Here is a 47,034-nt window from a genome sequence, read left to right on the forward strand (position 1 = left end):
GGTGAACCGATGGTATATGCGTTGCGCCAGGAATTAAAGTCCCGTTAACGAAAAAGAAGGAAGTCGTGAAAAAGTACCGTTTCAGGCATTCCTGAACGAAAAACGCCACCGATTTTGTGATCGGTGGCGTTCTTGGAATTTCGTTTCAGGTCAGTGGCTTACAGGTCTTGCTCATACCTGACATAAGGAATGGTGCCGTCGCTGTTGCTCTCGTTGTTGGGAGCGAACGGGTTCTTGCCGCGGGAAATGACGTTCTCCGCGCCGACTGTCAACTGCCCGCTCCAGGGGGTGCGCCAGGTCAGGCCAAGGCCCAGGCCTTCCCATTTTTCCGGCTGGCCGGGAACGTCGACGACGCGGCCGATGACATTGGCGCTGAAGGCGCCGTAGCCGCCGCCGACGCTGAGCGTCTTGCTGTCCCACTGGTCGGCGATGGCCGGGGAGACGTCAGCCAGCGGGACCAGGCGCGCACGGGCGTAAGTGCCGCCGATCGAGACAAAGCCTTCGCGCCCGATGTTCTTCTGGCCGAAGACGGTCAGGTCGTTTTGCTCCACGCGGGTCAACGGTGCCTTGCCGGCGCCGATCAGCCAGGCGGGCAGGGTGTCGCGACCGGCACCTGCGGTGACGCCGACGCGGCCATTGCCACGGTTAAAGCCCAGCGTGCCGGAGACGCGACGCGACGCGGCGGCGCTGTCTTCTTCATCGTCGCCGATGCCGGCCAGCAGGCAATGGCTGGCGAGACCGCTGATGTTGGTGCCACGGCTGCTATTGCAGAGCAGGCCTAAGGAATCGCCCGAGGTCATGCCAAGCGCAGCATCCAGCGAATTACGGCCGAAGTGCCAGCGCGCGCCAGCCTTCTGCTCGCCGGTGGGTTCCAGGTACAGAAACGCTTCCACCTTGCCGCTGCCCTTGTTCCATACCGGCAGGATGGTGCTCTCGCGCAACTGCTGGGATGCCGACTGCGCATGCACACCCGTAGCTGCCGCAAGGGCAACCAGCAAAGCGAGCGGAAGGCGCAGAAGGTGTCGCATACCAGAGTTCAGACCCTAGGGGCAGTTGTTAAGTTCCCGAGAGCGGGCAGTGAGAATGCTAGGGCGTTTATGATTATTTAACAAGTGGTCACGTTCCCCAGAACGCACCGCCGATGCTATCTATTGCAACCGTTCCGGCGCCTGCTGAGAGGGCTGCGCCGTGCTGAAAAGTACGGCCAGCTCGGTCAACGGAAAGTGATACTCGCGCCCACAGAACTCGCATCGCACCTCCACCTCGCCGGTTTCTTCAGCGGCTGCGCGCGCCTCTTCTTCACCCAGCGATTCCAGCATCGACGCGACCCGCTCGCGGGAGCAGGAGCAACCGAAGCTGAGCGGCTTGCCGCCCAACAACTGCGGGTCTTCTTCGTGGAACAGGCGGTGCAGCAGGTCTTCGCCAGCCACCGACAGCAACTCGGGTGCGCCGAGGGTGTCGAACAGGGCGCCGATGCGGGTCCAGCCGTCGTTGTCGCCTTCGTCCCCAGGCAGTTTCTGCAGCAGCAGGCCGGCGGCGTGATCCGGGCCAGCGGCCAGCAACAAGCGGGTCGGCAGCTGCTCGGACTGCTTGAAATAGGTTTCGAAGGCTTCTGCCAGATCCGGGGCCTGCATGCCGACCAGGCTCTGGTAGCGCTGCGGTTCGCGCGGGTCCAGGCCGGGGTTTTCGATGGTGATCGCCAGCAGGGCGGCCTCGCCCAACTCACGCAGGTCGGTGGGCGCGTCGGCACCCTCGGCCAGTTGCACGATGCCGCGCAAGGTGCCTGCGGCCGTGCATTCGGCAAACAGGGTGCGCAGGGTGTCGTTGCCGCGCAACTGCACCGACAGACGCCCGTCGACCTTGGTGTGGCCGGTGAACAGGGCGGCTGCCACCGCGGCTTCGCCCAGCAGCTGGCGCGCGGCAGGGGGGTACTCGGCGGCGCCCTGGACGTCGTGCCAGGCCTTGGTCAGACGCACGTGGACACCGCGCACGCCGGCGGCAGGCAGCAGGAAACGGGAAAGCTGATCGTGATCGGTCATGGAGACATCGGACGTAAGGGACGCTGGTTGCCGGATAATGCGGCAGGCATCGGGATTGAAGGTCGAAGCGAACTAATGGGGACGGATGCATTGGATGGCAAGCAGGTGACAGCACCGCAGCGCCGACGCTGGCTGCGCTGGATCCTGGCGGCGCCGCTGCTGTTCGCGGCGGCGAGCGTGTTGCAGGTGCTGGTGCTGCGGGTGGTCGACCCGCCGATCAGCAGCATGATGGTCGGGCGCTACCTGGAGGCCTGGGGCGAGGGGGACGGGAGTTTTTCCCTGCACCAGCAGTGGCGCGATTACGATCAGATCGCCGCCAGCCTGCCGATTTCGGTGGTCGCTGCCGAGGACCAGCAGTTTCCGATGCATCACGGTTTCGATCTGCAGGCCATCGAGAAGGCGCGCGATCACAATGCGCGCGGCGGGCGTGTGCGCGGCGCCAGCACGATCAGTCAGCAGGTCGCCAAGAATGTCTTTCTGTGGCAGGGCCGCAGTTGGGTGCGCAAAGGCCTGGAGGCCTGGTACACCGTGTTGATCGAGCTGCTCTGGCCCAAGCAGCGCATTCTGGAGATGTACCTCAACGTGGCCGAATTTGGTGATGGGGTCTACGGCGCGCAGGCGGCTGCGCGGCAGTTCTGGGGGAAGGATGCGGCTGGCCTGTCGCCGGCCGAGTCGGCGCGCCTAGCCGCTGTATTGCCCTCTCCACGCCGGTACGATGCGCGCCGGCCGGGTGCCTATGTGCAACGGCGCACCGCCTGGATTCAACGGCAGGCGCGCCAGTTGGGCGGCGCTGCGTACCTGCAGGCGCGGTGAGGTGAGCACGATCGATACCGCCCAATTGCCGGCCGCCACCGAGCGTCTCACGGTGGTCATCGCCGCCTTCAATGAAGAATCCAGCATTCCGCTGTTGCATCCGCGCCTGTGTGCGGTGCTGGCGGACTTGCATGGCTTGCAGACGCGCGTGCTGTATGTCGATGACGGCAGCACCGACGGCACTTGGAACGTCCTGCAGGCACTTGCACAGGACGATGCGCAGGTCAGCGCGTTGCGGCTGTCGCGTAATTTCGGTAAGGAGGTAGCCATTTCCGCAGGCCTGGACCATGTGCTGCCCGGAGCGGTGGTTCTGCTCGATGCCGATGGCCAGGATCCGCCGGAATTGATTCCCGAATTCGTCGCGCTCTGGCGCGGCGGCTACGACAATATCTTTGGAACCCGGGTCTTTCGCGAGGGCGAGAGTTGGCTCAAGCGCGGCGCCGCACATGCGTTTTATCGGGTGATTCGGCGTTTGTCGCGCACTCCGATTCCAGCCGATACCGGCGACTTTCGACTGCTCTCGCCCCGCGTCGTGCAAGCCTTGCAGCAGCTGCGCGAGCGCCACCGTTTCATGAAAGGCCTGTTCGGCTGGGTGGGGTTTCGACAGGTGGCATTGCCGTACCGGCGCGCGCCACGCCTGTCCGGGCGTAGCAAGTTCACCGTGTGGCGGTTGTGGAATTTCGCGCTCGACGGTATCACCAGTTTTTCCACGGTGCCGCTGCGCGCGGCGACCTACCTGGGCCTGATGACCGCGCTTGCTGCCTTCCTGTTCGGGGGCTGGGTGGTGGTCAAGGCGGCGCTGATGGGCGACCCGGTGGCCGGTTGGCCGACCATGATGTCGGTGATCCTGTTTCTGGGCGGCATCCAGTTGATTGCCTTGGGATTGATCGGCGAATACCTGGGCCGGCTGTACGACGAGGCCAAACAGCGCCCGTTGTATCTGGTCGATACCCACCGCGGCGCGGTGGGAGTAGTCTGCGACGACCAGACCAAGCGCGGAGCGGGCCATGCAGACCGTACGACAGCTGTTGGGGACCAAACAGGTTGAGGTATTCGCAGTTGCGGCCGATGCCGCGGTGATCGAGGCGATCCGGCTGATGGCCGAAAAGGGCATCGGTGCGGTCTTGGTGATGGATGGCCAGCGACTCGCCGGCATCGTGTCCGAGCGCGATTACGCGCGCAAAGTGGTGCTGCGCGATCGCTCGTCGTCCACCACCAGCGTGGCGGAGATCATGAGTTCTCAGGTAGTGACGGTGTCGCCATCGGAGACCGTGGAGCGCTGCATGCAGTTGATGACCGACGGCCGCTTTCGGCATCTCCCGGTGGTCGAGAACGGCCGCGTGCACGGCGTGATCTCCATCGGCGATCTGGTCAAGGCGGTGATCGAAGCGCAGCGGCAGGATATCGACCAGTTGCAGCGCTACATCGCCAGTTGAGCGTCACCCCGGTTGGCGGTTGGCGGCCGGTGTAATCTGCCAGCCGGCTGATCATGCCAGTGGGGTCGGTGCATGCACGTCGAGTGCAGTCTTAAGATTGCCTAAAAAATGTAGCGAGCACTCGTCAGGTGGGTGCGGACGGCGTGCTCGGTGCGGAATGTACCAGCGGTACATGCCGCACCGAGCACTGGTCGTGCCCGCCTGGCGGTGAGCACAGTCGTTCTGTCAGCGGCTCCAAGCGTCACACGACACGTGCGCGCTCACTGCACGTACTTGCCGCCGCAGTCGCTGTCCTTGCCCGGGCCGGGTTCGAAGGTGGCAAGCAATGCTGCGGGCGGCGCAATGGTGGCGAGTGCGACAGCAATCGCGCCGCGTAGCCCGAGTGCCTTGAAATCCGGGCGGAAGCTCGGGTCCTTGAAGGTCCCGGCAATCCGCAACGGCGAACGCAGGCTCAGAATGCTGCGATCTTTCGGGCGTGGGCGCAGCAGCAGATCGAGCGTCTCGTTCTTGAGGCTGATGTTGCCCTCGCCGACGATGATGGTGTCGGTGCTGTCGAACGCCAGGGCACGCGACTGCATGAGTCCGTCCTTGACGCCGAAATCGCCGAACATGCAGCGCACCGGGATCTGACGATCCTTGATGATCAGATACTTCAGCGATTCGGCGATGTCCAGACCGGCCAGTTCCATGATCAGGTTACCGACATGACCGCGGCCCATGCCAACGCCGATCGAGCCGTCGGCGCTGCCGAGCATCGCCGCAATCGAATTGCCGCGGCCACGCAGGTCCAGCTCACCACCGATCGCGCCTGAGGCCTGTTTGGCGAGCGTGGCGTCTGGGAATAGCCGGTCCAGCCGAATGCCGCGAATGCCGGCCTTCAGCTGCGTGGTGATGACGGGGTTGCGCGCATCCATGCGGATGGTCGAACGGATATCTCCGCCGGCCACGCCGAAGTTGAGCGGGTCCAGTTGCAGCAGACCATCCTTCAACGTCAACGATGCATCCATGTCGTCCAATGGCCATGACGGTGCATTGATGCGCTGCGCGCGCCAACGCACCTGCGCATCCATCGCGCGCAGTTTGGACAGGTCGTAGGGCGTGGTCGGCAGGATGCGCGCGCTGGCGGCAAGTTGCGCCGCCTGCTTTTTCTGCTCCGCATTAGCCGATTCGTTCGCGCCGGTCTTGGGCGGTGCACCGACAAAGCCGGCCAGATCGTCGAAATCCAGCCGTTTGGATGCGAGATCGGCACGCAGAAACGGGCGCTTGTTGCGCAGGTCTACCTCGGCCGTGCCGGACAGATCGCTGTCGCCGGCAGTGCCGGTGAATGTCTCGTAGCGCCACACATCGCCATCGCGGCGCAGGTGGCCGTCGAGTGTGTACGGCGGCGTGGATGGCATGGCGACGCCGGTCAGCGGGTACAGGTCTTGCATGTCCTGGCCACTGAGCGCCATCTGCAGATTGAAGACGCGGAACTGAAACGGGTTGGTCAGCGTGCCGCGCACGTGCGTACGGGTGGCGCCGGCACTGCCGCGCAAATCGATGCGGAAGGGATGTTCGCTCTGGCTCAACTCGAGCGGCGAGGCGGTGTTGCCTTTCAGCGTAAACGGGTAGCCCTTCCAGCGGCCCTTGCCGTCGATGCCGATCGGCGCTGCACGCTGGTCGCTACGCGGAGGCGCCAGACTGTCGATGGCCACATCGATATTGGAGCGCATGGCATCGTCGATGTATTGCAGCCGTCCCTTGGTCACCAGCAGCCGGCCGAGCCGCGGCATGCTGCCATCGCCTTTCTGGGTATCGAACACCCAGTTGCCCGGATGCGTTTCATTGCCCGCTTCCAGCAGAACGGTGGGCTGATCGAGGCGAATTTCCGGCAGCCGCACCTTGCCGCGCAGCAGGGGCCACAGCTCGACATCGATCTCGGCAGCGTTCAGTTCTGCCATCGCGCCCCGCTTGGACCACGCGGCATTGCCCAGCTGCAAGCGCTCGCCGCGAACGGTGGTGGTGCGGCCCAGGTCCACGTCCAGATGTCCCAGATGGAAAACGCGGCCTGTCTTGGCGCTGACCATGCGTTCGACCGGGCCGCGTAGCCAGTTCCAGTCGAAGAGCAGCAGCAGGATCGCCACGATGACGACAACGCTGCCGAGCCCGATCAGCCAGCGTCGACGGCGCGCTGTGCGGGCGGAAGGGGTGACAGCAGTCGGGGGCGCGTTGTTCACGCGACCCATGGTTGGCGATGGCTCGTGACCGGCGCGCGAACGCGACGACGATCACACCACCTGTTCGATCACCGCGACGAAGTGGCAGGCGCTGCCGGCCAGCACGAACAGATGCCAGATCGCGTGGAAATAGCGCTGGGTGTCGCGTTGGTAGAAGTAGGTGCCCAAGGTGTAGAAGAGCCCACCGGCGAGCAACCAGCACAGCGACCAGGTGTCGACCGAACGCAACAGCGGTTCGATCGCCACGACGATCAGCCAGCCCATTGCCAGATACAGCACGGTGGACAGCAACCGAAAGCGGCCGGTGAAAAACAGTTTGAAGATCACCCCGGCCGCGGCGATGGTCCAGATCGCGGCAAACAATCCCCAGCCCCAGGAGCCACGCAGATTGATCAGGGTAAACGGCGTGTAGGTGCCGGCGATCAGCAGGTAGATCGCGCAGTGATCGAGCACCTGCAGGCGTGCCTTGGCACCGGCATGCGGGATGGCATGGAACAGCGTGGAGGCGACGTAGAGCAGCACCAGCGTGGCGCTGAAGACGATGGAGGTGGCCAGCTGCCAGCCATCGCCATAGATGGCTGCCAGCGTGATCAGCACCGAGCCACCGGTCAATGCGGCAATTGCGCCCAGGCCATGGGTCAGCGCACTGGCGATTTCGTCGCGCAGGTCGGTCGAGGGGGAAGCGTCTGCATTCATGCCAAAAATGTAGCGCAACTGCGAGCAATTCGCATCGCCAGCAGTCGCGTAGCGTTTTTCCCGTTAAGCGCGGCTCAATCGATGGCCTTGGCGTGCGCATGTTCGCGCGTCGCCGAGAAGCGCACATCCGGCGCACGTTCCTGCGCCAGCTGCAGGTTGACGCGCGTGGGGGCGAGATAGACCAGCTGGCCGGCCGCATCGATGCTCAGATTGCCGGCGTTTTTCTCGCGGAATTCCTCGAGCTTCTTGGCGTTGTCGCACTGCACCCAGCGCGCGGTAGTGACGCTCACCGGCTCGAAGATCGCATCCACGCCGTATTCGTCCTTGAGCCGGTAGGCCACCACGTCGAACTGCAGCACACCCACCGCGCCCAGGATCAGGTCGTTGCTCATCAACGGGCGGAAGAACTGTGTGGCGCCTTCTTCGGACAGCTGCGCCAGGCCCTTTTGCAACTGCTTGAGTTTGAGCGGGTCGCGCAGGCGCGCGCGGCGGAACAGTTCCGGCGCGAAGTTCGGAATGCCGGTGAACGACAGCGATTCGCCTTCGGTGAAGGTGTCGCCGATGGAAATGGTGCCGTGGTTGTGGATGCCGATCACATCGCCCGGCCAGGCTTCGGCGGCGATCTCGCGGTCGGAGGCCATAAAGGTCAGCGCGTTGGCGAGCTTGACGTCCTTGCCGCTACGCACGTGCAGGGTCTTCATGCCGGCGGTGAACTTGCCCGAGCACACGCGCATGAAGGCCACGCGGTCGCGATGCTGCGGGTCCATGTTGGCCTGGATCTTGAACACGAAGCCGCTGAGTTTGGCTTCGGTGGCCTCGACGCGGCGGCCGGTGGTGTCGCGCGCCTGCGGCGGCGGGGCGTGTTCGATGAAGAAGTCCAGCAGCGGCTGCACGCCGAAATTATTGACGCCGGAACCAAAAAACACCGGTGTCTGCTGGCCGGCGCGGTAGGCATCCACATCGAAGGCGTTGCTGGCGCCTTGCACCAGTTCCAGCTCGTCGCGCAGCTCGGCCAGCATCTGCTCGCCGATCTTGGCGGCAAGGCCGGGTGCGTCCAGCGACGGGAAGATGGTCGAATCCTGACGGGTGAAGTTGCGCCCCTGTTCGTACAGATGCACCTCGCCGGTGATCAGATGCACCACGCCCTTCAGGCGCTGGCCCATGCCGATCGGCCAGGTCACCGGTGCGCACTGGATGCCGAGCACGGTTTCCACTTCATCCAGCAGGTCGATCGGGTTCTTGCCCTCGCGATCGAGCTTGTTGATGAAGGTCATGATGGGCGTGTCGCGCAGGCGGCAGACTTCCATCAACTTGATGGTGCGTTCTTCCACGCCCTTGGCGACGTCGATCACCATCAGCGCCGAGTCCACCGCGGTGAGCACGCGATAGGTGTCCTCGCCGAAGTCGGCGTGGCCGGGGGTATCGAGCAGGTTGATCACCTTGCCCTCGTACGGGAACTGCATCACCGAGGAGGTCACCGAGATGCCGCGCTCCTTTTCCAGCGCCATCCAGTCCGAGGTGGCGTGGCGCGCGGCCTTGCGGCCCTTCACCGAGCCGGCCATCTGGATCGCGCCGCCGAACAACAGCAGCTTTTCGGTCAGCGTGGTCTTGCCGGCGTCGGGGTGGGAAATGATCGCGAAGGTGCGGCGGCGCGCGGCTTCGTTGGAGACTTCGGACATGGGCGGGGCGCGCCCGGTCGGACGCCTGCGGAAACTGAGGAAGCCGATGATTATAGCGGCTTCGGCGCAGGGGGCTTTTACGGACCCGCGGCCAGGCGGCATCGGGCCGCTGTGCCGGCGGCGGCGCGCTACGGGGCCGGCGAGGGGAAGTGCAGCTCGCCTTGCGGCCCCAGCATGCGGAACGGCACCGACACCAGCTGTAGATCGGCGTTGCGCTGTACCGAAAAATGCAGGTGCGCGGCGGTGCTGTAGCCGGTAGTGCCGGAGGCGCCCAGCCGCTCGCCGGTGCCGACCCGCTGGCCGGGGCGGACCGCTACCCCGTTCGGGGCCAGATGGGCATACAGCGCCATGCTGCCGTCGGCGTGCAGCACTCGCACCATGTTGCCGCCGCCGGCGCTGGGGTCGTGGGCGCTGCCTTCGGCAACGTCCTGGCGTATTTCCATGACCATGCCCTCGCGCACCGCCAGCACCGGCGTGCCCTGCGGCAGGGCGAAGTCCACTGCGTACCAATTGGGCAGGTCGGCATGGCTGAACTGGCCGCCGAAGCCCTGATCCACCTGTACCGGTGCGTCGCGGAACGGCAGCTGGTAGCGCACCGGCTGCGGCTGCGCCAGCGGATCCCCAGGCACCATGTCGAGTTTGAGTCCCAGCCCGCCCAGCGTGCGCTGGTTGCTGGCCGGGTACAGCCGTGCCAGCAGGCGCCGCTCGTGCGCCGCCAGCAACATCGTCAGCGGCAATTGCGGCACGGCGCGGTAATCCTCGCTGGGCGGCGCACTCAGCCGGACCTGCGCAGGTCCGGCCAGCGGGTTGGTCACCCACGCCAGATAGACCGGCGCCTGCCATTCCAGTTGCAGGGTCGGGCCGGTGCCGGTTGAGGCAATGGCGGTTTGCGCTGGCGTCGTGGCAGGTGAGGTAGGTGCCGCGCCGCCGTTCCAATGCCAGCGTTGTTGCGCAGCGGCGGGCGGCGCACCTGCCAGCAGGGCGGCGACCAGCACCGGAACAAGTGCGGGCGAAAGAGGGCGAAAGACGCGGTGATGCACGCGATTGGCTTGAGCGAGCGGGGGCGCAAGTATGCGGCCCATCACGGTACCCGGTGGTATCGAATGAAAATATATCTTTCCATCCGCATGAAGCGATTGACATCGCAAAAGTGCGGTGGCATCTTAGCCTCACCATCGAGACCGGCGGAGGGACAGGCCCTTTGATGCCGGGGCAGCCAGCGGAGCGCGCAAGCGCCCGCGTTTGGTGCCAAATCCTGCGGGGACCTCCGCGTCCGCCGAAAGATGGTTCGAATCGTGCCTTGTGCACCTCGAACGCGAGCTCCCGCGAAGCTCGATGGCCGATCCACCCCGGATATCGCCATGAGCCTCGTGACCACAGCATCGCCAACTATCACTGATTACCTGGATACACCTGCCGCCGACATCGACGGCGCTATCGCGTTGCGCGGCGACATTGCCGTGTCGTTGCCGATGCGCCATGCCGGTATGCGCGAGGTGCGCCTGCGCTACGAGCTGATCGGCGCTGCCAATGCGCCGGTGGTATTCGTTGCCGGCGGCATCTCTGCCCATCGGCATCTTGCGGCCAGCGATGTGTTCCCCGAAAAGGGCTGGGTGGATGGACAGGTCGGTGCGGGCCGCGCGCTGGATCCTGCATCGCGCCGTCTGTTGGCATTCGACTTTCTCGGTGCCGATGGCACGCTGGATGCGCCGATCGATACCGCCGACCAGGCCGACGCGATTGCAGCGCTGCTGGACGCGCTGGGAATCGCCCGCCTGCACGGCTTTGTCGGTTACTCGTATGGCGCGCTGGTCGGGCTGCAATTCGCCACCCGTCATGCTGGCCGCGTGGGCACCTTGATTGCGGTGAGCGGGGCGCATCGCGCGCATCCCTATGCCGCGGCATGGCGCGCACTGCAGCGCCGCGCAGTGGCGCTGGGCCAGCTGCAGTGCGCGGAAAATCATGGGCTGGCGCTGGCGCGTCAGTTCGCGATGCTCAGCTATCGCACGCCGGAAGAATTCAGCGAGCGCTTCGATGCGCCGCCGGAAGTGATCAATGGCCGCGTGCGCGTGGCCGCCGAAGACTATCTGGATGCCGCCGGTGCGCAGTACGTGGCGCGTACGCCGGTCACCGCATACCTGCGCCTGTCCGAATCCATCGACCTGCACCGTATCGACCCGGCGCAGGTGAGCGTGCCCACCGTCGTGGTGGCGGTGGAAGGCGATCGCCTGGTGCCGTTGGCCGACATGGTCAGCCTGGTCGAAGGTCTTGGCCCACGCGGCAGCCTGCGTGTGTTGCGCTCGCCGTATGGCCACGACGCCTTTCTGAAAGAAATCGATCGCATCGACGCGATCCTCACTACTGCCCTTCGCATCACCGGAGAAACCGCATGAGCTATCGTGACCCCGCCGACGCCCCTTGTACCGCCGCCACTGCCGCCGTGCGCGCGGGCATCGACCGCGATACCGCCTACGGTGCGGTGACCCCGCCGATCGTGCTGTCGTCGAACTTCTCCTTCGATGGGTTCGGCAACAAGCGCCAGTACGACTACACCCGCAGCGGCAACCCCACCCGCGATCTGCTCGGCGAAGCGTTGGCCGAGCTGGAAGGCGGCGCGGGTGGGGTGATCACCTCCACTGGCATGGGCGCGATCAATCTGGTGCTCAATGCGCTGTTGCAGCCCGGCGATACGCTGGTGGTGCCGCACGATGCCTACGGCGGCAGCTGGCGTCTGTTCAATGCGCTGGCCAAGAAGGGCCATTTCGCGCTGATTACTGCAGACCTCACCGACCCGCGCTCGCTGGCCGATGCATTGGCGCAGTCGCCCAAGCTGGTGTTGATCGAAACCCCGTCCAACCCGCTGTTGCGTATCACCGATCTGCGCTTTGTCATCGAAGCGGCGAAGAAAGTGGGTGCGTTGACGGTGGTCGACAACACCTTCCTATCGCCGGCGCTGCAAAAACCGCTGGAATTCGGTGCCGACGTGGTGCTGCACTCCACCACTAAATACATCAACGGCCATAGCGATGTGGTGGGCGGTGCGGTGGTGGCGCGCGATGCCGAGCTGCATCAGCAACTGGTGTGGTGGGCCAATGCGCTGGGCCTGACCGGCTCGCCGTTCGATGCTTTCCTCACCTTGCGTGGCCTGCGCACGCTGGATGCGCGTCTGCGCGTGCATCAGGAAAATGCCGATGCGATCGCTGCGTTGCTGGACGGGCACGCGGTGGTCAACCAGGTGTATTTCCCGGGACTGGCATCGCATCCGGGCCATGCGCTGGCGGCGCGTCAGCAGAAGGGCTTCGGCGCGATGATGAGTTTTGAATTGAATGGTGGCGAAGCAGCGGTGCGCGCCTTCGTCGATGGGCTGCGCTACTTCACGCTGGCCGAGTCGCTGGGCGGAGTGGAAAGCCTGATCGCGCATCCGGCTTCGATGACGCATGCGGCGATGACCGCCGAGGCACGTGCGGCGGCCGGAATTTCCGATGGCTTGTTGCGGTTGTCGATCGGGATCGAATCGGCCGAAGACCTGCTGATCGACCTGCGCGCCGGTCTGGCGCGTGCCGAAGCGACCCTGACTGCTGCCTCACGCAAACAGGTCGACGCGTGAGCAGCGTATTGCCTGTTTCGCGACGTGCATCCGCGGCGACGGTCACCCCCACGCCACGTCTGGCATTGCTGGGTACCGGCACCGTGGGACGCGCCTTCGTGACGCGCTACACCGCCCTGCAGCAACGCCAGCTGCGGTTGCCGCGCTTCGATTGGCTGGCCAACTCGCGGATCGCTCAGGATTGTGGCGTGAGTGCGGAGCAGGCATTGCTGCAGGCCAACGCCGCGCCGCGTGGCCAGGCCGTGTTGCAGCCGTGGGCCGAAACCGTGGCGCTGCGTGCTGGCGATGTGCTGGTGGATGCCACGGCCAGCGATGTGGTGGCCGATTGGCATGTGGAGTGGTTGGGGCGCGGCGTGCATGTGGTGACCGCCAACAAGCTGGGCCAGGGCACGGCGTTGTCGCGTGCGCAGGCGCTGCTTGCCGCCCGCCATGCCAGCGGTGCGCATTACGGCGACAGCGCCACCGTGGGCGCCGGCTTGCCGGTGTTGAGCAGCGTGCGCGCGCTGGTGGCCGGTGGCGACCATATTCATTCGATCGAGGGCGTGCTGTCGGGATCGTTGGCATGGCTGTTTCATCGCTACGACGGCAGCGGCGCGTTTTCGCAATGCGTGCGCGAGGCGGTGGCAGCGGGTTACACCGAGCCGGATCCGCGGATCGATCTGTCCGGTGAGGATGTGCGGCGCAAGCTGTTGATCCTGGCGCGTGCGGCCGGTTGGCAACTGGAGGCCGAACAGGTGCATGTTGAGTCGCTGGTGCCCACTGGCCTGGCCAGCGTGCCGATCGCTGAACTGGACGCACGATTGGGCGCGCTGGATGCCGAGGTGGGCGCGCGTTGGCTGCAAGCACGCGCAGCAGGGCGGTGTCTGCGCTTTGTAGGCCGCGTGGACGCGCATGGCGCAAGCGTGGGTCTGCGCGAACTTGCCCTGGACCATCCCTTGGCCGGTGGCGCCGGCACCGACAACCGTGTCGCCATCAGCAGCGACCGTTATCGCGAGCAGCCGTTGTTGATCCAGGGCCCGGGTGCGGGTGCGGAGGTCACTGCGGCCGCGTTGCTGGACGATGTGCTGCGGATCGTGGCTGGTTGATGTGGGGAGTGGGGTCGCGAGACGTGCGGCATCTCCCGCAGGCGTGCCCGGGTTGTGTGCAGGCGTCTGGGTTGTTGGCGGTCGAGGACGAGAGAGCGTCTGCGCGTTCTCTGCATCTTGTCGCTTGTCAGGCGTGTGTGCGGCTCCCGGGGCTGTAACGCGCCTCGTCGCTCGCATGACGACGATTCAGTCACGACAAGCATCCGACCGACTCGATCGCGCTGGCCTGCAGCCGTCTTCTGCGGTACTCGTCTGACCAACGTTGCGCGATGGCCGCAACCGGGAGCAATCCGGCTGCGGTTCGCACAAAGTATTCACCCACGGCATCGGTCTGCCGCGCGCTGCGGCGATTACGGCGTGAGCGCCTTCAACAGCGCGGCGTTGAAACGCGCCGGGTCCTGCACCTGCGGCGAGTGCCCCAAGTCTGCAAATTCGATCAAGGTCGCATTCGGAATGGCCGCAGCTGCCTGCTTGCCCAGTTTGGTGTAATCGCCGACGCGCGCCTTGACCTCTGGCGGTGCCGTGTCCTTGCCGATTGCGGTGCGGTCCTTGAGACCGATGAACAGTGTGGTCGGCACCGCCAACTTGGGCAGCTCGTAGACGACCGGTTGGTTGAAGACCATGTCGTAGGTCAGGGCCTGATTCCAGGCGACCGCCTGTTTGCCTTTGCCCAGCGACATGCCGGCCTGCATGCGCGCCCAGCGTTCGAATTCGGGCTTCCATTGACCGGCGTAGTACACGTCCATCTGGTACTTCTTGATACGGTCGAAGCTGATCTTGAGTTCGTTGTCGTACCAGGCATCCACGCTGCGCCACGGAATGCCTGCGGCCTTCCAGTCTTCCAGGCCGATCGGGTCGACCAAGGCGAGGTGTTCGGTGGCCTGCGGGTACATCAGCGCGTAGCGGATCGCGAGCATGCCGCCCATCGAATGGCCCACGACCACGGCGCGGTCGATCCCCAGCTTTTGCAGTAGCGCGTGTGTGTTGTCGGCGAGCTGCGCAAACGAGAACTGGTAGGCCGCCGGCTTGCTCGATTTGCAGAAGCCCACCTGATCCGGCGCGATCACGCGATAGCCGGCCTGGCTCAGAGCCGCGATGCTGGATTCCCAGGTGGCCGCGCAGAAATTCTTGCCATGCAACAGCACGGCGGTGCGTCCGTTCGGCTTGCCGGTGGGGGCGACATCCAGATACGCCATTTCCAGCGGCTGCTGCTGCGACGTAAACGCGTAGGTCTTGACCGGGTAGGGGTAATCGAAGCCTTCCAGACGCGGGCCGTAGCTGGCTTGCTGGGCCATCAGCGGGCCGCAGGCCAGGGTCAGTGCGAGTGCACAGGCGAGGTGTCGCATCGTGTTTCTCCATCCGGGATCCGTGCGGGAAGGCTACACGGCGCACCGTGGTGGAGGCGTGGATCCGGGCGTTGCCGCGGCGAGGGCGCGCGTTGTGGTGGAAGCCGAGGGTGTGTGCGGGTTGTCCTCATCCGCCCTTCGAGCAGCTTCGCGCGTGGCGGGATGGGCAGATGCCGTCTTGCTGTTTTCGCTGCTGCGGTTTCAGCTAACTCCAGACAGTGCGTTGGTGTCTTGAGCCGTGCGAACGAGGCGCGCGCTGTCGCTGGTCTTCTCAGGACAAGCTGACGTGCAGTGTGACTTTTCGCAAGAAGCGCAGGTGCGATTTAGCGCTGTTGTTCGCCAGACGTGCAGGGCGGCAGCGTGATGCGGACGTGGGTGTCGCACTGCGTGGTCGAGATGCCGCTTTGCGCTGCGGTTCGGGCAGCAAGCGCGCGGACGCGGCGCTTGCTGCATCGCGCAGACCGACCACGCCGTGCGCTCACCGCGGCGCGCCCAGTCCCTGCATTCGGCTACGACGCGCAAATGCATTCCAGTGCTGCGTACAGACGCCGCATCAAAATGCCACCGGCAGACTCAGCACTCGATGACGTTCACCGCCAGGCCGCCGCGGCTGGTTTCCTTGTATTTGTCCTGCATGTCGCGGCCGGTGTCGCGCATGGTCTTGATGACCTTGTCCAGCGAGACCTTGTGCTTGCCGTCGCCGCGCATCGCCATACGGCTGGCGTTGATTGCCTTCACCGCGCCCATCGCATTGCGTTCGATGCACGGGATCTGCACCAAGCCACCGATCGGATCGCAGGTCAGGCCGAGGTTGTGTTCCATGCCGATTTCGGCGGCGTTTTCGATCTGGCCCGGGTTGCCGCCAAGCGCGGCAACCAGGCCGCCGGCTGCCATCGAACAGGCCACGCCCACTTCGCCCTGACAACCGACTTCGGCGCCGGAGATCGAGGCGTTTTCCTTGTACAGGATGCCGATGGCCGCGGCCGTGAGCAGGAAATCGAAGATGCGTTGTTCGGACGCGCCGGCGCAAAAACGATCGAAGTAATGCAACACCGAGGGAATGATGCCGGCCGCGCCATTGGTCGGCGCGGTAACCACGCGGCCGCCGGCTGCGTTTTCTTCGTTGACCGCGAGTGCATACAAATTGACCCAATCCAGCGTGGTCAGTGGGTCGCGCATGGCCGCTTCGGGTTTGGACGAGAGCTCGCGATACAGTGCCGGCGCGCGACGCGACACGTTTAATCCACCGGGCAACGTGCCTTCCTGGCGGATACCACGCTCCACGCAGGACTGCATCGCCACCCACAGTTCGCGCAGGCCGGCGCGGATTTCGTCTTCGCTGCGCCAGCTTTTTTCGTTTTCGAACATCAGCGCGGCGATGCTCAGGCCGCTGCGTGCGCATTGGGCCAGCAGTTCGTCGCCACTGAGAAACGGATACGGCAGCGGCGTTTCGTCGGCCACGATGCGGTCGTCGGCGGCGTCGTCCTGATTGACCACAAATCCGCCGCCCACCGAGTAGTAATCGCGGGTAGCGATCACACCTTCATCGGCATCGTAGGCAGTGAAGCGCATGCCGTTGGTGTGGTACGGCAACTTCTGCCGCTTGTTCATCGGCAGGTCGCGCTTTTCGTCGAAGCCGATCTCGTGCTGCCCCATCAGTGTGATGCGTTTGCTGGCGCGGATGCGCTCCAGGGTGGCAGGGATGACGTCCGGGTCGATCAGGTTGGGGCGATGGCCTTCCAGCCCGAGCAGCAACGCCTTGTCGGTGCCGTGGCCGCGGCCGGTCAGCGCCAGCGAGCCGAACACCTCGGCGCGGATGCGCACCACATCCTGCAGGCGGCCGGCATCGAGCAACCAGCGATGCACGAAACGCTCGGCGGCGCGCATCGGCCCCACGGTGTGCGAGGAACTCGGACCGATGCCGATCTTGAACAGGTCGAACGTGCTGACAGCCATGGGTGCCGGAGAGGTGAGCGTAAAGGCGGCTATTCTAGTCGTTCGACGATTGCGGCACGGCTGCAGCGCAGCATGAGACCTGTTCGATGGCCCTGACCCTGTACCAGCGCGACGATTGCCACCTCTGCGACCTGGCGGTGGAAGTACTGGCGCAGACACGTGCCGGCGAGTTCAACAGCTTGTTTATCGACGACGATGTGGCGCTTGAGGCCGCTTATGGCGTACGTGTGCCGGTGTTGCGCGACGTGCACGGACGCGAGCTGGACTGGCCGTTCGATGGCGCGCGGTTGCGAGAGTGGTTGAACGCCGGTACACGCTGATGCGGCGTGTGCGCATGCGATACGCGCCAGCTTATGGATTTGGGGCGGCTGAAAACCACTTCACGCCGGTCTGGTGCGCAGCTGCGGGTCTGCGACTTGGCTGCAGGGCCCTTGCCCGCGCACCTTCGCGGGACACGCTGCAAGTACGTCCTTGTAAGCGCTTACGCGGCATCCATGCCGCGTAAGGTCCTGCGATGGTGGGCGGGCAAGGAACAGTCGAGAGTGTCGGGGTGCATGGCTTTAAAAAAAGCCACCGACTCGCTCTCTGGTGCGGTGTCCTTGCCGATTGCGAGACCGTGTGGCGGCATGGAGGCCGCCACCGAGCCCACACGGACGTACTCGCGGCGTGTCCCGCGAGCGGTGAGGGTACCGCTCGCGCGACCGACTCGGCGTGTGACCTGGGCTTTTGACTGCATCTAACAAGACGCGGCTAACACACGATTCTTGTCGGCCGACCGTTCAAGGTGTCAGCCGCATTGATTCAACGGCACCATTGCTGTTCGCAGGGCACGCCATCGTTGTCGCCGTCCATCACGGTATTTGGGCAGTGCTGCAGTACGTAAGTGGCGTCTTCGCAGGAGTTCATCTGCGAGCAATGCGTACGTCCTCCACAGCTGTAGTGCAGTGTGGGGGCGGGCGTGGCGGACGTTCTGCTTGCAGATGAGGGTGCCGTTACCACAGGCGAGCTCTGAGCCGAGGCACCGGCTGGCAGCGTCCTGTCTGCCGGTGTTCGTGCTTGTGCAGATGTCGGTGCCATTGACGCTGACGAAGTCTTAGGAGGCGCAGGGTCTGGCATCCGCGTTTTCCCATTGAGATACGCATAGCCTCCAGCGCCTGCCACAAGCAAGAGCAACATGACTTTGCCAAGCCGGACGGGGCTATGAGCCGATGTTGATTGCGCCGCTACATGCTGCCGGCGTGGGCTGCGCTTGGCTGCCTGCGTGCCGGCACGCATGACGCGCACGGCACGTGGGCGGCCGTCCGGGCCCGGCTCGGTCTCAAAGGAAATCAACTCTCCGATCCGCGGTGCCATGGGACTGCGTGGAAATGCGGAGATATGCACGAACACGTCGTCACCGGGGTGGGCCGGGGTGATGAAGCCGAAGCCGCGGTCGGTATTCCAGCGGGTCAACGTTCCATGTGTTCGCATTGGCGGCGTCCCTGAGTGGACGCCAAGTCTAGCTGTCGTGCGGTGTCACCCGGCATGCGGGCATAAAAAAACGGCGGACCCGACGAGGTAGTCCGCCGCTCAGTGGCCGCGTCCGGTTGCGGCCTGTGGCCTTACTTCGCCTTCAACACGACCTTGGTGCTGATCGCGGTTTCGTTGGGAATGGTCTTGGTGTCGGCCCAGTCGCCACCGCCCACGCCGAAGTCCAGCCGCTTCACCAATGCCTTGCCGGCCAGCACGGGCTGCGCGCCCGGTGTCCAGGTGAAGGTCAGCGTGACCGGCTTGCTGACGCCGCGCAGTTCCAGGGTGCCGTCGGCCGCGTACTGGTTGCCGCCGAGCGCACGGAACTTGTCGGCGCGATAGCGCGCGGTGGCGAACTTGGCGACATTGAAAAAGTCCGGGCCTTGCAGGGTCGAATCGCGATCGTTATTACCGCTGATCGCACTGGCCAGGGGGATGCGTACATCGAGCTTGGCTGCGGCCAGATTGGCCGGATCGAAACTCAGCGTGGTGTCGAAACCGGGGAACTTGCCGGTGAACACTTCGCCTTCGTACTTGCTGGCGAACACCAGCGACGAGCCGGGCGCCTGGACGTAGTCGGCGGCCAGCACCGGCGCGGTGGCGAAGGTGGCGACCAGCGACGCGGCGACCAGCAGGGGAGAGGCGAACAACTTGGACGACATGGGAAATCCTTAAGGTTTGGAGGACAGCCAGCCGCGCGGCAACATCCGCGCCAGGGTGGCATCACGCTGGAAAATGTGGTGGTACAGCGCAGCGCCGGCGTGTGCCAGCACGACAGCGATCAACAGCCAGAAGCCCCACTCGTGGATGGCATGGGAGGTGGCGCGTAGCTGCTCGTCCGGGCCGCTGAGCTTGGGCACCGCGAACAGGCCGAACCAGCGGAACGGGCGCAAACCGCTGCTGGAGTCGTACAACCAGCCAGAGAGCGGCATGGCGAAGATCATTGCGTACAGCAGCCAGTGGGTCACCCCGGCGATCCGTTCCTGCCAGCGCGGGGTGCCCGCCACCGGCGGCGGCGCGCCTGCGTACAGACGCCAACCCAGTCGCGCGATCACCAGCGCCAGCACGGTCAGCCCCACCGATTTGTGTGCGGTATAGACCCAGAAATATTTCGGTGTCTTGGGCAGCTCGCCCATGGTCAGGCCGACGATGCCCAGCACCAGAATCAGCAAGGCGATCAGCCAATGCAGGGTCTGGCTGACACCGCCCCAGCGCTCGTTGTTTTTCAGGCTCATGTTCCCGATTCCTGGCCGGCGGGCGCGTCAGTGGTGGCAGGTTCGGCTTGCGGTGGCGCTGCGTCGTCGTCGGCACGGCCTTCGCGCACGGCTTCGGCTTCGATGCGCAGTTCCACGCTGTCGCCGATCATCGATTTCCACGCATCGATGCCGAACTCCGCCCGACTCAGCGTGGCGGTTGCCGAGAACCCGACAGTGCGGCGAAACGGCGGCAGCGGATGGCGTTTGAGTGCGTTGAGGGTGACGTCCAGGGTCACCGGGCGGGTGACGCCGTGCAGGGTCAGGTTGCCGGTGACCTTGGCGTGGTTCTCGCCGCTGGCCTCCACGCGCGTGGAGACGAAATGCGCGTCGGGAAAGCGCTCGGCGTCGAGTAGGTTACGTGCCAGGGTGGCCTCGTTCCACTTGGCATCGCCCAGGTCGGCGCGGTGCAGCGGCACGGTCACGTCCAGCCGCGCGGCTGCCCAGTCGTCCGGGTCGAACACCAGGGTGCCGCTACTGCCCGACACGGTGCCCAATGCCTTGGAAAAGCCGGCATGTTCGACCGCAAACAACACGCGGGTGTGCACCGGATCCAGCGCATAGCGCACCGGTGCGGCGGAGGCGGCCAGGCTGGTCAATGCCAGAGCGGGAAGGAGCAACAGGCGGGCGAGGGGTGTCATGGGCGGATTCTAGACACATCCCAGCGCTGCGCGCGCGGCTTGCGCTTGCAACGATCCATTGCGAGCATGCCGGCTGGACGTGGAAAGGATTCCCGCATGCGCGGTCTGTTATTGGGGTTGCTCGTTGCGTTGATGGCGTTGCCGGCCCTGGCCGAGGTGCCGGCCATCCCGCGCTTTCGCATCGTGGGTGCCGCCGAAGGGCTGCCCTCGACCATGATTACCGCAATCGCACAGGATCGTGCGGGCTATCTGTGGATGACCACCACCGATGGCCTGGTTCGGTATGACGGCGCCGAGTTCAAGGTATGGCGTAACGATCCGACCGATCGCTACTCGCTGCGCAGCAATAACCTGCAGGCGATGTATATCGACGACCAGGATCGCATCTGGCTGGCGCTGGCGGGTGCCGGGTTGACAATGCTGAGCGCCGATCGCAGCAAATTCACCGCCTATCTGCCCGACGACGTTCCCGCGCTGTCGTTGGGAGACATCTATGCCATTGCCGGCCGCGGCGATGAGATATGGCTCGGCATGTCGACCGGGAATGTCTTGCGCCTGGATGCCAAGGGAAATTTCAGCTCACTCGATCTGTCCAAGATGGAAGACCCGCTAGACCCCAATCCGGTCTATGCCCTGGCCCTGGACGACCGTGAGCGCATGTGGATCGGGACGCTCGGCGGTTTGGCGTACTACGACGGGCTGGCCTTGCACCGCGTGCGACCGGATGGCGATGCCGGCGGCATCAATGCGCTGCAGTGGGTAGGGCAACGGTTGTGGAGCTCCTCGGACACCGGGTTGCGCTACATGGATTCCTCCGGTGGCTGGCATACGCCCACCTGGGCCTCGATGTTTGCGACAGGCAATCGGGTCTGGACGGTGGCCGATGCCGGAGATGGCGAATTCTGGCTCGGCACCGAGCAGGGGTTATGGCACACCCGCGCCGGTCATCCACCGACGCCGGTCAACAACGGGGATGAACCGTTGGTCTCCAATCGTCATGTCACCACCATCTGGCGAAGTCCGCATGGAGGGATCTGGGTGCCCCTGCATGGCCGTGGGCTTGCCTACCTGCGCGAGGACTGGCATCGGACGGCAGCTTTCAAGCAGGTCAACGATCAGGGAAAAGGCATCTCTTGCAGTCTTGCATTGGCCAATCGCTCTGGCGGTCTGTGGCAATTCGACAGCAGTGGCAGGTTGCTGCGCTACGACACGTCGTCTGGTGCCTTGGTGCAGACCGGAATCCAGCATCCGGATTTGCGCGAGATGGCAATCACCTCCGCACTGGAAGACAGTCGCGGGCAGCTCTGGCTTGGTAACGGACGGCATGCACTGTCGCGTCTGGATCTGACCACTGGTGGGCTGACCCATTTCACCGGGGATGGACCCGACGAGGCGGTGTTCTGGATCGGGGAGCCGGGCGATGGCACCGTGTGGACAGCGTTCGAGCAAGTGATCCAGCGACGCGACCTCGTCAGCGGGCGCGTCCTGGAGACGATCTCCCCAAACGATCTGCATGGCCTGAAGGAGTTGCCGTACTACCAGATCAGTCTGGGGCCGGATGGGCGCGTGTGGATCAGCGGTACTGGCGGAGTGTATGCCTGGCATGCCGACACGCATCGATTCATGCTGGTGCCGGGGCTGGATGTCAACTTTATCCAGCGCTTTGTCGTCAAGGATCGCAATCGCATCTGGCTTTACATCGCCGGCAGACTCGAGCGCTGGGAGCAACGCAATGGCGTCTGGAAACGGGGAAGCCGCATTCGCGCTGCCGAAGGATTTCCTGCCATGGATGCCTACGGTCTTGAGCTGGATGCGCTTGGGCGTGTGTGGATGTCCGGCCCGCGTGGCCTATGGCGTATCGACCCCCGCACAACCCCTGCCAAAATCCGCAGTTTCAGTGCACGTGACGGGTTGACCAGCCAGGAGTTCAGTCGCCGCTGTCTGCTGATGTCAAACAACGGTGTGTTGGTGGGCGGGACCGCCGACGGATTCACGCTGCTGATCGATACCAATGCGCCAGACGTTCCCTCGTTTACCCCGCAGATGCGACTGGAAGCGGTGAGTGTCCAGCAAGGCGATCGACGTCGCGCATTGCCGATCGGCGGTGGTTTTTCGCTGGTACCGAGCGATCGTCAGTTGCGCATCAATATGCGGCTGCTGTCTTTCATCGACCCGATGGCAAACCGTTACCGCACGCGATTGAACGGCTTTGACACTGATTGGGTCGAGCATGGCGCCGCAGGCATGCGCGAATTTTCATCGTTGCCGCCGGGCAATTATGTGCTTGAGATGCAGGGTGTGGATCCACTTGGCAATGCATCGCAGGTGCAATCGTTGCAGTTCTCGGTGCTGCCGCCCTGGTGGCGCAGCGATATCGGTATTGCAGTGATCTGCATGCTCGGCCTGCTGCTCAGTGCACTGCTTGCCGCGGCCTACCGGCATCGCGTGCGCATGCGGGCGCAGTGGCAGCTTGCCCAGCACAAGCGCGAGTTGGCAGAGCAGGCGTCGTTGGCCAAGACACGCTTTCTGGCGACCTTGGGGCATGAGGTGCGCACGCCGATGACCGGTGTGCTGGGGATGAGCGAGCTGTTGTTGCAGACACCGCTGGATGCGCGCCAGCAGGGCTACGCCGGCGCGATCCAGTCGGCCGGCAAGCACTTGCTGCGACTGGTCAACGATGCCCTGGATCTGGCGCGGATCGAAGCCGGCAAGCTGCCGCTGGACAATCGCGATTTCGATCTGCGCCTGTTGATCGGGCAGGTGGTCGAACTGGTTCGTCCCAGTGCCGAGCAGAAGCAACTGGCGTTCGCGTGCGAACTGGATGACGCGCTACCGCCGGCACTGCATGGCGATGCCAGCCGGGTGCAGCAGATTCTGCTCAATCTGCTGTTCAATGCGGTCAAGTTCACCGAGCGCGGCGGCGTGCAATTGCGCGTCTCGGCGTTGCCGCAGAGACCGACGCAAGGCATCCGGGTGGAGGTGCGCGACACCGGCCCCGGCATGAGCGTCGAGCAGCGTGGGCGCCTGTTTCAACGCTTCGAACAGGCCGAAGGCGCACTGACCCTGGCCCGGCATGGCGGCAGTGGGCTGGGCCTGGCGATCTGCCGTGAGCTTGCTGCGGCGATGGGCGGCGTGGTGAGCGTGGACAGCGAATTGGGGCAAGGCGCGTGCTTCGTGGTGGAGCTGCCGCTGCGTTGGGTGGCGACGTTGCCTGCGGCGGCACCTGCTCCAGCACGCGCGGTCGCTGCCCTGGATCAGGCACCGCTGCAGTTGCTGCTGGTGGAAGACGACCCGACCGTGGCGCAGGTGATCGTGGGGTTGCTGCAGACGCGCGGGCACCAGGTCACCCATGTCTTGCATGGGTTGGCCGCCTTGGCCGAGGTGAGCACGCGTAGCTTCGACGCCGGATTATGCGATCTGGATCTGCCTGGCCTGGACGGTGCCGCGCTGGTGGCGCAACTGCGCGCGCGCGGGGTGCGCTTCCCGATCGTTGCGGTGACTGCGCGGGCCGACGCCGATGCCGAGCCGCAGGCGATGGCGGCTGGCTGCAATGGTTTCCTGCGCAAGCCGGTCACCGGTGAGCTGCTGGCGAACGCCCTGGCAAGGGCGCTTGCCGACGCTGCCGACTCGCCGGACGACAGCGCCGCCGACTAGGGGCAAGTGTGCTGGAGCGGGTAAAGTGCAGTCCGGCCGGGGAGTGCGCGCGATCGCGCAAGTGGCCGCGACAAGGACGACCATGAAGACGCTAGTGCGGTGTTTGCTGGCATCCATGCTGCTGCTGTTTGGCATGGATGCGGTGGCAGTCAATCAAATCGAGACGCCGCGGATGCGCCGGTTCGGGCCAGCCGAAGGTCTGCCTTCGCGCATGGTGCTGGCAATGGCGCAGGATCGGCAGGGCTATGTCTGGGCGGCGACCAGCGACGGCTTGGCACGTCATGACGGTGTCGGCCTGGAGGTGTGGCAGCACGATCCGCACAATGCCCGCTCGATTCCCGGCAACGAGGTGGAAACGCTCCTGGTCGACGATCGCGACCGGGTGTGGTTGGGCGTCTACGGCTCGCCACTGAGCATGCTGGATGCGGACCGTGCGGCATTCACGACTTTTCCGGACGTTGCGCAAGCCTGTGTCGGGCAGGTCTGGGCGCTGGCGCAGGCGCAGGGTGCGCTGTGGATCGGCAGCAGCGGCGGTGGCCTGTGCCGTCGCGAGGAAAATGGCCGCATCACCGTCTTCCGTGCCACGCCCGACGCAGTGGACGGGCTGCCCAGCGACACCATCATGAGCATGCTCACCGATGCACGCGGCCGCTTGTGGATCGGTACCGCGGGCGGGCTGGTGATGCGCGACGGCGAGCGCTTCGTACGCGTCGCACCCGACCGCCTGAGCGCGACTGTCTTCAAGCTCAGCAAGGATCCGGACGGCACGCTGTGGGTGGGGAGCGGCAAGGGCCTGTACCGGGTGACACCAGCCGGCGTGTTCGAACCCGCACCCTGGGAAGGAGCTTCCAGCGTGCGTGCCGGCAGCGTGGTGCACGACGTGCATGGTGGTTACTGGGTGGGTGCGGCCGATGGGTTTTTTCGCGTTGCGCCGGGCGAGACCAAACTGCGCGTCATGGAAGGCGATCGGGGCAGCGGCTTTCTCACCGCCCACAGCGGCGTACTTGATGTGATGCAGGACCGCCAGGGCGGGCTGTGGTTGGGGCTGATTTCGCAGGGGTTGGCCTATCTGCCGCCGGACTGGCGGCGTTTCTCCACGATCCTGCAGGCGCAGGGCAAGCCGCTGGAAAGTCTGTACCTGATGAACGCGGCCGCTGACGGCGACAGCTTCCTGGTGACGACCGGCGAAGGGGTGTATCGCGTCGGCGATCAAGGCGAGATCGTCCCTGTGCTGCATAGCGATGTGCTGGGAGGCGGCAGCGTGCAGTCGGTGCTGCCGGCCGGCGACGGCAGCCTGTGGGTGGCGCTGCAGAGCGGCGTGACCCGCTATCAGCCCAAGACCGGAGAAAAACACCCACTGGCAATGCAGATCGACACCTCCGACGCGCATCGCGTGGAGCTGATGACGCCGGGCATCGATGGTGAGTTCTGGTTGTCGATCGTCGAAGGCGGCGTGCAGCGGCGTGCGGCCGATGGCCGCCTGCTGGCCACCTTTCGCTTCGGTACCGACCTCAGTGAAGTGGGCGAAATGGTGCAGCAACTGCTCGTGCGCCCGGATGGCTCGGCATGGGTGGCCGCCGGTGACGGGCTGTGGGTCTGGCAGGGCGAGCGCTTTCGCAAAGTGATCGGCGGCGCCGGCGCTGCGTCTGAAGTCTATGCGTTGGCGTTCGTGTCGCCGCGCGAGTTCTGGGCCGGGCGGCCTGGGGCTATGGAGCGCTACCGCTGGGATGGCCGGCAGGCACATCTGCTGGAGCGGGTGGGGCATGCGCAAGGCATGCCCTCCACCGAGATTCGCGGCCTGGCGCTGGGCGGCATCGACACCGTCTGGGCGACCACCTCGCGCGGTCTGTACGCCTACCGACGCGGGCAGCCGCAGGTGCGCATGTTCGGGCAACGCGACGGCCTGCCGGACAGCGAATTTTCGATGCGCCCACCGGTGACCGGCCCCAGCGGGCAGGTGTTGGCATTGACCACCAGCGGCATCGTGTTGTTCGACCCTGCGCAGCCATTCGCGCCGGCACCGGTGGCGCGGCTGGTGATCGAATCGGTGCAGGTCCGCCGCAACGATGCCGAGCGTCCGCAGCCGCTGCCGCACAAGGGGACGATCGTGCTGCAGGCACGCGATCGCGATCTGCGCATCAGCGCGCGGTTGTTGTCGTTCGTCGATCCTGCCTCGGCGCGCTATCGCTACCGTGTGGAGGGTTACGACGCGGGGTGGGTGGAGCAGGGCGCTACCGGCGAGCGCGTGATGTCGCGGCTGCCGCCCGGCGACTACCGCATCGACGTGCAGGCGCGTGCCGGCGACGGCGACTGGATCGCCGCACCGTCCCTGCACCTGCAGGTGCGTCCGCCGTGGTGGCTGAGTACGCCAGCGCAATTGGTTGCGGTGCTGCTGGGCGTGCTGGTGCTTTGCATGGGCGTGTGGGGCTGGCGGCGACGCGTGCGGCGCCAGCAGGAGTGGGTGCTGGCGCAGCAGCGCCAGCAACTTGCCGAGCAGGCCTCGATCGCCAAATCGCACTTTCTGGCCACGCTGGGGCATGAGGTGCGCACGCCGATGACCGGTGTGCTGGGCATGAGCGAGCTGCTGCTGGCCACCCCGCTGGATGCGAAACAGCGCAGCCATGTCGATGCGATCCGCAAGGCCGGTGCGCATCTGCTGCGGCTGGTCAACGATGCGCTGGATCTGGCACGGATCGAAGCGGGCAAACTGGAATTGGTGCAGCAGCCGTTCGATCCATCGCAGCTGACCCAGGAACTGGCCGACTTCATGCAGCCCATCGTCGAGGCGCGCGGGCTGCGGTTTCATTACCGCAATCAGCTGCCCGCCAATCTGTCGGTGATGGGCGACGCCACGCGCGTGCGGCAGATCCTGATCAACCTGCTCGGCAATGCGATCAAGTTCGCCGAGCGCGGTGAAGTGGGGCTCTCCGTCAGTCGGCATGGCGACTGCCTGCGCTTCAAGGTGCGCGATTCCGGCCCGGGCATCGGGCCCGAGCAACAGAAGCATCTGTTTCAACGCTTCGAACAGGGCGAAGGCGCGCGTACCAGCTCGCGCTATGGCGGCAGTGGGTTGGGGCTGGCGATCTGCCAGGAGCTCACGGTGGCGATGAAGGGCCAGATCCGTGTCCGCAGCCGACTCGGCGTCGGGACCCAGTTCACTGTGGACCTGCCGTTGCCCATCGATCGGTCGGCCCCGCGCAGTGCTGCGGGCGAAACACGCACGCTGGCCGGCGCGCCGCTGCGCATCCTGCTGGTGGAAGACGATCCCACCGTGGCGGAAGTGATCAGCGGGCTGTTGATCGGGCGCGGCCATCGCGTGGTGCATGCCGCACACGGTCTGGCGGCATTGTCCGAAGCGGTCGATGGCGGCTTCGATGTCGCGTTGCTGGACCTGGATCTGCCGGGCCTGGACGGCTTTGCGCTGGCCTCGCAACTGCGCCGGCTCGGTCACGGCTTCCCGTTGCTGGCGGTCACCGCACGCGCCGATGGCGATGCCGAACGCCAGGCGCAGATCGCCGGTTTCGACGGATTCCTGCGCAAACCGGTGACGGCGGACATGTTGATCGAGGCGATTGCGGCGGCATGCGCAACGGCGCGCGCGCGCGATCAGTCCATGTCTATGCCAGGCTGAGCTGGCGGACAGCGCTCACCGCGCACGGCCTGCTTCAGTGCCATGACGGAGATGGCACTAAAGCACTGGAGTTGGCCCGCATCGGGATGGGCATGCGGGCAGTGGGCCGCACATCGACGCTGCCTGGCAGCGCGCGCCACGGGTATGCCAACCCGGCCGCGCAAGCCTTGTGATCTGCCGGGCAACGACAGTTCGCCGAAGCTTGAGCCCATGGCCTTGCGGTCCGGGTGCCGCTGGCGATGCTGCAATCTGGCCAAATGACCATGGCGCCCATCCTGCGTGGGCTCGACATCCCATGCCGCTAGCCGCTAGCCGCGGCGTTGCGATCGAATTGCTGGCGCTGCCGGACCGGCTGCTTGAGGCCGCTTGGGCTTGCCCGCGTACCGCGCGGCCCGCACTATGCGGCGACTTGTCGTGAAACGTATCCAGTGCGCCTTTTTTTGTCTTTTCTCTATCGGTTATCGGTCTTGCTGCCGCTTGGCTTGTGCATCGGTGTGCCAACCGCATTGGCAGTACGCGCACCGGTGACTCCGGTGCCTACCCAGATCACGCTTGCGGATGGGCTGCCGTCGGAGACCATCAGCGAACTCGCCGAAGACAAACAGGGCTATCTCTGGCTTGCCAGCGATGATGGTCTGGCCCGATTCGATGGGCGCAACTTCCGCATCTGGCGCATGGAAGAAGGGCTGCCCAGCAATGCGGTCTGGACGGTCTGCGTCAGCGCCGACAATCGGGTGTGGATGGGCTTCGAGAACGGCGGTGCCGGTTTCCTGGAGAACAAGACGCGCATCTTCAAGTCGTTTGAGAGCCCGCAGTTTCCGGAGTTGCGCGAAATCACGGTGTGGGCATTGGCGCAGACCCCGAACGGCGACATCTGGCTGGGCACCGCAACCCATGGTCTGTATCGGCGGCGACCCGATGGCAGCGTGCAACGCTTCTCCTCTGTGCCGGGCGATGACACGAGCCTGCCGGCTGACAGCGTCATGGGGTTCGAGGTGGCGCCAGATGGAACGTTGTGGATTGGCACTCCCGGCGGGGTCGCACGCTGGAACGGCACGCGGCTCGAGCGTGTGGCGCTTCCCGGAAACTCCCAGACCGTCAACCGGCTGTACCTGGAGCGTAGCGGCGACACACTGTGGGTGTCGGATGTTACCGGCGATTTTTTCGGGGTGAAGGCCAATGGTCAGGTCCGTCCCCAGCCATGGCGCGACATCTCGCGCAAGCAACGCATCCTGGGCGTGCTGCTGCACGATCGCAGTGGGCGGTACTGGCTGGACGCCAATGGTGGCATCGGCTTGGCGATTACAGAGCAAAACATTCGTAACGTGCCGATCTACAGCTTTTCGGCACACGGCCTGGTCGAGCGGAACTGGATGTCCGCCTACGAAGACCGCGAAGGTGGACTGTGGTTTGCGGCGCTCGAAGGAGGGCTGTGGCACCTGCCTCCCCACTGGGACATGTTTGCCGTGCTGTCTCACCATAGCAACGCTCTGCAGTCGCCGGCCAATCCGTCCATCACGGCAACGACGCCGGCGGCCTCTGGCGGCATCTGGTTGACGGGCACAAAAGGCGTGCTGGAGTACCTCGACCCGGCAACCGGGAACCTGCGGCAAGAGCGGCCCAAGATCGGCAAATACGTTGCCGCGGACTACATGCTCGAAAGCCGGGCCGGCTACGTCTGGATTGGGGTCCACGACGAATTGGTGCGGTATGACCCGCGCTCGCGTCAGGTCAAACGCTGGCAGTTGGGTAGCAATGTCGATGCCGATGCGTCCCTGGAGCGGGCAGGCCGGATGGCCGAGGATGCGCAGGGGCGACTGTGGGTCACCGTTGTGCAGCAGGGGCTGCAGATCAGAAGCGAGGAAGGGCAATTGCTTCGGACCATCGTCGAAGGCAGTCATGGGCTGGAGGCGTTGACCATTCTCGACATCCGCGCGGGTCCGGATGGACAGATCTGGCTTGCCAACAATGCCGGGTTGCGGCGCTGGGATCCGGCTGCCGACCGTTTTGTGCCGGTGCGCGGCGCGCCAACGCTGCCAACGCAGGTCTTTCGTCTCGCAGAAGGCAACATCGTCTGGATCGGATTGACGGGGCAGATACGGCGCTACCTCTGGGATGGTCGGCAGCTCAAGCATCTGGACACGGTGGGGAAAGATCAGGAATTCCCGATGGTGGCGCCGAACGGCTTGGTGGTCGATGCCAAAGGTGTGGCCTGGGTGTCGAGTCAGCGCGGCTTGATCCGTATCGATCCCGGCAGCAAGCTGGTGCGGGTGTATGGGGTACACGACGGGCTTCCAAGCCCGCAATTGCAGCCCAACACCCTGGTGCAGGCGACGGGCGGGCAGATCGTTGCAGGTTCTCCCGACGGCGTGGTGGTGTTCGATCCCACTGCCATGCGCCCCAACACCCGCAGGCCGCCCCTGCTGATCGAGCGGGTTGGCCTGCGACGTGGCGAACGTGGGTTGGATGTCACCGGGCAGGAGCCGTTGAGGATGCAGGACGACGACCGCGACCTGCACATCGTGGCGCGTATGCCCACCTTTACCCACCCGGAATCGTCCAGCTACCGCTTCCGTCTGAGCGGCTACGACCCGGACTGGATCGACGTCGGTCCCAGCGGTGAACGTCTGTTCTCGCGGCTGCCGTCGGGGGACTACACCCTGGACGTGCAGGGGCGTACCGCCGATGGCATCTGGTCGGCGACCCAGACATTGAAGTTTCAGGTCCTGCCGCCGTGGTGGCGTAGCCCGTGGGGGCTGCTGCTGCTGGTCACCTTGGCGGTGTGCGTGGTGGTGGCAGCGGTGCTGTTGTATCGCCGGCGATTGCGCCGGTTGAATGCCTGGCAGTTGGCGGTGCACAAGTAGGAGTTGGCCGAGCAGGCGTCGCTGGCCAAGACCCGCTTTCTGGCCACGCTGGGGCATGAAGTGCGTACGCCGATGACCGGTGTGATGGGTATGAGCGAGCTGCTGCTCAAGACGCAACTGGATCACCGGCAACGCAGCTATACCGAATCCATCCGTCGTGCCGGTGCGCACCTGTTGCGGTTGGTCAACGATGCGCTGGACTTGGCGCGCATCGAATCCGGGCGCCTCGAGCTGGATCAGCAGCCGTTCTCGTTGCGTCAGCTGGTGGCCGAGGTCGAGGCGTTGATGGCGCCGCTCGCACAGGAGCGTGGCTTGCGTTTCAGCCTGGAAGTGGGCCTGCTCGGGGACATCACCGCCAGCGGCGACCCTACCCGGATTCGGCAGATTCTGCTCAATCTGCTCAGCAACGCGATCAAGTTCACCGAGCGCGGTGTGGTCGGTTTGAAGTTGACCACGCTGGGGTCGTATCAGGGCCTGCGGTTCGAAGTCGCCGATACCGGACCGGGCATCAACGCCGACCAGAAAGCGCGATTGTTCCAACGGTTCGAGCAGGGCGATGGCGCCAAGACCACCTCGCGCTACGGCGGTAGCGGTCTGGGTCTTGCGATCTGCCAGGAGCTGGCCCTGGCGATGGGTGGGCATATCGAGGTGATCAGCCGGCTTGGCTCCGGCACGCGATTTGTCGTGGACCTGCCGCTGCGTTGGGTCACCTCCAACGCTGCGCTCAGCGGTGAGGTGACGCGTACCAGCGCGGTGATCGCGCCGCAGCGCATCCTGTTGGTGGAAGACGACCCGACCATCGCCGAGGTCATCATCGGCCTGCTGCGCTCGCAGGGGCACTCAATGGTGCATGCGCCGCACGGCCTGGCCGCATTGACCGAGGCCGCCGACAACACGTTCGACCTGGCGCTGCTGGATCTGGATCTGCCCGGCCTGGACGGGTTCGCACTCGCGCGGCAATTGCGCGTGTTCGGTTACGAGATGCCGCTGATTGCAGTAACCGCACGTTCCGATGAAGCCGCCGAACCAACCGCCAAGGAAGCAGGCTTCGACAGTTTCCTGCGCAAGCCGCTGACCGGCGACATGCTGGCCGACACCATTGCCGATGCGTTGCGACGGGTCCGTCCGCGCGAAGACATCTAAAAAAAGCTGCCGCATCGCTGGCGACACCTGTGCCATGCGAGGCCTGCACGCCCCGCGTTTCAATGCGTCCGCGCGAAGCCGTTGCGTCGATTACTCGGCCACCGCTTCCACGTCCTTGGGATGCGGCCGTGTGTCGGCCAGCTGCCAGAAGATCAGCGTCGACGTCAGCGTAATGCCGCCCACGCACAGGAAGGTGGCATGCAGTGCCGCAGTGGCGCCGTGCGTATCGCCCAGATGGGTGTTGAAGGCGGCCAGCAGGCTACCCGCGGCCGCCGCGCCGAAGCCGGTGGCCAGCATCATCACCATCGACAACAGGCTATTGCCCGGGCTGGCCTGATCGCGATCCAGGTCGCGCAAGGTGACGGTATTCATGACGGTAAATTGCAGCGAATTGACGCCGCCGAAGCAGGCCAGTTGCAGCAGCCGCAACCACAGCGGTTGGCCCACATCGATCAGTGCGAAGCTGGCCATCGCCAGCCCCACCAGCACGGTATTGATCATCAAGGTGTTGCGGTAGCCGAAGCGTCCGACCAGCTTTACCGCCGCGCGTTTTGCCGCCATGCCGGCCAGCGCCACCGGCACCATCATCAGCCCGGCATTCATCGGGCTCATCTCCAGGCCGACCTGCAGCAGCAGCGGAATCAAGAACGGCATCGAGCCACTGCCGACCCGCGCAAACAGGTTGCCCAGAATGCCGATGCGATAACTCGCCACCTTGAACAGCGCCAACGGGAACAGCGCGTTGCCGGTATTGCCGGCATGCAGCCAATAGCCGGCCAATGCAGCCAGCCCGCCGATCGCCAGCAACATCACAAACGCATGCCGCAGCCCGAGTTCGGAAATGCCATCCAGCGCCAGCGACAAAGCCACCATGCCGACCGCGAGCATCAGATAGCCGACCAGATCGAAGCGCCTGCGTGCATCGCCGTAGTGGTCCGGCATGATCTTCAGTGCGGCGATAAAGCCGATGACGCCGATCGGCAGGTTGATCAAAAACACCCAGTGCCAGGACGCCACTTCCACCAGCCAACCGCCCAGGGTCGGGCCGATCAGCGGGCCGATCAGCGCGGGAATGGCGATAAAACTCATGGCGCGCAGGAAGTCCTCGCGCGCCACCGTCTTGAGCACCGCCAGCCGGCCCACCGGCAACAACATCGCACCGCCGATGCCTTGCACGATGCGCGCGCCCACCAGCTGCGGCAGCTGCTGCGCTGCTGCGCACAGCAACGAGCCCAGCGTGAACACGATGATTGCGGCCAGAAAGGTGCGCCGTGTCCCGATGCGATCCGCGATCCAGCCCGATGCCGGGATGAACATCGCCACCGCCAGCGCGTAGCTGAAAACCACCGACTGCATCTGTAGCGGGCTCTCGTGCAGGCTGCGCGCCATCGACGGCAATGCCGTATTGACGATGGTCGCATCCAGCATCTGCATGAAGATCGCCAGCGATACCAGCCACAACAGTGGCTTGATGGTGGCGTAGCCACGCAGGATGGGGGCGGGCTGGGACATGGGGATCGCCATCGGAAGGACAGCGCATTCTCTCAGCGCCGTTGTGCAGAAAGTCGCAACGGTGTGCGCATCTGATCAGAACGTGCATGTCCTGCGGACTGCAGTGAAGGGTCGCCAGAGGTGTTGCCGGGCTGCTTGCAAGGGCGCGGTCGATTCCGATGCCCCAGTCTGCGCCGCGGCGAACGCCTTGCGACCCGGCGCTGCGTCACTGATCCCGATGCCTTGCATGGCGGACTGCATCGCAGTGTCTTGGCATCAGCATATCCGCTAACGTCGCCCGCTTGCTCGGCGCAATGCGGGCTCGTTTGCACGGGTGGTTGCTGGAGATCTTCGCAGCACGCCATCGCCATGCCGGCAACGAATGAGACGAGCCTCACCCAATGGACGATAGGGGCAGCCACATGCCACGAATGGTCGGGACAGACACTAAGCAGCGTGTTAATGCCCAATATGGCTTTGCAACAAGCGTCTGATTCGCTGGCGACTACTTGGTGCCTCCAACGGGTCCAGCCAACGCAAGCGAGGTTCATCCCACAGTGCGATGGATCGATCGAGCGGGACACGCGGGGAGCGTTGGATTGTCGCGAAAAGCCGAGTCGTTTCTTGGAGCGTTGCCGACGGTCTGGTCAGGGATGGCGCGACTTGGGTATGGCCGCCTTCTGAGCGCGCCAGTATCGAGTCGGACTATCAATGAAAAAGCAGGTCTTCGATGTATTGCGGCGCGCCTATCTTCCGGGCGATCCCCTGGCAACAATGCTCGGAAAGATCGCCGCGGAACTGGCGCAGAGCGAACTCTTGAACGATGCGACATGCGCGTTTTTCGGGGTGGAGGGCAGCGATGCGCCGGCTCCGGATCTGACGAATGGGCAGACGACGATCACCCATGATTTTCCTGTCCAGCATGCCCATCATGTTCTCGGCACACTGAGAGTGAAGCCGGCCCAGGGCGGTATGACCACGCAGGCGATGACGTTGTGCCAGCGAATCGCCACCTGTTGTGCGTATCTGATCAAGCGTGATGCCGCGCGGGCCTGGGCGGAAGATCGATTCGATCGGTCGTTGTTTTTGGCAGGCGTGTGCGAACAGGTCTGGATGGTCGATGCGTTTGTCGAGCGTGCCGCAGGCAGTCGCTTGCCGGCCATCGTGCGTGGTGGGTTCGGCACCGAGAAAGAGGAAGTGGCCGTCTTGCTGCATGCAACGGGGCCCTGGCGGGATGGGCCGTTCGTCGCGGTGGATTGCGACGATTCGGATGGCGACCCGTCGGCCTGGTTCGAGCGCGCGGCCGGCGGAACGCTGTACTTGCAAGGGGTGGATGAGCTCGACGCAGCGCTGCAGCGTCAGTTGTCGCGGTGTCTTCGGGGGCGGCACGGCCGCTGGTCCGCCTCGGGTGCCGATGTTTTCACCCGGGTGATCGCGTCCACCACTGCCGATCTGTCGCAGCGCGTGCGCGCGGGGCAATTCTCGCGTGCGCTGTTGTCGCAACTCGATGTGCTGTCGATCGAGCTTGCCGCGTTGTGTGAGCGGTTGCCGGACATCGCGTTTCATCTCGAGCGCGTGCTGGAGCGGCACGGCTTCGATTCCCGGCAGTGGGTGACTGACACGCTGATGGATGCCCTGACGCAGTATCCATGGCCCGAAAACCTGCTGGAACTGGAGCGGGTGGTGCTGCGCCTGGCGGTCATGACCGCAGGCAGGCCTATCCAGCTCGCCGATCTCCAGCAGCATGCGCCTCGCCTGGCCGCAAGCCTGCTGCAAGGGCAACAGCGTGTCGCGGGCTCAGTGCCATCGCAGCCGGACGATGATCCGCTCGCGCCCACGCTACCGGCAGCGCCTGTCGATTGGATCGACGGTCTTCCGCACCGTCCAGGTCAACGCCTCGCCACCTTGCATGACGCCCTGCGGCGAGCTCTGGTCTATCTCGGCGCGCATTACGCCGAGCCGCTGACCCTAGGCGATCTGGCGCGACAAGCGCACGTCAGCCAGTCGCATCTGGGCTTTCTGTTCCGCGAGGAGCTGGGCACCACGTTCAAGCCGCTGCTGCAGCAGCTCCGTATCGAGAAGGCCAAGGATCTGCTGCAGCGTGAGCAGAAACTGCGTGTGACCGAAGTGGCGCTGAAGGTCGGCTTCGGCGACTTGAGTCATTTCGAAAAGAGTTTTCGACGGCTGGTGGGTGTCAGTCCACGCGCGTTTCGCAACGCGCGTGGACAAGGAGATGTGTCTCCGGTTTAAGCCTGAGGCAATAGGGTTTTGATGGCATCGTGCTGTTTGGACAGCCGTTCACGCAGCACGAACTCTTCGACCAGCGCCGCAGCCGCCTTGCGCTGGCCGTCGATATCGAGCAGCGCTGCGTAAGCGCTGCCTTGACCGGCTGGGCCAGAGTGGAACGGCGCCTGCGCGTCCGTGGCAGTAGTGAGGGTCAAGAACGCCAGGACGGTTTTTTCGAACGGTGGCTGTTTGGCATTGACGAACACCACCAGTGTGCATTCGTAGCTGATGCCTCCCACGCGCGGCGTGTTGTGCGGTTGGGCCAGAACCTGGACGTCCTCGCCAAGCCACTGTCCTACGGCGTGCTCGAATGCAGCAATGTCCAGTGCCTGCAGCTGTTTGTAGCTGACCCGTGCGACCGCTGCCATGTCCACGCCGGAAAAGCGCAGCTGATCGACAGCCAGATAGGGGCTTTGTGCGAGGGTGCTCATCAACAGCAGATCGTCGCTGAAGGCGGCCGAGAGCAGGACCGGCGCGGTAAACGCATCCGACAGCAACGTGAGCAGGGTGCCGGTGCCATGGCGTGCGGCAAGAATGCGCGCGCGCGTGGCGTCGGTCGGCTGTCCATTGGCATAGTCCGGCGCCGCCTGCGTGGTGCGTGCGCGCACCGACGCCATCAACGCGTTGACCAGCGTGGGGGCATCGTCGCCTAACGCGCCTACGTGTCTGCCAGCCATCCCGGCGAGCACGCTTTGAAAATGCGGCAGCTGAGCGATGGATGCGTACCAGGCGTGAATTGCGGCGACGCGCTCGCGGCGCTTTGCTTCCTTGTGCGCACCGAGTGCCAACGGATCGCTGGCGATCTCGCACAACATCAGCAGATTCTCGCGCAGATGGTAGTCCAGATCCGGCAGCGGCAATTGCCAGCGTTCCTGTTGGCCAGCAGCGGTGGCGATGGTCAGGTGCCCATTGCCTATTTCCGACCAGATCGCGATTGCCTCGATCGTATCGCGGCGTGGCACGCTGACATCGATCAGTTCCATCAGGATGCCGCGTGGACTGGCCGGCTGCGAAACGATGTGGTCGGGGTAGCCTTCGATCAGCGTGGCGTGCCAGGTGTAGCCCAGTCGATAGAGAACAAAGGGCTTGATCCCATCATTCAGCACGATACCCGGTGGGGAGGGCATATCGCGCTCGCCGAGTGTGGCGATCTCCACACCGGTGTAGGCAGACAAGCCGGTGCGGTCGCGGTCGAAGACACGGCGAAAGGTTTGCGGCTCGTCGCACTTGAGCAAACACCCCACGTCGGTCGTATGCGGAGGCCATTGGGCGCGTGGAATGGGGTAGACCTGCTGTGCCAACGGCGACGCGTCAGACGCAAGCAGGCTTAGCTCGAACGCGATGAGCACGCCGGCCTTTTTCATTTCATCGACGACGATGTCTTCGATCTCTGCATGCAGCGCATCCTGCACGGAGCCGGGAAGCCAGGGGTCGATCGCTACCTGCGTGTCCCAGTCCGAGCTTCCCGAGTCGAACAGGTGCTGGTCGTGTCCCTGCAGCAGATCCATGCAGGCGGTGAACGCGTTGCCGCCCTTGATGTAGAAACGGGCCAGCGGTTGGTCGGCGCGCAGCATGAAACGGTCGCGTAACTCGATGCACAGACTCGCGATCCGATCCTGGATGGTGCCCAACGCTTGGATCACCGTCGAGCGCACGTTGGGATAGCGTGCCGCGTCGTTGATCCGCTTGGTCAGCTCGCCGCTGATCGCACGGCGCAGGTCTTCTTGTTCGGGAGATTCCTTCATGGCTTGGCCTTGTCTGCGAACCTGTGGAAAAGATCTGTGCTCACGGCGTGCTCGGATCCGCGACGGCCGAATGACTCAGGTCGATTTCCAGGTCATCGCAGGGCGTCCCGGGCAGCGACAGCACCGCGTCCTGCTCGAACTGCCAGAGCGCAGCGTGCGCATAGCCGCAGCCGGCCGGATCTGATGCCGTCAGCGTGCGAATGTCGCCGGCATAGGGATGCCCGCCGACGCTCGCGACACGCCAGGCCCAGATCTGCGGACTCGGCCCCGGCGCCAGATCGGCCACCAGATCCGCTGCCAGCGCATGCGAGCAATACAGCCCCGGCGCATAACCGGCGCCAGTGAGTGCGGCGATCCATGCGCGGATGTAGGCGATCGCAGCGGCGCCGGGGCGGCTGCCGTCCTCCCAGTCCAGGTAGACGGTGGCGCCAGTTGGAAATCCCTCGCTGGTGGCCAACGCGGCGGCCTGCGCGCCGTCGATGCCGCCCTGCTCGGCGGTCACAAAGTGCGCGCCTGGGCCAGTGGTCTGCTGGCCCAGATAGACCGGTGCCAATCCCCAGCCCTTGGCGACCAGCGTCGGCCGCCATCCCATCCAGCCGGTATCGGCATGGCTGGGCGCCGGTGCGAGGTAATAGGCGCACCAGGCAAGGCTGGTATTTGTCTTCAGCCAGGCCAGCGCGGGCAGGCCCGGAAAGCGGTCGGTGTCGAAGCCGGTGTGGAAGGTCATGGTGAAACTCCGCGTCGAGGGGAGGAAGCGTCGAGATCGGAATCAGGGGGATGTCTGCAGATACGTGGCCATTTGTCCGTACCAACCAATTGCCTGGCTTTCTCTTCGCGGCCAAGTGTCGTCACGAATGGTTGGATAGGGCGGGCCTGACTTGGGTGGATAAGCGAGTTTTGCGCTGACGTAAGCGCCTTCCTCGATGGTCTGTGGCGCCAACGGCTGGTGGACGCCGAGGTAGTGGGTCAGTTGCGATCGATCAATGCGTTGTACCGACGCGATCTCCCAATCGCACACCGCACTTGCGTTCGGTCGATTGGCGCCGACTCGCGACCTGATCGCCCGATTGATGACATCCACGATGCCATCGAGTGCAGCCGTGCTCTTGAAACGCACCAGCTGGAAAGCGTTCCCACCGGGATCCTTCAGTTCGATGTCGAGATCCCGCAAAAAGTCGGCGGGATTTTCAACAGCGAAGCCGGTTTCCTCGCTAAATTCGCGCCGCGCCGCCTGTTCGGGAGATTCCCCAGGATTGAGGCGGCCGCCAGGCAGTGCCCACTGGCCAGCCTGGTTCACGATTGCCAACGGTTTTTGCCGGGCCCATTCCCGCATGTCGCGTGCCAGCGTGTCGGCGTCCACGCATGCAGCGTTCCATTGCAGAGGATCGCTGCCGGCGCCTTTGATTTTCGATTCCAGCGATTCGCCTGTCTTTGTACGAGACGAGCTTGGTCCGAATTTCACCCTGAGCAAGTGGCCGGCGCCCTCCATGGCCTTGTCGGTGACTGCATCGCAACTTGGACTGTCGGTGCAGGCATTCTGGTATGCAAGACCGAGTGCCTGCGCTGCGCCGATGTAGGCTGCATCTTTCTCCCGCAGGCCGTTGGCGGCTAGCCACGCTCCTCGCAGGCAGTTTCGAGCACTGTCCCAGTCGACATCTGGAAAGGGTGGGCTGACACCGGCTGCATTCGCAGTGATTTTGCACAACAGCGCAACCGCTTCCACCGCCAACACCGGTGCGGACTGATCCCCCCACCAGTTGTTGAAACAGCGTTTGCGTGCGATCAGATAGGTGCCCGCTTCATCCCACAACGCGGCATAGACCTGCATGGACTCAGCCTCCGTTCGATGGCGATCCTGCGGCCGGCTGGGTTGCCGCCACTGTCGCCGCCATCGCCTGCTCGGCCTGCTGCTGCGCGGCGGCAACGGCAGCGGTTGCGGCTTCATCGGCCTGCTGCAATGCCTGACGGGATGCATAAACCGCCTGCTCGTTGTCGGTGACGGCGGCGGTTGCGGCCTGCATCGCCGCCTGTACGGCCCTGTCGCTGGCGGCTATTGCCTGTTCGACCTGAGCTTGTGCGGCCTGCAACGCGGCATCGATTGCCGATGGCTCAGGCGGTTGCGCAGTACTCGCGGTTGGCGCTGCAGTGGTCGTGGCTGCTGGGGTCGGAAGGGTGTCGTCGGACATGTCGGTGTCTCCTGAAGTGGAAGCGGGTTGGAGCGGGGCAACGGCATCGCTTCGCGGGTGCTGTATCGGTGCCGGCAGCGATGCAGTATCGGGCGGGCGCTGCGCTGCAGGTGTGCGCAGCATCTCGCCCAGTGCGTGTTCGGCCTGCGTCATGCCCTGGCGTGCGGCAGCCAGGGCCGCGGCGCGTCCTGCATGCACCGCGTTGCGGACTGCGTCGGCGGCGCTGATCGTCGGCGGGGCCTGGTCTGTTGCCGCGGGAAGCGACGTTGGTGCGTTCACTCCGGCTCCTCTGCATCCTGGGGCACGCTCGCCCCCGCACTCGCCGGTGCCGCCCCGAAATCACGGAGCGAGATAATGCCGTTGTTGACCTGCAGCAACGCAGCCAGGGTGTCGTTCTGCATCGCGAACACGCAGCTGTTGCCATCCTGGCCCAGCACGCCATGGCTGGGCCGGTTGGCCGCCAGGAATGCCTGTGCAGACTGCAGATAGAGGCGGATTGCATCGCTCGCTGCCTGGTTGTCGCCTTCGCCTTGGTAGCGGGTGTGTTGGACGATCTGCTGGGCGGCCAGCGATAACCGCGCAAAACCGATCTGGCGACCGCGCGCCAGCCATTCGGCAACGCTCATTGCGACCTCGTTGGGCGAGGGCAGCCCCTGCACTTGTGGGCAATCCAGGGCAGCGAACAGCAGCGGCAGCAGTGTCTGTAGTGCCGAAGCTGCCGCAAGCGCGCGCTCGTCCTCAGTGGCGAGCGTGGCGGTGCAGGCCAGATAGAAGCGGTAGTAATCGCAAAATTCCAGCGGTGTGCGCGCTTGCTCGATGGCGAATGCGGCGGCCTCCTGCTGCAGTGCAGGCGTCACGTTGGCTGGCGGCGCTTCGGCGGCCAGTTGGCGCAGTGCCAGGCTTTCCTGCAGGTCCAGCGACTGGAACACTCCGGCGCCCTCGACCTTCAACTGCGTCAGAAGACTACGGCCTGCGGCCAGGTCGCTTGCGGTAAACAAGGCGTTGTCGTGAAAAATGCGCTGCAGCTGCGCTTTGACCACCGACCCGGTATCGCCGGATTCTGCCTGTGCGAGCGTGCCCAGGTCGGCCGAACTCAAGGTCATCAGCTTGACCGGGCTGACCTTCAGCGCCAGCTGCGGGAGCAAGGTCAGGCGCGAGCCATGCAGACCTTGCTGCACCTCGTCGAGCAAGCTGGTCTCGTCGGGGAAGTCATAGCGCGCGCCGGGCGACTGGATCGCCCAGTCCAGCCATTGCGTGCCTCCATCAATAAACGCCATGGCCTGCCTGCCCAGTGACGACAACATCCTTGGCATCGAGATCAGGCGGCCTGCGACAGAAACGGACATTGCATGACTCCTTGTGGATTCAACCAGCGGGGAAATTCTTCAGTACCAGGCCTGCCGCCGAGCCGATCCTGGCGAAGTCGTCGGTGGCGCCCTGCATCAGTGCCTGCGCCTGGACGAGCGCGACAACATATTTGTCGTCGCCGGTAGCCAGGTACTGCGCCATCGCCACGCCGACCGCGGTAGTCGCGATGGTCGAGACATTGCGCAGCGCATCGGTGGCGTCCTGTACTGCGATGGCAGTCGATTGCGCCACCGATTGATAGGCTTTGCCGGCTCCGCTGGTCAGTACGACCTGCGGGCTCATGGTCGCAAGCTGCACCTGGTTGATGACGTCGATGACCTGCGCATTGACCTTTGTCGGTTCCATCTTGGTTCCCATGGAAGGATCGGCCGCCTTTCAATGAGGCCTGGTGATAGGGGGGTAACACGCCATGTCCGTAGACGGTCTACGACTGAGGAGGTGGCGCAGGTGCAGGTGCAGAGCTAGATGTAGATGCAGGTGCAACAGGAGCAATAGGTGCAGATGCACGAACAGCTGCGGGAGTGACAACAACTGCAGTTGTGGGTGCAGCAGCAGAAGCATCAGAAGTGGCAGCATGATCTGAGCCGGCGCCGGGGGCGGGAGGACTGGTGGGCAGAGGGGGCGGCACGCTTAGCGCATGCACTTGCATGAGGTCGGCGGTTGCGGTCGCCGCGTTTGCCGACGCACCCTGCGCCTGCGTTTTCAGCACATCGACAGCCACCTTGGCTTCTGCAGCGGCGGCGGCGATCAGCGCTGCCGGTGGAGGCGGCATCGGCGGCGGCCCAGGCAAGGGCGCGACTGTCGGTGCAGGGCCGGGTGGTGCGGGTGGCAACGGCGCTGGAACCGGGAACGGTGCCGAAATCATCTTGGCGCAGGCCGCGGTGATCGCTGCGGCATTGATCATGCCGGCGCCCTGCTGTCGGTTGACCGCGTTGTGCATCGCCATGCCCAGCGTCTCCAGCATCACGGCATCGAGCATGCCAAGCGCCTGCGCAGGTGCCTGACCGGTGGTCAGCGTCACGATGCTGCTGACGGCGTCGACGATCTGGCTGTTCACGGTACTGTCGTCGATCATGACGAAGTCGCTCCCTTCTGGATGATTAAGGCGAGAATCTGGGTGAGGGCGGCATCGGCAAGCACCTGTCCGCGTTGCTGGTTGGCGACGGCGTTTTCCATCGCCAGTGCGATCGAGTCCGCTAGCGCCAGATACGTCGCGCCCATTGCAAAAGCCGGGGCCTGCCCGATGGTCAGCGCCGCGCCCGTGGCGGCAGTGCCGACCAGGCTGGCCACGCTTGCGGCACGTGCGCTGGGCTGCATGACCGTGCGCTGGCGTTTGCGTGCTAGGCCAACAACGGCCTGCGCTGGGCAACGCTGACCGATGCCGCGAACAGGACGGTGGTCTGTGGCTCGTGTTTGCACGCGTACTGCAAGGCCACGCCGTTGTGTACGCGTTCGAGGAGTGCGAAATTGCCGTACGGCACGTCGATCACGCTGTCGGACTGCTGGCGGTACACCAAGGGCTCAACGCCGGGAATCACCGGCAGGATGCCGTCGAACTCGACGTTCATCACCGCTTTTTGGTGCGGCGCGAACGTCGCCACGATGGTGCGGCCTCTGATCAGTCTCACAACCACGTCCAGTGTGTTGGACGTGGGGACATGATGTAGTTGCAACATGATGCGTCCTTTCTCGATGCGTCCAGGGGGGGTAGGTCAGAGCGGCAAGGGCAGTGCAGACCGGGCGCCGCTCTTGCGGCAGCAGCGGCGCCCGGTTGCCGCTTACCGAAGCCCGGCGCTCAGGATTTCCCGGGTGGCGACGCCATCGGACGCGGTGTCGATCGCATACAGGGTGGACACACCCTGGGTCGTCGATGCCTGCATCGTCACGTAGGACTGCTGCTGGTTGTTGGTGGCGTTGTGGGCGGCGTTGGACAGCGCCTGGCTGGTGGCAACGAACAGATTGCCCATTGCGATCGCCGGCGCATCGCCGAGGACCTTGGTGTTGACCTGGGAAACCGAATCGGTGATCTGGCTGTTGACGGCAGTCGGAAAGGCCATGGTGATAGCTCCTTGAGGTAGTGAAAGAATGAAGACGTTGCGGCGTTAGCGGTTAGCCGAGCATCTTCTTGGTGGCGGCACCCGTGGCGCCGGTATCGAGCGAATACAACAGCGAAACGCCCATCGTGGTGGCTGCTTGTGCGGTGATGTACATCTGCTGTTGCGCGAGCGTTGCGTTGTGGGCTGCGTTTGCCAGCGCCTGCGCGGTGGCCTGGTACAGATTGCCCATGGCTGCGGCAGGGGAACTTCCCAGTACCTGCAGGTTGGCCTGGGTGACCGAGTCGGTAATCTGGTCGTTGACAGCGGTGGGAAATGCCATGCGCGGATGTCCTTGGCGTCAGCCTGGCGATTAAACGCTCAGGATCTGCTTGGTGGTCACACCGGTGGTGGCGGTGTCGATGGAGTACAGCATCGCCACACCCATCGTGGTGGCCGACTGCGCGGTGACATAGCTCTGTTGCTGCGCATTGGTCGCGTTATGGGCGGCATTGGCCAGCGCTTGCGCCGTTGCCTGATAGAGATTGCCCATGGCGATTGCGGGCGCGTCGCCCAGGACCTTGGTATTGACCTGGGTAACGGAATCGGTGATCTGGTTATTGACTGCGGTCGGAAATGCCATTTCGTGCTCCTTATGTGCCAGAGATCAATGCGATTAACTCAGCCCAGGCCCTTCACGCCGGTGCTCAGGATCTGCTTGGTCGCCATCCCGGTGGTGGCGGTATCGATGGAGTAGAGCGTGGCGACCCCCATCGTGGTGGCCGACTGCGCCGTGACGTAGCTTTGCTGCTGCGCGTTGGTCGCGTTGTGCGCGGCGTTTGCCAACGCTTGTGCGGTGGCCTGATACAGATTGCCCATGGCGATGGCCGGGGCATCGCCCAGCACCTTGGTGTTGGCTTGTGTGACGGAGTCGGTGATCTGGTCGTTGACGGCGGTTGGAAATGCCATGTGTCTCTCCTTGGAATGTGACGACGGTTGGAATGCTTGAAAAACGCGACGGTGTCGAGGTTTGCCAGGTCGTTGGCCTGTCGAGAGAATGTGCAGTTCCACCGCATCACCGTGTCGCCACAATAGAGCGCCATCGATCAAAGAAATTGGGGTTAACGATGGCAATACCGGGGTTAACGACGTGAATGCTGTTCTGCTTTAGCGTTGTATCCGACTTAATGCCGGTTTTATCGAATCTTGCAGCGCGTTCAGCGGTAAACCGCGATGCGGTTTGCACTAAATCCCTGTAGAACCGACGGGAGCGCTGCAGTTGGCAAACGCGGTGATCTTTGAATGTTTTTCCGCTTGATGGCTTTGCGTGTGCCAAGCGCCACAGGTTGTGCGCGCGATCGCGTTTCCGATGTGTGCCGGACGATCAGGTACATGTTGATCGATGGTTACGGTTGAGGCTGCTGACGAGCACTCTGCCTGATCACCACGCCATGATTTGGGTTGGGATATGGACGCATCTGTTGTAAGCGGTGCGAAGCCACTGACGCGCAGGGTGTGCGTCGGTAGGCGTTGCCAGGCGCAAGCGCATGAGCCCGTAATCGGCCCGATGTGCAGGAACGATTGCAGATAGCGGTCCGTCGGTGCGGTGCGCGCGCTATACGTGGACTCTGACCTGGGTGGCGCGGTCTTACGCGGTGCGCTGCGGCGCATTGATGACGTCAACGCAGATGGCGTGCGCGAGCACAGAGCGCTGCCATCAGTTGGCTGTAGGAGATGGACGGGAGCGCACTGCAGTAGGTGGCGATTGCTGCGCGTAGACATGCTTGTCTCGCGGTGCGCTTTGCGCTGCGTCGCGTTGATGACGTCAACGTAGACGGCGTGTGCGGGCACAGAGCGCTGCCACCAGTTGGTTGTAGGAGATGGACGGGAGCGCGCTGCAGTAGGTGGCGATTGCTGCGCGTAGCAAGCGTGTCTCGCGGTGCGCGGTGCGCTGCGCCGCGTTGATGACCTCAACGCAGATGGCGTGCGCGAGCACAGAGTGCTGCCGCCAGTTGGCTGTAGGAGATGGACGGGAGCGCGCTGCAGTAGGTGGCGATTGCTGCGCGTAGCAAGCGTGTCTCGCCGTCGGCGCAAAGAGCGGTGATCACGCTCTGTCTCAGTGTGTGGCTTGGTAAATCACGGGATTTTCGGCTTTTCTGTGCAGCAAGGTGCATGTGCTGGTAAGCGCCATCAGTCGCTGCGCTGACCAGATGCATACGCATAACCGAGCCATGATCGACAGCGAACATCGGCGCTGTCGATCACGCAATGCATCAGCGCTTGCTCAGGCTCTGCACCGCTTCCACCAGCACGCCGACGTGATCCGGATTCATGTCCGGCGACATGCCGTGACCGAGGTTAAACACGTGGCCCTCGCGCGAGCCGCCATTGCCTTGGGCGTAGCTGTCCAGGGTCTTGCCGACTTCGCTGCGGATCGCCTCGGGCGAGCCGTACAGCGTGGCCGGGTCCAGGTTGCCTTGCAGGGCGACGCGGCCGCCGGCGCGCTGAGCGGCGTCGGCCAGCGAGATGGTCCAGTCCACACCCACCGCTTCGGCACCGCTGGCGGCCAGGTCTGCCACGTAGGCGCCGTTGCCCTTGCCGAACAGCACCAGCGGAGTGCGCTCGGCGCCGTCGCCGCGTTCGAGTTCGCGCGCGATGCGGGTGAGGTAGGGCAGCGAAAATTCGCGGTACATCGCCGGCGACAGCACGCCACCCCAGGTGTCGAACACCTGCAGCGCCTGCGCACCGGCCGCACGTTGTGCAGACAGGTACGCAATCACCGCATCGGTCACCGTGCTGAGCAGGTGGTGCAGCACGTCCGGGGCATTGAAGGCCATCGCCTTGATACGCGCGTATTCCTTACTGCCGCCGCCTTCGATCATGTAGCAGGCCAGCGTCCACGGGCTGCCGGAAAAGCCGATCAGCGGCACCGCGCCATCCAGTTCGCGGCGGATCAGGCGCACCGCGTCCATCACGTAGCGCAGCTCGGTTTCCATGTCCGGCACACCCAGGCGATGGATGGCGGCGGCATCGCGCACCGGGTGACGGAACTTGGGGCCTTCGCCTTCGACGAAGTACAGCTCCAGGCCCATCGCATCGGGGATGGTCAGGATGTCGGAGAACAGGATCGCCGCGTCCAGCGGAAACCGCTGCAGTGGCTGTAAGGTCACTTCGCAGGCGATGTCCGGGTTTTTGGCCATGCCCAGGAAGCTGCCGGCGCGCGCGCGGGTGGCGCGGTATTCCGGTAAGTAGCGGCCGGCCTGGCGCATCAACCACACGGGGGTGCGGTCCACGGGCTGACGGTTGAGGGCGCGCAGCAGGCGATCGTTCTTGAGCATGGGAGATGTGTCCTCAGCGCGGCGCGTCGGCGCCGCCGGTGATGAGTTGGAAGCCGCGTTTGAGTTGGGTATCGCGGGCCTTTTCGAACGCCCGGTCGGCCTCGTCCTGCAGCAGGTACTGGTCGCGTCGCAGTTGCGTGCGTCCACCGATCTGGCCACTCTCGCGCAGCAGTTCCCAGCCACCGAACAGGTCCGGTTGCAGGGTCAGCTGGACGTAGCGGAGCGGCTCGTTGCCGCCGGAATCGTGTTGCAGGAGGATGCGCATGCGGCCGATTGTAGCCGGGCAGTGCTGAAGGCTGGGGGGCCGTGGGCGCGCCGTGCTGCTCCGCTTGCGAAGGTCCATCGCGGGCAGTGGGGCGGAAATGGGCGCCGTGGGTGCCTGGTGGCTGATGCGTTGTGCTGCGGTTGTCTGTGCGTAGGAGCGCCGCTGGGCGCGCTGGGGTTTTATCGAGAAGGCCCATCGCGCCCAAGGGCGCTCCTACAAGGCGACGGTATCCAAGCGCAGCAGTGGCGCGCTGTCACATGCGTCGGCCTCGTGGCCGGCGATCAGTTACGTGGTTGAAAAAGGCGTCAGGCCGGACGGTGCGCGGTTGATCGATGCATAGACTTTTCGTAGGAACGCCGCTGGAGTTTTATCGAGAAGGCCCATCGCGCGCAGGCACGCTCCTACGAAGGCAGCGGTATCCAAAACCAGCCGTGGCGCGCTGTAGGTGCGCGGGGCTCTGGTCGTAGGAGCGCACCTGGGCGCGACGGGGATTCATCGGTGAGGCCCATCGCGCCCAGGGGCGCTCCTACCAATGCAATGTCTTCGCGCTGTCAGATCAGTGGGCGTCGGGGCCGGCGTTCGACGGCGGTGTTGCGTGGCCGTCTAGCAGTCCGTGCTTGTCTTTGCTGGCAAACGTCGATCTCAACCCAGCCAACCCCAGCTTCAATTAGCCGACGCCACCCCAACCAGCCAACGCACCCTCAACCAGTCAACGCAACCTCAACCGGCCAAGGCCACCCCAACCAGCCAACGC

38 protein-coding genes, 1 other RNA gene, 1 pseudogene and 1 riboswitch are annotated in these 47,034 nt (G+C 64.6%); of the genes and pseudogenes, 11 read left to right on the forward strand and 29 right to left on the reverse strand.

The genetic code is table 11. The annotated features are described in order from the left end of the window. Positions 1–158: 158 nt before the first annotated feature. Positions 159–995, reverse strand: coding sequence for an XOO1806 family protein (locus tag ABQZ00_RS04310; protein ID WP_323537900.1), 837 nt, complete (start codon positions 993–995; stop codon positions 159–161). 153 nt (positions 996–1,148) lie between these two features. Then, positions 1,149–2,039: an Hsp33 family molecular chaperone HslO gene (gene hslO, locus ABQZ00_RS04315; protein ID WP_055849347.1), complete on the reverse strand. Its 891-nt coding sequence runs from the start codon at positions 2,037–2,039 to the stop codon at positions 1,149–1,151. A 75-nt stretch (positions 2,040–2,114) separates the two neighbouring features. Between hslO and mtgA the strand changes: the two genes are divergently transcribed. The 3 genes from mtgA to ABQZ00_RS04330 are packed head-to-tail and all read left to right on the forward strand — an operon-like array spanning position 2,115 to position 4,288. After that, positions 2,115–2,852, forward strand: a complete 738-nt coding sequence (mtgA, locus tag ABQZ00_RS04320) for a monofunctional biosynthetic peptidoglycan transglycosylase (RefSeq protein ID WP_323537491.1) — start codon at positions 2,115–2,117, stop codon at positions 2,850–2,852. A 1-nt stretch (position 2,853) separates the two neighbouring features. Then, positions 2,854–3,900, forward strand: a complete 1,047-nt coding sequence (locus tag ABQZ00_RS04325; protein ID WP_323537490.1) for a glycosyltransferase family 2 protein — start codon at positions 2,854–2,856, stop codon at positions 3,898–3,900. Next, positions 3,860–4,288 carry a CBS domain-containing protein gene (locus ABQZ00_RS04330; protein WP_055849352.1) on the forward strand — a complete coding sequence of 143 codons (429 nt, stop codon included), beginning with the start codon at positions 3,860–3,862 and terminating at the stop codon, positions 4,286–4,288. The genes ABQZ00_RS04325 and ABQZ00_RS04330 overlap by 41 nt, the downstream gene beginning before the upstream one ends. A 99-nt stretch (positions 4,289–4,387) precedes the next feature. Here the strand turns inward: ABQZ00_RS04330 and ABQZ00_RS04335 are convergent. From ABQZ00_RS04335 to ABQZ00_RS04355, 5 genes are all read right to left on the reverse strand, one after another. Next, a non-coding RNA gene (locus ABQZ00_RS04335) (sX9 sRNA) lies at positions 4,388–4,462 on the reverse strand. A gap of 86 nt (positions 4,463–4,548) precedes the next feature. Further along, the gene (locus ABQZ00_RS04340; RefSeq protein ID WP_323537489.1) at positions 4,549–6,513 is read right to left on the reverse strand and encodes an AsmA family protein; all 1,965 of its coding nucleotides are present in this window, start codon (positions 6,511–6,513) and stop codon (positions 4,549–4,551) included. A gap of 42 nt (positions 6,514–6,555) precedes the next feature. Next, entirely contained in the window at positions 6,556–7,200 is a 645-nt protein-coding gene (trhA, locus tag ABQZ00_RS04345) for a PAQR family membrane homeostasis protein TrhA (protein ID WP_055849357.1), read from the reverse strand. Between the two features lie 74 nt (positions 7,201–7,274). Continuing rightward, on the reverse strand, positions 7,275–8,879 hold the full coding sequence (locus ABQZ00_RS04350; RefSeq protein ID WP_115528611.1) for a peptide chain release factor 3: 1,605 nt from the start codon (positions 8,877–8,879) through the stop codon (positions 7,275–7,277). A 128-nt stretch (positions 8,880–9,007) separates the two neighbouring features. Next, the gene (locus ABQZ00_RS04355; protein ID WP_503064238.1) at positions 9,008–9,961 is read right to left on the reverse strand and encodes a M23 family metallopeptidase; all 954 of its coding nucleotides are present in this window, start codon (positions 9,959–9,961) and stop codon (positions 9,008–9,010) included. Between the two features lie 87 nt (positions 9,962–10,048). Beyond that, positions 10,049–10,169: riboswitch (SAM riboswitch) on the forward strand. Positions 10,170–10,240: 71 nt separating this feature from the next. On the opposite strand from ABQZ00_RS04355, the gene metX reads away from it, so the two are divergent. Genes metX through ABQZ00_RS04370 form a run of 3 tightly spaced genes read left to right on the forward strand, consistent with a single transcriptional unit; the run spans position 10,241 to position 13,571 of the window. Then, positions 10,241–11,272 carry a homoserine O-succinyltransferase MetX gene (gene metX, locus ABQZ00_RS04360; RefSeq protein WP_115528610.1) on the forward strand — a complete coding sequence of 344 codons (1,032 nt, stop codon included), beginning with the start codon at positions 10,241–10,243 and terminating at the stop codon, positions 11,270–11,272. Next, positions 11,269–12,486, forward strand: a complete 1,218-nt coding sequence (locus ABQZ00_RS04365) for an O-succinylhomoserine (thiol)-lyase (RefSeq protein ID WP_055849368.1) — start codon at positions 11,269–11,271, stop codon at positions 12,484–12,486. Before metX ends, ABQZ00_RS04365 begins: the two co-directional genes overlap by 4 nt. After that, positions 12,483–13,571: a homoserine dehydrogenase family protein gene (locus tag ABQZ00_RS04370; protein ID WP_323537488.1), complete on the forward strand. Its 1,089-nt coding sequence runs from the start codon at positions 12,483–12,485 to the stop codon at positions 13,569–13,571. Before ABQZ00_RS04365 ends, ABQZ00_RS04370 begins: the two co-directional genes overlap by 4 nt. 350 nt (positions 13,572–13,921) lie before the next feature. Here ABQZ00_RS04370 and ABQZ00_RS04375 read toward each other — a convergent pair whose 3' ends face one another. Together ABQZ00_RS04375 and ABQZ00_RS04380 are read right to left on the reverse strand one after the other, a co-directional pair. Beyond that, positions 13,922–14,917, reverse strand: coding sequence for an alpha/beta fold hydrolase (locus ABQZ00_RS04375; protein ID WP_323537487.1), 996 nt, complete (start codon positions 14,915–14,917; stop codon positions 13,922–13,924). Positions 14,918–15,490: 573 nt separating this feature from the next. Continuing rightward, a complete protein-coding gene (locus ABQZ00_RS04380) occupies positions 15,491–16,873 on the reverse strand; it encodes an L-serine ammonia-lyase (RefSeq protein ID WP_323537486.1) in 1,383 nt (460 codons plus the stop codon). 86 nt (positions 16,874–16,959) lie between these two features. On the opposite strand from ABQZ00_RS04380, the gene ABQZ00_RS04385 reads away from it, so the two are divergent. Then, on the forward strand, positions 16,960–17,193 hold the full coding sequence (locus ABQZ00_RS04385; RefSeq protein WP_323537485.1) for a glutaredoxin family protein: 234 nt from the start codon (positions 16,960–16,962) through the stop codon (positions 17,191–17,193). Between the two features lie 481 nt (positions 17,194–17,674). Here ABQZ00_RS04385 and ABQZ00_RS04390 read toward each other — a convergent pair whose 3' ends face one another. The 4 genes from ABQZ00_RS04390 to ABQZ00_RS04405 all read right to left on the reverse strand — a co-directional run bounded on the left by ABQZ00_RS04390 (position 17,675) and on the right by ABQZ00_RS04405 (position 20,276). After that, positions 17,675–18,343 carry an excalibur calcium-binding domain-containing protein gene (locus ABQZ00_RS04390; RefSeq protein ID WP_323518407.1) on the reverse strand — a complete coding sequence of 223 codons (669 nt, stop codon included), beginning with the start codon at positions 18,341–18,343 and terminating at the stop codon, positions 17,675–17,677. Between the two features lie 131 nt (positions 18,344–18,474). Then, a complete protein-coding gene (locus ABQZ00_RS04395) occupies positions 18,475–19,044 on the reverse strand; it encodes a YceI family protein (protein ID WP_311238697.1) in 570 nt (189 codons plus the stop codon). A gap of 9 nt (positions 19,045–19,053) precedes the next feature. Further along, positions 19,054–19,617, reverse strand: a complete 564-nt coding sequence (locus ABQZ00_RS04400) for a cytochrome b (RefSeq protein WP_323537484.1) — start codon at positions 19,615–19,617, stop codon at positions 19,054–19,056. Beyond that, on the reverse strand, positions 19,614–20,276 hold the full coding sequence (locus tag ABQZ00_RS04405; protein ID WP_055849386.1) for a YceI family protein: 663 nt from the start codon (positions 20,274–20,276) through the stop codon (positions 19,614–19,616). The genes ABQZ00_RS04400 and ABQZ00_RS04405 overlap by 4 nt, the downstream gene beginning before the upstream one ends. 96 nt (positions 20,277–20,372) lie before the next feature. On the opposite strand from ABQZ00_RS04405, the gene ABQZ00_RS04410 reads away from it, so the two are divergent. From ABQZ00_RS04410 to ABQZ00_RS04420, 3 genes and pseudogenes are all read left to right on the forward strand, one after another. Further along, positions 20,373–23,930, forward strand: coding sequence for a hybrid sensor histidine kinase/response regulator (locus ABQZ00_RS04410; protein ID WP_323537483.1), 3,558 nt, complete (start codon positions 20,373–20,375; stop codon positions 23,928–23,930). An 82-nt stretch (positions 23,931–24,012) separates the two neighbouring features. Continuing rightward, positions 24,013–27,561, forward strand: coding sequence for a sensor histidine kinase (locus ABQZ00_RS04415; RefSeq protein WP_323537482.1), 3,549 nt, complete (start codon positions 24,013–24,015; stop codon positions 27,559–27,561). A gap of 467 nt (positions 27,562–28,028) precedes the next feature. Beyond that, a pseudogene (locus ABQZ00_RS04420) lies at positions 28,029–31,568 on the forward strand (hybrid sensor histidine kinase/response regulator). 90 nt (positions 31,569–31,658) lie between these two features. Here ABQZ00_RS04420 and mdtD read toward each other — a convergent pair. Further along, the gene (gene mdtD, locus ABQZ00_RS04425; RefSeq protein ID WP_323521350.1) at positions 31,659–33,080 is read right to left on the reverse strand and encodes a multidrug transporter subunit MdtD; all 1,422 of its coding nucleotides are present in this window, start codon (positions 33,078–33,080) and stop codon (positions 31,659–31,661) included. Positions 33,081–33,794: 714 nt separating this feature from the next. Here mdtD and ABQZ00_RS04430 point away from each other — a divergent pair. After that, positions 33,795–35,309 carry a helix-turn-helix domain-containing protein gene (locus tag ABQZ00_RS04430; RefSeq protein WP_323537481.1) on the forward strand — a complete coding sequence of 505 codons (1,515 nt, stop codon included), beginning with the start codon at positions 33,795–33,797 and terminating at the stop codon, positions 35,307–35,309. Here ABQZ00_RS04430 and ABQZ00_RS04435 read toward each other — a convergent pair. From ABQZ00_RS04435 to ABQZ00_RS04505, 15 genes are all read right to left on the reverse strand, one after another. Then, complete coding sequence (locus ABQZ00_RS04435) at positions 35,306–37,090, reverse strand: hypothetical protein (protein ID WP_323537480.1); 1,785 nt, start codon at positions 37,088–37,090, stop codon at positions 35,306–35,308. The two genes, ABQZ00_RS04430 and ABQZ00_RS04435, sit on opposite strands and share 4 nt — an antisense overlap. A gap of 40 nt (positions 37,091–37,130) precedes the next feature. Then, a complete protein-coding gene (locus ABQZ00_RS04440) occupies positions 37,131–37,817 on the reverse strand; it encodes a glycoside hydrolase domain-containing protein (RefSeq protein ID WP_323537479.1) in 687 nt (228 codons plus the stop codon). Positions 37,818–37,859: 42 nt separating this feature from the next. Beyond that, entirely contained in the window at positions 37,860–38,918 is a 1,059-nt protein-coding gene (locus tag ABQZ00_RS04445) for an NUDIX domain-containing protein (protein WP_323537478.1), read from the reverse strand. A gap of 4 nt (positions 38,919–38,922) precedes the next feature. Next, entirely contained in the window at positions 38,923–39,555 is a 633-nt protein-coding gene (locus ABQZ00_RS04450; protein WP_323537477.1) for a hypothetical protein, read from the reverse strand. Then, positions 39,552–40,622 (reverse strand): hypothetical protein, encoded by a 1,071-nt coding sequence (locus ABQZ00_RS04455; RefSeq protein ID WP_323537476.1) that lies wholly within the window; start codon positions 40,620–40,622, stop codon positions 39,552–39,554. Before ABQZ00_RS04455 ends, ABQZ00_RS04450 begins: the two co-directional genes overlap by 4 nt. A 19-nt stretch (positions 40,623–40,641) precedes the next feature. Further along, positions 40,642–40,989 carry a hypothetical protein gene (locus ABQZ00_RS04460; protein ID WP_055850379.1) on the reverse strand — a complete coding sequence of 116 codons (348 nt, stop codon included), beginning with the start codon at positions 40,987–40,989 and terminating at the stop codon, positions 40,642–40,644. Between the two features lie 79 nt (positions 40,990–41,068). After that, positions 41,069–41,719 (reverse strand): RebB family R body protein, encoded by a 651-nt coding sequence (locus ABQZ00_RS04465; protein WP_323537475.1) that lies wholly within the window; start codon positions 41,717–41,719, stop codon positions 41,069–41,071. Then, the gene (locus ABQZ00_RS04470; protein WP_228324248.1) at positions 41,716–41,934 is read right to left on the reverse strand and encodes a RebB family R body protein; all 219 of its coding nucleotides are present in this window, start codon (positions 41,932–41,934) and stop codon (positions 41,716–41,718) included. Before ABQZ00_RS04470 ends, ABQZ00_RS04465 begins: the two co-directional genes overlap by 4 nt. A 50-nt stretch (positions 41,935–41,984) precedes the next feature. Further along, positions 41,985–42,272 (reverse strand): hypothetical protein, encoded by a 288-nt coding sequence (locus ABQZ00_RS04475; RefSeq protein ID WP_236699242.1) that lies wholly within the window; start codon positions 42,270–42,272, stop codon positions 41,985–41,987. A gap of 150 nt (positions 42,273–42,422) precedes the next feature. Next, positions 42,423–42,701 (reverse strand): RebB family R body protein, encoded by a 279-nt coding sequence (locus tag ABQZ00_RS04480; protein WP_104614476.1) that lies wholly within the window; start codon positions 42,699–42,701, stop codon positions 42,423–42,425. A gap of 52 nt (positions 42,702–42,753) precedes the next feature. Then, positions 42,754–43,020: a RebB family R body protein gene (locus ABQZ00_RS04485; RefSeq protein ID WP_055849430.1), complete on the reverse strand. Its 267-nt coding sequence runs from the start codon at positions 43,018–43,020 to the stop codon at positions 42,754–42,756. A 30-nt stretch (positions 43,021–43,050) separates the two neighbouring features. Continuing rightward, positions 43,051–43,320, reverse strand: a complete 270-nt coding sequence (locus tag ABQZ00_RS04490) for a RebB family R body protein (RefSeq protein ID WP_055849433.1) — start codon at positions 43,318–43,320, stop codon at positions 43,051–43,053. Positions 43,321–43,358: 38 nt separating this feature from the next. Beyond that, positions 43,359–43,646 (reverse strand): RebB family R body protein, encoded by a 288-nt coding sequence (locus ABQZ00_RS04495; protein ID WP_055849437.1) that lies wholly within the window; start codon positions 43,644–43,646, stop codon positions 43,359–43,361. A 1,304-nt stretch (positions 43,647–44,950) separates the two neighbouring features. Next, positions 44,951–46,015 carry a uroporphyrinogen decarboxylase gene (gene hemE / locus ABQZ00_RS04500; protein ID WP_055849442.1) on the reverse strand — a complete coding sequence of 355 codons (1,065 nt, stop codon included), beginning with the start codon at positions 46,013–46,015 and terminating at the stop codon, positions 44,951–44,953. 13 nt (positions 46,016–46,028) lie between these two features. After that, complete coding sequence (locus tag ABQZ00_RS04505) at positions 46,029–46,280, reverse strand: WGR domain-containing protein (RefSeq protein ID WP_039414382.1); 252 nt, start codon at positions 46,278–46,280, stop codon at positions 46,029–46,031. Positions 46,281–47,034 lie beyond the last annotated feature (754 nt).

The sequence above is a fragment of the Xanthomonas sp. WHRI 10204 genome (genome assembly GCF_040202875.1).
Classification (GTDB): Bacteria; Pseudomonadota; Gammaproteobacteria; order Xanthomonadales; family Xanthomonadaceae; genus Xanthomonas.

Excerpts from the sequence above, each read along its gene's own strand:
- ABQZ00_RS04490 (WP_055849433.1), bottom strand. The coding sequence starts at position 43,320 with ATGGCATTTCCGACCGCAGTCAATAACCAGATCACCGATTCCGTTACC.
- hemE (WP_055849442.1), bottom strand. The coding sequence starts at position 46,015 with ATGCTCAAGAACGATCGCCTGCTGCGCGCCCTCAACCGTCAGCCCGTG.
- hslO (WP_055849347.1), bottom strand. The coding sequence starts at position 2,039 with ATGACCGATCACGATCAGCTTTCCCGTTTCCTGCTGCCTGCCGCCGGC.
- ABQZ00_RS04495 (WP_055849437.1), bottom strand. The coding sequence starts at position 43,646 with ATGGCATTTCCAACCGCCGTCAACGACCAGATCACCGACTCCGTCACA.
- ABQZ00_RS04480 (WP_104614476.1), bottom strand. The coding sequence starts at position 42,701 with ATGGCCTTTCCGACTGCCGTCAACAGCCAGATCACCGATTCGGTTTCC.
- ABQZ00_RS04400 (WP_323537484.1), bottom strand. The coding sequence starts at position 19,617 with ATGAGCCTGAAAAACAACGAGCGCTGGGGCGGTGTCAGCCAGACCCTG.
- ABQZ00_RS04445 (WP_323537478.1), bottom strand. The coding sequence starts at position 38,918 with ATGCAGGTCTATGCCGCGTTGTGGGATGAAGCGGGCACCTATCTGATC.
- ABQZ00_RS04330 (WP_055849352.1), top strand. The coding sequence starts at position 3,860 with ATGCAGACCGTACGACAGCTGTTGGGGACCAAACAGGTTGAGGTATTC.
- ABQZ00_RS04405 (WP_055849386.1), bottom strand. The coding sequence starts at position 20,276 with ATGACACCCCTCGCCCGCCTGTTGCTCCTTCCCGCTCTGGCATTGACC.
- ABQZ00_RS04380 (WP_323537486.1), bottom strand. The coding sequence starts at position 16,873 with ATGGCTGTCAGCACGTTCGACCTGTTCAAGATCGGCATCGGTCCGAGT.
- ABQZ00_RS04455 (WP_323537476.1), bottom strand. The coding sequence starts at position 40,622 with ATGTCCGTTTCTGTCGCAGGCCGCCTGATCTCGATGCCAAGGATGTTG.
- ABQZ00_RS04390 (WP_323518407.1), bottom strand. The coding sequence starts at position 18,343 with ATGCGAACACATGGAACGTTGACCCGCTGGAATACCGACCGCGGCTTC.
- ABQZ00_RS04440 (WP_323537479.1), bottom strand. The coding sequence starts at position 37,817 with ATGACCTTCCACACCGGCTTCGACACCGACCGCTTTCCGGGCCTGCCC.
- ABQZ00_RS04485 (WP_055849430.1), bottom strand. The coding sequence starts at position 43,020 with ATGGCATTTCCCACCGCTGTCAACGACCAGATTACCGACTCGGTCACC.
- metX (WP_115528610.1), top strand. The coding sequence starts at position 10,241 with ATGAGCCTCGTGACCACAGCATCGCCAACTATCACTGATTACCTGGAT.
- ABQZ00_RS04355 (WP_503064238.1), bottom strand. The coding sequence starts at position 9,961 with ATGGGCCGCATACTTGCGCCCCCGCTCGCTCAAGCCAATCGCGTGCAT.
- ABQZ00_RS04385 (WP_323537485.1), top strand. The coding sequence starts at position 16,960 with ATGGCCCTGACCCTGTACCAGCGCGACGATTGCCACCTCTGCGACCTG.
- ABQZ00_RS04460 (WP_055850379.1), bottom strand. The coding sequence starts at position 40,989 with ATGGAACCGACAAAGGTCAATGCGCAGGTCATCGACGTCATCAACCAG.
- ABQZ00_RS04395 (WP_311238697.1), bottom strand. The coding sequence starts at position 19,044 with ATGTCGTCCAAGTTGTTCGCCTCTCCCCTGCTGGTCGCCGCGTCGCTG.
- ABQZ00_RS04365 (WP_055849368.1), top strand. The coding sequence starts at position 11,269 with ATGAGCTATCGTGACCCCGCCGACGCCCCTTGTACCGCCGCCACTGCC.
- ABQZ00_RS04505 (WP_039414382.1), bottom strand. The coding sequence starts at position 46,280 with ATGCGCATCCTCCTGCAACACGATTCCGGCGGCAACGAGCCGCTCCGC.
- ABQZ00_RS04435 (WP_323537480.1), bottom strand. The coding sequence starts at position 37,090 with ATGAAGGAATCTCCCGAACAAGAAGACCTGCGCCGTGCGATCAGCGGC.
- mdtD (WP_323521350.1), bottom strand. The coding sequence starts at position 33,080 with ATGTCCCAGCCCGCCCCCATCCTGCGTGGCTACGCCACCATCAAGCCA.
- ABQZ00_RS04465 (WP_323537475.1), bottom strand. The coding sequence starts at position 41,719 with ATGATCGACGACAGTACCGTGAACAGCCAGATCGTCGACGCCGTCAGC.
- ABQZ00_RS04415 (WP_323537482.1), top strand. The coding sequence starts at position 24,013 with ATGAAGACGCTAGTGCGGTGTTTGCTGGCATCCATGCTGCTGCTGTTT.
- mtgA (WP_323537491.1), top strand. The coding sequence starts at position 2,115 with ATGGGGACGGATGCATTGGATGGCAAGCAGGTGACAGCACCGCAGCGC.
- ABQZ00_RS04375 (WP_323537487.1), bottom strand. The coding sequence starts at position 14,917 with ATGCGACACCTCGCCTGTGCACTCGCACTGACCCTGGCCTGCGGCCCG.
- trhA (WP_055849357.1), bottom strand. The coding sequence starts at position 7,200 with ATGAATGCAGACGCTTCCCCCTCGACCGACCTGCGCGACGAAATCGCC.
- ABQZ00_RS04410 (WP_323537483.1), top strand. The coding sequence starts at position 20,373 with ATGCGCGGTCTGTTATTGGGGTTGCTCGTTGCGTTGATGGCGTTGCCG.
- ABQZ00_RS04350 (WP_115528611.1), bottom strand. The coding sequence starts at position 8,879 with ATGTCCGAAGTCTCCAACGAAGCCGCGCGCCGCCGCACCTTCGCGATC.
- ABQZ00_RS04340 (WP_323537489.1), bottom strand. The coding sequence starts at position 6,513 with ATGGGTCGCGTGAACAACGCGCCCCCGACTGCTGTCACCCCTTCCGCC.